51 protein-coding genes and 3 pseudogenes (1 of these 54 cut by a window edge) are annotated in these 56893 nt (G+C 68.5%); 18 read left to right on the top strand and 36 right to left on the bottom strand.

What is annotated here, in order from left to right:
• Window positions 1–1266, top strand: partial view of a phytoene desaturase family protein gene (locus ACTWP6_RS01760; protein ID WP_260751393.1) — the 3' portion only. It extends 174 nt beyond the left edge of the window; only the last 1266 of its 1440 coding nucleotides appear in the window; its start codon lies off the left edge, out of view; it ends in the stop codon at window positions 1264–1266.
• A 66-nt stretch (window positions 1267–1332) separates the two neighbouring features.
• Window positions 1333–1929, top strand: a complete 597-nt coding sequence (gene wrbA / locus ACTWP6_RS01755) for an NAD(P)H:quinone oxidoreductase (protein ID WP_260751392.1) — start codon at window positions 1333–1335, stop codon at window positions 1927–1929.
• Here the strand turns inward: wrbA and ACTWP6_RS01750 are convergent.
• The 4 genes from ACTWP6_RS01750 to ACTWP6_RS01735 form a co-directional block, all read right to left on the bottom strand.
• Entirely contained in the window at window positions 1926–2552 is a 627-nt protein-coding gene (locus ACTWP6_RS01750; RefSeq protein ID WP_443186677.1) for a DUF3159 domain-containing protein, read from the bottom strand. The genes wrbA and ACTWP6_RS01750 overlap by 4 nt on opposite strands.
• A 109-nt stretch (window positions 2553–2661) precedes the next feature.
• Window positions 2662–3663: a ketol-acid reductoisomerase gene (gene ilvC, locus ACTWP6_RS01745; RefSeq protein WP_443186770.1), complete on the bottom strand. Its 1002-nt coding sequence runs from the start codon at window positions 3661–3663 to the stop codon at window positions 2662–2664.
• A 51-nt stretch (window positions 3664–3714) separates the two neighbouring features.
• Window positions 3715–4215, bottom strand: coding sequence for an acetolactate synthase small subunit (ilvN, locus tag ACTWP6_RS01740; protein WP_396884309.1), 501 nt, complete (start codon window positions 4213–4215; stop codon window positions 3715–3717).
• A gap of 31 nt (window positions 4216–4246) precedes the next feature.
• A complete protein-coding gene (locus ACTWP6_RS01735; protein WP_396884307.1) occupies window positions 4247–6124 on the bottom strand; it encodes an acetolactate synthase large subunit in 1878 nt (625 codons plus the stop codon).
• Between the two features lie 267 nt (window positions 6125–6391).
• On the opposite strand from ACTWP6_RS01735, the gene ACTWP6_RS01730 reads away from it, so the two are divergent.
• Window positions 6392–6787, top strand: coding sequence for a PH domain-containing protein (locus tag ACTWP6_RS01730; protein WP_443186676.1), 396 nt, complete (start codon window positions 6392–6394; stop codon window positions 6785–6787).
• Between the two features lie 7 nt (window positions 6788–6794).
• Here ACTWP6_RS01730 and ACTWP6_RS01725 read toward each other — a convergent pair whose 3' ends face one another.
• On the bottom strand, window positions 6795–7625 hold the full coding sequence (locus tag ACTWP6_RS01725; RefSeq protein ID WP_443186675.1) for a DoxX family protein: 831 nt from the start codon (window positions 7623–7625) through the stop codon (window positions 6795–6797).
• Window positions 7626–7761: 136 nt separating this feature from the next.
• On the opposite strand from ACTWP6_RS01725, the gene ACTWP6_RS01720 reads away from it, so the two are divergent.
• Complete coding sequence (locus ACTWP6_RS01720; protein WP_443186674.1) at window positions 7762–8883, top strand: PQQ-dependent sugar dehydrogenase; 1122 nt, start codon at window positions 7762–7764, stop codon at window positions 8881–8883.
• On the opposite strand, the gene ACTWP6_RS01715 is transcribed toward ACTWP6_RS01720, so the two are convergent.
• The 5 genes from ACTWP6_RS01715 to gatC are packed head-to-tail and all read right to left on the bottom strand — an operon-like array spanning window position 8880 to window position 14591.
• A complete protein-coding gene (locus tag ACTWP6_RS01715) occupies window positions 8880–10232 on the bottom strand; it encodes a sensor histidine kinase (protein ID WP_260751386.1) in 1353 nt (450 codons plus the stop codon). The two genes, ACTWP6_RS01720 and ACTWP6_RS01715, sit on opposite strands and share 4 nt — an antisense overlap.
• Window positions 10233–11744 (bottom strand): Asp-tRNA(Asn)/Glu-tRNA(Gln) amidotransferase subunit GatB, encoded by a 1512-nt coding sequence (gene gatB, locus ACTWP6_RS01710; protein WP_443186673.1) that lies wholly within the window; start codon window positions 11742–11744, stop codon window positions 10233–10235.
• Window positions 11745–11764: 20 nt separating this feature from the next.
• Window positions 11765–12796, bottom strand: a complete 1032-nt coding sequence (locus ACTWP6_RS01705) for an ATP-dependent 6-phosphofructokinase (protein WP_260751381.1) — start codon at window positions 12794–12796, stop codon at window positions 11765–11767.
• Between the two features lie 17 nt (window positions 12797–12813).
• A complete protein-coding gene (gene gatA / locus ACTWP6_RS01700; protein ID WP_260751380.1) occupies window positions 12814–14295 on the bottom strand; it encodes an Asp-tRNA(Asn)/Glu-tRNA(Gln) amidotransferase subunit GatA in 1482 nt (493 codons plus the stop codon).
• A complete protein-coding gene (gene gatC / locus ACTWP6_RS01695) occupies window positions 14292–14591 on the bottom strand; it encodes an Asp-tRNA(Asn)/Glu-tRNA(Gln) amidotransferase subunit GatC (RefSeq protein ID WP_260758027.1) in 300 nt (99 codons plus the stop codon). Before gatC ends, gatA begins: the two co-directional genes overlap by 4 nt.
• Window positions 14592–14673: 82 nt before the next feature.
• Here gatC and ACTWP6_RS01690 point away from each other — a divergent pair, with 82 nt between their 5' ends.
• On the top strand, window positions 14674–15333 hold the full coding sequence (locus ACTWP6_RS01690) for an amino acid-binding protein (protein WP_443186672.1): 660 nt from the start codon (window positions 14674–14676) through the stop codon (window positions 15331–15333).
• Between the two features lie 8 nt (window positions 15334–15341).
• On the opposite strand, the gene ligA is transcribed toward ACTWP6_RS01690, so the two are convergent.
• Window positions 15342–17447 (bottom strand): NAD-dependent DNA ligase LigA, encoded by a 2106-nt coding sequence (gene ligA, locus ACTWP6_RS01685; RefSeq protein ID WP_260758026.1) that lies wholly within the window; start codon window positions 17445–17447, stop codon window positions 15342–15344.
• Window positions 17448–17535: 88 nt separating this feature from the next.
• Here ligA and ACTWP6_RS01680 point away from each other — a divergent pair, with 88 nt between their 5' ends.
• Together ACTWP6_RS01680 and ACTWP6_RS01675 are read left to right on the top strand one after the other, a co-directional pair.
• On the top strand, window positions 17536–17979 hold the full coding sequence (locus tag ACTWP6_RS01680) for an MmcQ/YjbR family DNA-binding protein (RefSeq protein WP_260751378.1): 444 nt from the start codon (window positions 17536–17538) through the stop codon (window positions 17977–17979).
• Window positions 17976–19601 (top strand): 4-coumarate--CoA ligase family protein, encoded by a 1626-nt coding sequence (locus ACTWP6_RS01675; protein WP_443186671.1) that lies wholly within the window; start codon window positions 17976–17978, stop codon window positions 19599–19601. The genes ACTWP6_RS01680 and ACTWP6_RS01675 overlap by 4 nt, the downstream gene beginning before the upstream one ends.
• Here the strand turns inward: ACTWP6_RS01675 and ACTWP6_RS01670 are convergent.
• Complete coding sequence (locus tag ACTWP6_RS01670) at window positions 19598–21394, bottom strand: sensor domain-containing diguanylate cyclase (protein ID WP_443186670.1); 1797 nt, start codon at window positions 21392–21394, stop codon at window positions 19598–19600. The two genes, ACTWP6_RS01675 and ACTWP6_RS01670, sit on opposite strands and share 4 nt — an antisense overlap.
• A gap of 87 nt (window positions 21395–21481) precedes the next feature.
• A complete protein-coding gene (locus tag ACTWP6_RS01665; RefSeq protein ID WP_260751375.1) occupies window positions 21482–22492 on the bottom strand; it encodes a methionine synthase in 1011 nt (336 codons plus the stop codon).
• Between the two features lie 35 nt (window positions 22493–22527).
• On the opposite strand from ACTWP6_RS01665, the gene ACTWP6_RS01660 reads away from it, so the two are divergent.
• Window positions 22528–23166 (top strand): sensor domain-containing protein, encoded by a 639-nt coding sequence (locus ACTWP6_RS01660; protein WP_443186669.1) that lies wholly within the window; start codon window positions 22528–22530, stop codon window positions 23164–23166.
• Window positions 23167–23170: 4 nt separating this feature from the next.
• On the opposite strand, the gene mnmA is transcribed toward ACTWP6_RS01660, so the two are convergent.
• From mnmA to ACTWP6_RS01625, 7 genes are all read right to left on the bottom strand, one after another.
• On the bottom strand, window positions 23171–24244 hold the full coding sequence (gene mnmA / locus ACTWP6_RS01655) for a tRNA 2-thiouridine(34) synthase MnmA (protein WP_443186668.1): 1074 nt from the start codon (window positions 24242–24244) through the stop codon (window positions 23171–23173).
• Window positions 24245–24246: 2 nt separating this feature from the next.
• Window positions 24247–25434, bottom strand: coding sequence for a cysteine desulfurase family protein (locus tag ACTWP6_RS01650; RefSeq protein ID WP_443186667.1), 1188 nt, complete (start codon window positions 25432–25434; stop codon window positions 24247–24249).
• A gap of 46 nt (window positions 25435–25480) precedes the next feature.
• Window positions 25481–26362, bottom strand: a complete 882-nt coding sequence (locus tag ACTWP6_RS01645) for a lysophospholipid acyltransferase family protein (protein ID WP_260751371.1) — start codon at window positions 26360–26362, stop codon at window positions 25481–25483.
• Window positions 26359–27222: a GNAT family N-acetyltransferase gene (locus tag ACTWP6_RS01640; RefSeq protein ID WP_260751370.1), complete on the bottom strand. Its 864-nt coding sequence runs from the start codon at window positions 27220–27222 to the stop codon at window positions 26359–26361. Before ACTWP6_RS01640 ends, ACTWP6_RS01645 begins: the two co-directional genes overlap by 4 nt.
• An 83-nt stretch (window positions 27223–27305) precedes the next feature.
• Entirely contained in the window at window positions 27306–28049 is a 744-nt protein-coding gene (locus tag ACTWP6_RS01635) for an SDR family oxidoreductase (RefSeq protein ID WP_260751369.1), read from the bottom strand.
• A gap of 119 nt (window positions 28050–28168) precedes the next feature.
• Window positions 28169–29125 (bottom strand): electron transfer flavoprotein subunit alpha/FixB family protein, encoded by a 957-nt coding sequence (locus ACTWP6_RS01630; protein WP_260751368.1) that lies wholly within the window; start codon window positions 29123–29125, stop codon window positions 28169–28171.
• Window positions 29126–29166: 41 nt separating this feature from the next.
• A complete protein-coding gene (locus ACTWP6_RS01625) occupies window positions 29167–29958 on the bottom strand; it encodes an electron transfer flavoprotein subunit beta/FixA family protein (protein ID WP_260751367.1) in 792 nt (263 codons plus the stop codon).
• Window positions 29959–30165: 207 nt separating this feature from the next.
• On the opposite strand from ACTWP6_RS01625, the gene ACTWP6_RS01620 reads away from it, so the two are divergent.
• The 3 genes from ACTWP6_RS01620 (at window position 30166) to ACTWP6_RS01610 (ending at window position 33835) form a co-directional block, all read left to right on the top strand.
• Complete coding sequence (locus ACTWP6_RS01620) at window positions 30166–30963, top strand: class I SAM-dependent methyltransferase (RefSeq protein ID WP_260751366.1); 798 nt, start codon at window positions 30166–30168, stop codon at window positions 30961–30963.
• A gap of 101 nt (window positions 30964–31064) precedes the next feature.
• Window positions 31065–32606, top strand: a complete 1542-nt coding sequence (locus ACTWP6_RS01615) for a 1,4-alpha-glucan branching protein domain-containing protein (protein ID WP_443186769.1) — start codon at window positions 31065–31067, stop codon at window positions 32604–32606.
• Between the two features lie 2 nt (window positions 32607–32608).
• Window positions 32609–33835 carry a glycosyltransferase family 4 protein gene (locus tag ACTWP6_RS01610; RefSeq protein WP_260758024.1) on the top strand — a complete coding sequence of 409 codons (1227 nt, stop codon included), beginning with the start codon at window positions 32609–32611 and terminating at the stop codon, window positions 33833–33835.
• 67 nt (window positions 33836–33902) lie between these two features.
• Here the strand turns inward: ACTWP6_RS01610 and ACTWP6_RS01605 are convergent, their stop codons facing one another.
• On the bottom strand, window positions 33903–34640 hold the full coding sequence (locus ACTWP6_RS01605) for an acyltransferase (RefSeq protein WP_260751365.1): 738 nt from the start codon (window positions 34638–34640) through the stop codon (window positions 33903–33905).
• Between the two features lie 119 nt (window positions 34641–34759).
• Between ACTWP6_RS01605 and ACTWP6_RS01600 the strand changes: the two genes are divergently transcribed.
• Together ACTWP6_RS01600 and ACTWP6_RS01595 are read left to right on the top strand one after the other, a co-directional pair.
• Window positions 34760–36058, top strand: a complete 1299-nt coding sequence (locus ACTWP6_RS01600; RefSeq protein ID WP_260751364.1) for an outer membrane protein assembly factor BamB family protein — start codon at window positions 34760–34762, stop codon at window positions 36056–36058.
• A gap of 117 nt (window positions 36059–36175) precedes the next feature.
• A pseudogene (locus tag ACTWP6_RS01595) lies at window positions 36176–37605 on the top strand (alanine/glycine:cation symporter family protein).
• Here ACTWP6_RS01595 and ACTWP6_RS01590 read toward each other — a convergent pair.
• The 8 genes and pseudogenes from ACTWP6_RS01590 to ACTWP6_RS01555 all read right to left on the bottom strand — a co-directional run bounded on the left by ACTWP6_RS01590 (window position 37592) and on the right by ACTWP6_RS01555 (window position 43819).
• Window positions 37592–38305 (bottom strand): esterase, encoded by a 714-nt coding sequence (locus tag ACTWP6_RS01590; RefSeq protein ID WP_260751363.1) that lies wholly within the window; start codon window positions 38303–38305, stop codon window positions 37592–37594. The pseudogene ACTWP6_RS01595 and the gene ACTWP6_RS01590 overlap by 14 nt on opposite strands.
• A gap of 75 nt (window positions 38306–38380) precedes the next feature.
• Complete coding sequence (locus ACTWP6_RS01585; protein WP_443186768.1) at window positions 38381–39583, bottom strand: THUMP-like domain-containing protein; 1203 nt, start codon at window positions 39581–39583, stop codon at window positions 38381–38383.
• The gene (locus ACTWP6_RS01580; protein ID WP_260751361.1) at window positions 39541–40539 is read right to left on the bottom strand and encodes a class I SAM-dependent methyltransferase; all 999 of its coding nucleotides are present in this window, start codon (window positions 40537–40539) and stop codon (window positions 39541–39543) included. Before ACTWP6_RS01580 ends, ACTWP6_RS01585 begins: the two co-directional genes overlap by 43 nt.
• A 10-nt stretch (window positions 40540–40549) precedes the next feature.
• A complete protein-coding gene (locus ACTWP6_RS01575; protein ID WP_443186666.1) occupies window positions 40550–41230 on the bottom strand; it encodes an enoyl-CoA hydratase in 681 nt (226 codons plus the stop codon).
• A complete protein-coding gene (locus ACTWP6_RS01570) occupies window positions 41227–42060 on the bottom strand; it encodes an NUDIX hydrolase (protein WP_443186665.1) in 834 nt (277 codons plus the stop codon). The genes ACTWP6_RS01575 and ACTWP6_RS01570 overlap by 4 nt, the downstream gene beginning before the upstream one ends.
• Window positions 42057–42896, bottom strand: a complete 840-nt coding sequence (locus tag ACTWP6_RS01565; RefSeq protein ID WP_443186767.1) for an ABC transporter ATP-binding protein — start codon at window positions 42894–42896, stop codon at window positions 42057–42059. The genes ACTWP6_RS01570 and ACTWP6_RS01565 overlap by 4 nt, the downstream gene beginning before the upstream one ends.
• 40 nt (window positions 42897–42936) lie before the next feature.
• Window positions 42937–43595 (bottom strand): annotated as a pseudogene (yczE, locus tag ACTWP6_RS01560) (membrane protein YczE).
• Window positions 43596–43666: 71 nt separating this feature from the next.
• Entirely contained in the window at window positions 43667–43819 is a 153-nt protein-coding gene (locus tag ACTWP6_RS01555) for a hypothetical protein (RefSeq protein WP_260751358.1), read from the bottom strand.
• 62 nt (window positions 43820–43881) lie between these two features.
• Here ACTWP6_RS01555 and yczR point away from each other — a divergent pair, with 62 nt between their 5' ends.
• The gene (gene yczR / locus ACTWP6_RS01550) at window positions 43882–45324 is read left to right on the top strand and encodes a MocR-like transcription factor YczR (protein ID WP_443186664.1); all 1443 of its coding nucleotides are present in this window, start codon (window positions 43882–43884) and stop codon (window positions 45322–45324) included.
• Window positions 45325–45331: 7 nt separating this feature from the next.
• Here the strand turns inward: yczR and serB are convergent, their stop codons facing one another.
• Together serB and ctaD are read right to left on the bottom strand one after the other, a co-directional pair.
• Window positions 45332–46591 (bottom strand): phosphoserine phosphatase SerB, encoded by a 1260-nt coding sequence (gene serB, locus ACTWP6_RS01545; RefSeq protein WP_443186663.1) that lies wholly within the window; start codon window positions 46589–46591, stop codon window positions 45332–45334.
• Window positions 46592–46616: 25 nt separating this feature from the next.
• Window positions 46617–48362 (bottom strand): aa3-type cytochrome oxidase subunit I, encoded by a 1746-nt coding sequence (gene ctaD, locus ACTWP6_RS01540; protein ID WP_260758022.1) that lies wholly within the window; start codon window positions 48360–48362, stop codon window positions 46617–46619.
• Between the two features lie 196 nt (window positions 48363–48558).
• Here ctaD and ACTWP6_RS01535 point away from each other — a divergent pair, with 196 nt between their 5' ends.
• Entirely contained in the window at window positions 48559–49701 is a 1143-nt protein-coding gene (locus ACTWP6_RS01535) for an iron-siderophore ABC transporter substrate-binding protein (RefSeq protein WP_260751355.1), read from the top strand.
• A gap of 130 nt (window positions 49702–49831) precedes the next feature.
• Window positions 49832–50878: an NAD(P)-dependent alcohol dehydrogenase gene (locus ACTWP6_RS01530; protein ID WP_260751354.1), complete on the top strand. Its 1047-nt coding sequence runs from the start codon at window positions 49832–49834 to the stop codon at window positions 50876–50878.
• A gap of 3 nt (window positions 50879–50881) precedes the next feature.
• Here the strand turns inward: ACTWP6_RS01530 and ACTWP6_RS01525 are convergent, their stop codons facing one another.
• A complete protein-coding gene (locus tag ACTWP6_RS01525; RefSeq protein ID WP_443186662.1) occupies window positions 50882–51217 on the bottom strand; it encodes a DUF3349 domain-containing protein in 336 nt (111 codons plus the stop codon).
• A gap of 230 nt (window positions 51218–51447) precedes the next feature.
• Between ACTWP6_RS01525 and ACTWP6_RS01520 the strand changes: the two genes are divergently transcribed.
• Window positions 51448–52101: a response regulator gene (locus tag ACTWP6_RS01520; protein ID WP_260751351.1), complete on the top strand. Its 654-nt coding sequence runs from the start codon at window positions 51448–51450 to the stop codon at window positions 52099–52101.
• Here the strand turns inward: ACTWP6_RS01520 and ACTWP6_RS01515 are convergent.
• From ACTWP6_RS01515 to ACTWP6_RS01500, 4 genes and pseudogenes are all read right to left on the bottom strand, one after another.
• Window positions 52079–52447: a response regulator gene (locus ACTWP6_RS01515; protein ID WP_443186661.1), complete on the bottom strand. Its 369-nt coding sequence runs from the start codon at window positions 52445–52447 to the stop codon at window positions 52079–52081. The two genes, ACTWP6_RS01520 and ACTWP6_RS01515, sit on opposite strands and share 23 nt — an antisense overlap.
• Window positions 52448–52597: 150 nt before the next feature.
• Window positions 52598–53560: a class 1b ribonucleoside-diphosphate reductase subunit beta gene (nrdF, locus tag ACTWP6_RS01510; protein ID WP_443186766.1), complete on the bottom strand. Its 963-nt coding sequence runs from the start codon at window positions 53558–53560 to the stop codon at window positions 52598–52600.
• Between the two features lie 194 nt (window positions 53561–53754).
• Window positions 53755–55266, bottom strand: a complete 1512-nt coding sequence (locus ACTWP6_RS01505; protein ID WP_443186660.1) for a flavin-containing monooxygenase — start codon at window positions 55264–55266, stop codon at window positions 53755–53757.
• A gap of 125 nt (window positions 55267–55391) precedes the next feature.
• Window positions 55392–56591 (bottom strand): annotated as a pseudogene (locus ACTWP6_RS01500) (HD domain-containing phosphohydrolase); the annotation flags it as partial.
• Between the two features lie 135 nt (window positions 56592–56726).
• Here ACTWP6_RS01500 and ACTWP6_RS01495 point away from each other — a divergent pair.
• The coding region (locus tag ACTWP6_RS01495) for a transposase (RefSeq protein ID WP_443186765.1) at window positions 56727–56893 on the top strand (167 nt) is incomplete at its 3' end.

Raw genomic sequence — 56893 nt, 5'->3', positions numbered from 1 at the left:
CACCCGCTGGCGCTGGCGTCACCGTTCTTCTCCGAGTTCGACCTGCGTGCCCGCGGGGTGACACTGGCGGTGCCGGAGGTGTCCTATGGCAATCCGCTGCTCGGCCGCCCGGCGGCCATCGGCTACCGCGACATCGAACGCACCTGCGCCGAGCTCGACCACGGGGCGTCCTGGCGGCGGCTGCTCGGGCCGTTGGTCGCCGACTGCGACGGCGTGGTCGGATTGCTGCTGGGCGACAAGCGGTCGATCCCGCCGAGTCTGCCCGCCGCCGTGCGGGTCGCTCCCCGGCTGTTGGCCCAGGGCACCCCGGCCTGGGGCACGCTGGTCGGCGAGGATGCCCGCGCTTTGTTCACCGGCGTTGCGGCACATACGATTTCGAGGATGCCATCGCTCGTATCGGCCGGCGCCGGGCTGATGTTGGCGACCCTGGGCCATGCGGTCGGATGGCCGATCCCGGTAGGGGGCTCGCAGGCGGTCCCGGACGCGCTGATCGCGGATCTGCGCGCCCACGGCGGGGAACTGATCCTCGGCGAGACGGTGACGAGTCCGCCTGCGGGCGTGGTGCTCTACGACACCGCGCCGACGGCCCTACTAGACATCTACGGCGACCGGTTGCCCGAGCGCTACGCGAAAACGTTGCGGCGCTACCGATATGGGCCCGGTGTGGCGAAGGTCGACTTCGTACTCTCCGGCGAGATCCCTTGGCGGGACGCACGTCTGGCCGATACGCCGACACTGCACCTGGGTGGTGATCGCGCCACGATGGCCTTGGCGGAGAAGGAAATCGCCGCGGGTAGGCATCCTCAGTGGCCGATGGTGCTGGCCTCGCTGCCTCATCTGGCTGATCCGGGTCGCATCGACGCGCAGGGCCGCCGGCCCCTGTGGACCTATGCCCATGTGCCTGCCGGCTCGACGGTCGACATGGCCGAGGCCGTCACCGAGGTGTTCGAGAGGTTCGCCCCCGGCTTCCGGGACGTGGTGGTCGGCGTGCGCAGCATCCCGGCGGCGCGGTTGTCCGACCACAATGCCAACCTGGTGGGCGGGGACATCGGCGTCGGCGCCAACAACATGGTCAGCGCCCTGACCGGACCCGCGCTGCGGTGGAACCCGTGGACGACGCCGGTACCGAAGGCGTATCTGTGTTCGTCGGCCACCCCGCCCGGCGGCGGCGTGCACGGAATGGCCGGTTTCTACGCCGCCCGCACCGTGTTGCGGCGGGAGTTCGGCATCAAGACTCTGCCGTCGCTGGCCCCGCGGCCCCAGTGATGTCGGCGCGTTCATACACTCCTTTCACGACGACGGGCACGCCGATATCGCGCGTAGGGTGGCGCCATGACGAAACTGGCGGTCATCTACTACTCGGCGACGGGCCACGGCACTGCCATGGCCCACCGTGTCGCGACCGCGGCCGAGGCGGCCGGCGCCGAGGTACGGGTGCGGCACGTCGCCGAGACCCGCGACCCCGAGACATTCGCCAACAACCCCGCGTGGATGGCGAATTATCAAGCGACGAAGGACCTTCCGGCCGCGACCGGCGACGACATCGTGTGGGCGGACGCGGTGATCTTCGGCTCCCCCACCCGCTTCGGCAACATGGCCTCGCAATTCCGGACGTTCATCGACTCCCTCGGTGGGCTGTGGGCGCAGGGCAAGCTCGCCGACAAGGTGTACGCCGGATTCACGTCGTCCCAAACCGCCCACGGCGGCCAGGAGACCACGCTGATCACCCTGTACATCACGCTGATGCACTTCGGCGGCATCATCGTGCCGCCCGGATACACCGACGCGATCAAGTTCGCCGACGGCAACCCGTACGGCGTCGGCCACATCACCGGCCCCGAGAACCGCAACGAGCTCGACGACACGACGCTGGCCGCGCTCGATCACCTGGCCCGGCGGGTCGTCGGCGTCGCCGACCGGCTGCATTAGGCGGGCTCGCCGCCCTTGGGCAGCGCGCGCATCGCCGTGCGGATGGCCAGGAAGATCAACGTCGACGTCACCAGGAACACCGGCCACCCCATGGCGATCCTCGCCACGGCGAGCATGCCGTCCTGGTCGGTGTCGTAAAGATAGAACTGCACCCCGAACCGCGTCGCCGACACCGACGCCATCATCAGCGTCACCAGGTCGAAGGCCGTGCGGACACGGCGGGTTCGCCGCCAGGTGCCGTCGCGCCCGGTCATCCACGCCCACACGACCCCGATCAACGGCCGGCGGACGATGACCGAGCCGGTGAACAGGACCGCCATCAACAGATACAGCCAGATGCCGGGAAGGTAGAAGTCCTTGGCCTGCCCGGTGACCAACGCGAAACCCGCGCCCACTGCGACTCCGGCGAAACCGAACAGCGCGGGCCGGGTGGACTCGCGGTGCACCAGCTGCCAGGCCAGCACGCACGCCCCGGCGACCACCGCCGCGATCAGTGCGGGTGTCAACCCGGCAACCGCGTTGAGCGCGGCGAACGTCGTGACCGGCAGCGCGGTGTATACAAGTCCGCGGATGCCGCCGGCACGCGCCAGCAGCGCCGAGGCCGGAGTCGGGGTGCCCGTCATGATCACCGAGAGTACCGACCCCCGCGCGGGTCCCCCGGAACAGCAATCCCGGTCGTGATCAGCGACTGATCACGACCGGGATTACTATTCCGCGACGGGAACGGACCGGCTAGGCGGTCTCGGTGATGGGGCGGTCGACCCAGCTCATGAGGTCGCGCAGCTTCTTGCCGGTGACCTCGATCGGATGCTCGGCGTTCTGCTTGCGCAGACCCTCGAGCTCCTTGTTCCCACCCTCGACGTTGGCGACCAGACGCTTGACGAACGTGCCGTCCTGGATGTCCTTGAGGATGTCCTGCATGCGCTTCTTGGTGTCGGCGTCGATCACGCGCGGGCCGGACAGGTAGCCGCCGAACTCCGCGGTGTCGGACACCGAGTAGTTCATCCGCGCGATGCCGCCCTCGTACATCAGGTCGACGATCAGCTTGAGCTCGTGCAGCACCTCGAAGTAGGCCATCTCGGGGGCGTAGCCCGCCTCGACCATGACCTCGAACCCGGTCTTGACCAGTTCCTCGGTGCCACCGCACAGCACGGCCTGCTCACCGAACAGGTCGGTCTCGGTCTCCTCCTTGAAGGTGGTCTTGATGACACCGGCGCGGGCACCGCCGATGGCCGCGGCGTACGACAGCGCCAGCGCCTGGCCCTCACCCTTGGGATCCTGGTCGATCGCGATCAAGCAGGGCACACCCTTGCCGTCGACGAACTGGCGGCGCACCAGGTGACCCGGGCCCTTGGGGGCGACCATGCCGATGGTGACGTTGGCCGGCGGCTTGATCAGACCGAAGTGGATGTTGAGGCCGTGGCCGAAGAACAGCGCGTTGCCGTCCTCCAGGTTGGGCTCGATGTCGCCTGCGAAGATCTCGGCCTGCGCGGTGTCGGGCGCCAGCAGCATGATCACGTCGGCCCACTTGGCGACCGCGGCCGGCGTGTCGACCTCCAGGCCCTGCTCGGTGACCTTCTCGCGGGACTTCGAGCCCTCCTTGAGGCCGACCTTCACCTCGACGCCGGAGTCGCGCAGGCTCAGCGAGTGCGCGTGCCCCTGGCTGCCGTAGCCGATGACGGCGACCTTGCGACCCTGGATGATCGACAGGTCCGCGTCGGCGTCATAGAACATCTCAACTGCCATCTTCGTGAATCTTCTTTCTTTTGTTTACTTTTCAGGTATTTACTTGGTGCTGATGCCGCGCGGGCCGCGGGACAGCGACACCACACCGGACTGGACGATCTCCCGGATCCCATAAGGCTCGAGCACCCTCAGCAGCGCCTCGATCTTGCCAGGTGTCCCGGTGGCCTCGACGGTCAGTGACTCGTTGGAGACGTCGACGACCTTGGCGCGGAACAGGTTGACGGCCTCGATGACCTGACCGCGGGTGGCGGCGTCGGTGCGGACCTTGATCAGCGCGAGCTCGCGGGAGACCGAGTGCTCCTCGTCCTGCTCGACGATCTTGATCACGTTGACGAGCTTGTTGAGCTGCTTGGTGATCTGCTCCAGCGGCGATTCCTCGACGTCGACCACGATGGTCATCCGGGAGAGGTTCTTGTGTTCGGTGCCCCCGACGGCGAGCGACTGGATGTTGTAGCCGCGCCTTGAGAACAGCGAGGCCACGCGGGCCAACACGCCGGGCTTGTCCTCGACCAGCACCGACAGCGTGTGGGTGATGCTCATCAGTGCGCTCCGTTCTTCGCGCAAGCGCTCATCACGCGTGCCCCTCTTCGTTGTCGAACAGCGGCCGGATACCGCGGGCCGCCTGGATCTCGTCGTTGCTGGTGCCTGCGGCCACCATCGGCCACACCTGGGCGTCGGCGCCGACGACGAACTCGATCACCACCGGGCGGTCGTTGATCGCGCGAGCCTGGGCGATCACGTCGGCGACGTCCTCTTCACGCTCGCAACGCAACCCGACACAGCCCAGCGCCTCGGACAGCTTGACGAAATCCGGGATGCGGCGGGTGTGGGTGGCCAGATCGGTTTGGCTGTAGCGCTCCTCGTAGAACAGCGTCTGCCACTGGCGCACCATGCCGAGGTTGCCGTTGTTGATCAGCGCGACCTTGATCGGCACCCCTTCGATGGCGCACGTCGCCAGCTCCTGGTTGGTCATCTGGAAGCAGCCGTCGCCGTCGATCGCCCACACCTCGGCCTCGGGCCGGCCCATCTTGGCGCCCATGGCCGCCGGCACCGCGAAACCCATGGTGCCCAGACCACCGGAGTTGATCCACGTCTTGGGGTTCTCGTAGGAGATGAACTGCGCGGCCCACATCTGGTGCTGGCCCACCCCGGCCACATAGACGGCGTCGGCTCCGGCCATCTTGCCCAGCGTCTCGATGACGAACTCCGGCGACAGGCTGCCGTCACTCTGCGGGCCGTAGCTCAGCGGGTAGGTCGACTGGATTCCGCGCAGGTACTCCGACCAGTTGTCCAGTCGCGCCGAATCGGCCGCGCCATCCCTGCGCAGGGCATCGATCAGATCAGTGATGACGGCCTTGACGTCACCCACGATCGGCACGTCGGCGTGGCGGTTCTTGCCGATCTCGGCGGGATCGATGTCGGCGTGGATCACCTTCGCCTCGGGGGCGAACGAATCCAGTTTGCCGGTCACCCGGTCGTCGAAACGGGTGCCCAGCGCGATCAGCAGATCGCTGCGCTGCAGGGCGGCCACCGCGGCGACCGTGCCGTGCATGCCGGGCATACCCATGTTCTGCGGATGGCTGTCCGGGAACGCGCCGCGGGCCATCAGCGTGGTCACGACGGGGATGCCGGTCAGCTCGGCCAGCTCGAGCAGCTGCTCGCTGGCCTCACCGCGGATCACGCCGCCGCCGACGTAGAGCACCGGCTTGCGCGCCTCGGCGATCAGTTTGGCCGCTTCGCGGATCTGCCGGTTGTGTGGTTTCGTATTCGGCTTGTAGCCGGGCAGCTCGAACTGCGGCGGCCAGGCGAACGTGCATTCCCCCTGCAGGATGTCCTTGGGGATGTCGACCAGCACAGGCCCGGGCCGTCCGCTGGAGGCGATGTGAAACGCCTCGGCGATGACCCGCGCGATGTCGTCGCCGTCGCGCACCAGGAAGTTGTGCTTGGTGATCGGCATCGTGATGCCGGAGATGTCGGCTTCCTGGAACGCGTCGGTGCCGATCAACCCGCGTCCGACCTGCCCGGTGATCGCCACCATCGGGATCGAGTCCATGTAGGCGTCGGCCAGCGGGGTGACCAGGTTGGTGGCCCCGGGCCCGGAGGTCGCCATGCACACGCCGACCCGCCCGGTGGCGTGCGCGTAACCGCTGGCGGCGTGCCCACCGCCCTGCTCATGACGCACCAGCACGTGCCGGAGCTTCTGCGAGTCGAACAGCGGGTCATAGACCGGCAGCACCGCACCGCCGGGGATGCCGAAGATGACATCGACACCGAGTTCCTCGAGCGCACGGATCACCGCCTGCGCTCCGGTCAGCTGTTGCGGGGCAACGTTGTTCGGTCGGCCAATGGCTTGCGACGGGGATGACGCGGAGTCGTGCTTCGCGTCATCCGCTGTCCCGTTCGTCGGGGTCGCCGACTGCTCGGGCGGTCGCTTGGTAGGTGCGCTCACGGTGTCCTCTTGGTCCTTGTCGGTCGACTGATCTTCTCAAATCGATGCTGGGGCAACAAAAAACCCCCGTCAGCCCGGCGGCTGTACGAGGGTTGCGCGTCGATGCGGTTTTGCTATGCCCCGAGCAGGGCCAGCGCGGCATCAACGCGCAACCCAATTACTACGAGCCCGGGGGTCTGCATAGCAGACGACGGTAGCCGCCGAACTGGCAAAAGGTCAAATCAGCTCGGCGCGGGAAGCCGACCGAGACGGTGAGATGATGGCGGCATGCGTACTCCCCCGGCTTCGGAGAAGGCTCCCGTCGTCATCAGGATCTCACCGATGGCTCATGTCGCGATCGGCTTTCTGACGGTGGCCATGCTCGCCGTCGTCTTCGCCGGGCCGGCCTGGTTCATCCTGTTCTTCCTGATTCCGCTGACCTTGTCGATCGTCGTGATGCGCTACCGCACGGTCGCCGACCCGGACACCGTCACCGCGCGCACCATGCTGCACAGCCGGACGGTGCGCTGGGATGACATCGACGGGCTGCGATTCGGGCGCACCGCGTGGGCGGTGGCACACAAGCGCGACGGGACCGAGCTGTCCTTGCCGGCCGTGACGTTCTCGACGCTGCCGTTGCTGACCGCCGCCAGCGGCGGACGGGTGCCCAACCCGTACGAGTGAGGGTGGATCAGCCCAGCGGGTTGGTCCCGTTGAGCAGCACCCAGATCGCAATGCCGGCGCCCACACCCAGCAGCAGCGCGGCGAAGGATCCGATGAAGGGACGGCGGGCCCAGCCTCGGCCCGCGTCCAGGCCGTAGCGGCCGGGGCCCACGAGGATAATGGCCGCCACGGCGCAGACCAGCACGATCTTGTACTCGTGGCCGTCGGTGAGGAAGGCCGAGAGTCTGGCTTCCTGATGGGCGATCGTGGCCTCGGCCAGCACCGAGGTGATCAGGTAACCGAGGGCCCCGGCCGCGGCGATCGGGGTGAAGAGACCGATGACCAGCAGCACGCCGGCGGCGATCTGGCCGCCGGCGGCGACATAGGTCAGGATGTCGGCATGCCGGAACCCGACGTCGCCGAGTGAGTCACGGAAACCGTCCAGTCCGGGGCCACCCCACCAACCGAACACCTTCTGCAGGCCATGGCCGATGAGCAGCACGCCGACCGCGACGCGCAGCAGCAACAGCCCGAGGTCCTGGGTGCCCCTGCGATCGTCGCGCCGGTCGGCGTCGACCACACCGACCTCGGTGGGTGCTGCCGTCGCACCGTAGGCCCCGGGCGCCAGCCCGGCGCCGGGCTGCACGTAGGGCAGCGGTTCAGGGTCGTTGAGCAGCGCGAATGGCTGCTGATTGGCCGGTTTGGCCGAGTCGTAGCGCGGAATGGCGGTGGTCTCGAAGTCGCCGCCGTAGTTCGTCGTGGGGAGGTCGTCTTCCGGGTCCACCAGGCTCGCCGACGCAGGCCGCCCAGCCGAATCGTCGGGCCGCTGCCAGAGGCCTGGGTCATGGGGGCTCGTCACGTCAGCCAGGGTAAGTGCTGTCCGGCTCACAACCGGGGATTGGCGCGGCGCGTTGAACACGTGTTTCTTTCAGCCGTCCCAGGTCGCGGCGGGAGCGCGTGGCGGGCTCCGTCCGGGGATCCGTAACCTGGCCTGCATGAGCGAGCGTCGGTCGTTGGGGCCTGTTGTCGTGCTGCTGAGCGCGGCGCTGCTTGCCGGGGCCGGCTGTGCCCGGTTCGACTCCGCGCAGTCCCAGCCGTTCACGACCGAACCGCAGCTTGCCCCGGGTCCGACGTCGACGCCGCCGCCTCCTCCTCCCCTGCCGGCCAAGCCGTTTCCCAAGGAGTGCCCGGCGCCCGGCGTCATGCAGGGCTGTCTGGAGAGCACCAGCGGTCTGATCATGCTGCCCGACAGCCAGTCCGCGCTGGTCGCCGAACGCACCACCGGCGCGGTCAAGCAGGTGTCGGTGCGGGCCGAGCCCATCACCAAGATGGTCATCCCGGTCGACCCCAGCGGTGACGGCGGCCTGATGGACATCGTGATGTCGCCGACCTTCATCCAGGACCGGCTGATGTACGCCTACGTCAGCACACCGACCGACAACCGTGTCGTGCGCATCGTCGAGGGTGACCCGCCTAAGCCGATCCTGACCGGCATCCCGAAAGGGGCCACCGGCAACACCGGCTCGGTGATCTTCACCAGCCCGACCACCCTGATGGTGCAGACCGGGGACGCCGGAAACCCGGCGCTGGCCGCCGATCCCGGCTCGCTGGCAGGCAAGCTGCTGCGCATCGAGCAGCCGACCACCGTCGATCAGGCCCCCACCACCACCGCGCTGTCAGGGTTGGGTCCCGGCGGCGGGGTGTGCGTGGACCCGGCCGACGAGTCGCTCTACGTCACCGACCGGACGCCGACCGCCGACCGGCTGCAGCGCATCACCAAAGACTCCAAGGTGTCCACGGTGTGGACGTGGCCGGACCGACCCGGTGTCGCGGGCTGCGCCGCGCTCGACGGCACCGTGCTGGTCAATCTGGTCAACACCAAGCAGACCGTCGCGGTGCGTATGGCCCCGGAAACCGGTGCGGTGACCGGGGATCCGGAGGTGGTCCGTCAGGACCAGCACGGGCACGCCTGGGCACTGGAGGTCTCTCCCGACGGCAACGTGTGGGGCGCCACCGTCAACAAGACCTCCGGCGACGCGATGAAACTCGACGACGTGGTGTTCCCGTTGTTCCCGCAGGGTGGCGGGTTCCCGCGCACCAACGCCGACAACACCTAGCCCGGCAGACGCAGCATCAGCCTGGTGCCGCCCTGCGGGCTGACCTCCAACGAGGCTGTGCCACCGTGGATCTCAGCCTGCTGAGCGACCAGCGCCAGTCCGAGTCCTGAACCCGAGCGGGACGCGGTGGTCCCCCGGTGGAAGCGCTCGAACACCGCGGCGCGCTCCTCTTCGGGCACCCCGGAGCCGTTGTCGTCGACGGCGATCTCCACCCCGGACTGCGAGCTGACCACACTCAGCCGGATCTGGGTGGCACCACCGTGCTTGACGGCGTTGGCGATGGCGTTGTCGATGACGAGCCGCAGCCCCGCGGGCATGCCGAGCATCAACACCGACGTCGACGACGCCAGCGACACGTCCAGGCCGGGATAATTGCGCATCGCGTCGTGGGCGGCGCGGTCGAGCAACTCGGCGACGTCGACCGGGACGAAGTCGTCCACCGTGGTCAGCTGTCCCTGCGCCAGCCGCTCCAACGCCGACAGCGTGGCCTCGATCCGCGACTGGGTGCGGATCACATCGCCGATGACCTCGTCGCGCTGCTCGGCACCGAGGTCGAGCGTGGTGAGCACCTCGAGGTTGGTCCGCATCGCCGTCAGTGGGGTCCGCAGCTCGTGGGAGGCCACCGACGCGAAGTCGCGCGCCGTCTCCAGCGCGGCCCGGGTGCGCTGCTGCTCGTCGCCTATCCGGGCCAGCATGCCCTCGACCGCCTCGGAGATCTCGACCGCCTCCCACACGCCGCGCACCTGCACCTCGTCGGGCGCGGACTGCGCGTTGATGGCGCGGGCCTGCTGGGCCAGCAGCCGGAACGGGTTGACCATGATCAGCCCGATGACCCAGCCGATCACCAGCGTGCTGAGGATCACCCCGAAACAGATCCAGAACACCCGCCAGTGCAGGGAATCGATGCGGGCCTGGGTGTCGGCCAGCGGCGCACCGAGCGCGATCGACGCACTCGGCGTGGTGATGGTGCGCACCCGGTACTCGACTCCGTCGATCGTCGCGTCGGCGTACCCGCTCGGCAGTTCGGGGAGCACGATGTCGGCCGGGATCGACACGGTGGTTCCGCCGGTGCGAGCGGTGCGCACCAGTCCGCCCTCGGTCGGTTCCGGGCCGACGCCGTCCTGCGCGCTGCGCAGCAGCGTGGTGACGTCGCCCAGGCTGGACAGTGAGTCCAACCGCCGGTCGAGCTGGTCGTACTGGTCGTTGGTGACGCCGACCCAGACCCATACACCCAGCGTCAGCACCAGGATGATCACCCCTAGCTGGGCGAGGATGACGATCGACCGCAGCGACAGCAGCCGCAGCGGGTGCTGCAGGACGCGAAAGACCAGGTCCTGGATGCGGGTCATCTAGTTGCAGGCGGCCATGACGAGTTCACGCACCCGTGCGGCGTCGGCCTGGCCCTTCGTGGCCTTCATCACCGCGCCGACGATCGCGCCCGCGGCCTGCACCTTGCCGCCGCGGATCTTGTCGGCGATGTCGGGATTGGCGGCCAGCGCCTCGTCGACCGCGGCTTGGATCAACGAGTCGTCGCGCACCACGACCAGTCCGCGGTCGGCCATCACCTGCTCCGGCTCGCCCTCCCCGGCCAGCACGCCCTCGACGACCTGGCGGGCGAGCTTGTTGGACAGCTTGCCGTCGTCGACGAGCTTGACCACCGCAGCCACCTGCGCCGGGGTGATCGGCAACGCGTCGAGTTCGACGTCGAGTTCGTTGGCCTTCTGCACCAGAAAGTTGCCCCACCACGCGCGCGCGGCGTCGCTGGACACACCGTGCTCGACCGTCGCGGCGATCAGGTCGAGCGCGCCGATGTTGACGAGGTCGCGCATCACCTCGTCGGAGATGCCCCAGTCCTGCTGAATCCGCTTGCGCGCCAACCACGGCAGCTCGGGAAGCGTGCCGCGCAACCGTTCCACCCAATCGGCGCTGGGCGCCACCGGCTCGAGGTCCGGCTCGGGGAAGTAGCGGTAGTCCTGCGCCGTCTCCTTGCTGCGCCCGGGCGAGGTGTGTCCATCCTCGTGGAAGTGCCGGGTCTCCTGGACGACGGTGCCGTCGCTGTCCAGAACCGCGGCCTGTCTGCGCATCTCGTAGCGGACCGCGATCTCGACGCTCTTGAGGGAGTTGACATTCTTGGTCTCGGTGCGGGTGCCGAACTCGGCCTGCCCGATCGGTTTGAGGGACACATTGGAGTCGCAGCGCATCGAGCCCTGATCCATCCGGACATCGGAGACGTCCAACGCGCGCAACAGGTCCCGCAACGCGGTGACATACGCCCGGGCGATCTCGGGGGCACGCTCGCCGGCGCCTTCGACGGGTTTGGTGACGATCTCGATCAGCGGCACGCCGGAGCGGTTGTAGTCGGCCAGCGAGGTCGTCGCCCCCGCGATACGTCCGGTGTCGCTGCCGAGGTGGGTCAGCTTGCCGGTGTCTTCCTCCATGTGGGCGCGCTCGATCTCGACGCGCCAGGTGCTGCCGTCGTCGAGCGGGACGTCGAGATACCCGTTGAACGCGATCGGCTCGTCGTACTGCGAGATCTGGTAGTTCTTCGGCTGGTCCGGATAGAAGTAGTTCTTCCGCGCGAACCGGCACCACGACGCGATCTCGCAGTTGAGTGCCAGACCGATCCGGATCGCGGACTCCACCGCGGCCCCGTTGAGCACGGGCAGGGAACCGGGCAGGCCCAGGCAGACCGGGCACACCAGGGTGTTGGGTTCGGCGCCGAACCGGTTGGCGCACCCGCAGAACATCTTGGTCGCGGTCGAGAGCTCGACGTGGACCTCCAGGCCGAGCACGGGTTCGTACTTGGCGATGACCTCGTCGTAATCGAGCAGCGGTGCGTTGGCCGAGGTCACGGAAGTCATGCCCCCGATCCTAGTGGCCGTCAACCGAAGAACTCGGCGGCGTCGTCGTAGCGGCTCTGCGGGACCAACTTGAGCTGGCGCACCGCGTCGGCCAGCGGCACCCGCCCGATCTCCTGGCCGCGCAGGGACACCATCATGCCGTACTCGCCGGCGTGCGCGGCGTCGGCGGCGTTGACCCCGAACCGGGTGGCCAGCACGCGGTCGTAGGCGGTCGGCGTACCGCCGCGCTGCACGTGCCCGAGCACCGTCACGCGGACCTCTTTGCTGATCCGTTTCTCCACCTCGATCGCCAGTTGCTGCGCGACGCCGGTGAACTTCTCGTGGCCGAACTCGTCGATGCCGCCCTGGCGCAGCTGCATCGACCCCTCGGCCGGCTTGGCGCCCTCGGCGACCACGCAGATGAAATGCGAATCACCTCGCACGAAGCGCTGCTTGACCAGCCGGCACACCTCTTCGACGTCGAACGGCTGCTCGGGGATCAGCGTCATGTGCGCCCCTGAGGCCAGGCCGGCGTTGAGCGCGATCCAGCCGGCATGCCGCCCCATCACCTCGACCAGCATCACCCGCTGGTGGGATTCGGCGGTGCTGTGCAGCCGGTCGATGGCCTCGGTGGCGACAGTCAGCGCGGTGTCGTGGCCGAACGTGACGTCGGTGCAGTCGATGTCGTTGTCGATGGTCTTGGGCACCCCGACGACGGGAACGTTCTCCTCGGACAGCCAGTGCGCCGCGGTCAGCGTGCCCTCTCCCCCGATCGGGATCAGCACGTCGATGCCGTTGTCCTCCAGCGTCTGCTTGATCTGGTCCAGACCGGCGCGCAGCTTGTCGGGATTCACCCGCGCGGTGCCGAGAATGGTGCCGCCCTTGGCGAGCAGCCGGTCGTTGCGATCGTCGTTGCGCAGCTGGATGCGCCGGTCCTCCAGCAGACCGCGCCAGCCGTCCTGGAAGCCGACCACTGACGATCCGTACCGCACGTCGCACGTGCGCACGACCGCCCTGATCACGGCGTTCAGCCCGGGACAGTCACCTCCGCCGGTCAGCACTCCGATACGCATGGCTCCATCTAACCCGCTCAGAGCGCGGTCGGCAGCGGTCCTCTCGCGGTTTCGTAGGCCGCACCCACCCGGTAGAGCCGGTCGTCGGCCAGTGCCGGGGCCATGATCTGCAGGCCCACGGGAAGATTGTCGTCGGCCGCGAGGCCCGACGGCACCGACATCCCGGAGTGGCCGGCCAGGTTCAGCGGCAGCGTGCACAGGTCGAACAGGTACATCGCCAGCGGATCGTCGACCTTCTCGCCGAGCGGGAACGCCGTAGAAGGAGTAGTGGGGGTCACCAAGACGTCGACCTTCTGATATGCCTCGTCGAGGTCACGGGCGATCAACGTGCGTACCTTCTGGGCCTGGTTGTTATAGGCGTCGTAATAGCCGGCAGACAACGCGTACGTGCCGATCATGATGCGGCGCTTGACCTCTGGCCCGAACCCGACTGCACGGGTGATCGCCATGACCTCTTCGGCGCTGCGGGTGCCGTCGTCGCCGGCCCGCAACCCGTACCGCATGCCGTCGAACTTCGCGAGGTTCGACGACACCTCCGAGGGCAGGATCAGGTAGTAGGCCGACAGCGAGTGGTCGAAGTGCGGGCAATCGACCTCGCTGACCTGCGCGCCGAGCGCGGTCAACTGCTCGACGGCGGCGTTGAACGACTCGAGCACGCCCGGCTGGTAGCCCTCGCCACTGCGCAACTGCTTGACCACCCCGATGCGCACCCCCTTGAGGTCGCCGTGCGCACCGGCGCGCGCCGCGGCGACGACGTCGGGCACCTCGGCGTTCACTGACGTCGAGTCGCGCGGATCGTGACCCGCGATCACCTGGTGCAGCAGCGCGGTGTCCAGGACCGTGCGCGCACACGGGCCGCCCTGATCGAGCGAAGACGCGCACGCCACCAGCCCGTAGCGGGACACGGTGCCGTAAGTCGGTTTGACCCCGACGGTGGCGGTCAGCGCGGCGGGCTGACGGATCGATCCGCCGGTGTCGGTGCCGATGGCCAGCGGGGCCTGGAAGGCGGCCAGCGCGGCGGCGCTGCCGCCGCCCGACCCGCCGGGCACCCGGTCGACGTTCCACGGATTGCGGGTGGGCCCGTAGGCCGAGTTCTCGGTCGACGATCCCATCGCGAACTCGTCCATGTTCGTCTTGCCGAGGATCGGGATGCCGGCGGCCCGCAGCTTCGCGGTGACGGTGGCGTCGTACGGCGAGGTCCAGCCCTCCAGGATCTTCGATCCGCAGGTGGTGGGCATGTCGGTCGTGGTGAAGACGTCTTTGAGCGCCAGCGGGACACCGGCCAGCGGCGAGGCGGGCCTTTCACCGGCGGCGAGAGACTTGTCGACGGTGGCCGCGGCGTCCAGCGCCCGCTCCGCGGCGACGTGCAAGAACGCGTGGTAGCGCTCATCGGTGTCGGCGATCTGGTCCAGGAAGGCCTGCGTCACCTCGGTCGAGGACACCTCTTTGGCGGCGATCTTCTCGCCGAGGGTTGCCGCATCGAGCTTGATGAGACTCATTCGGGCTCCCCCAGGATCCGCGGCACCGCGAAGCGGCCGTCAACGGCTTTCGGCGCGGCTGCCAGCGCCTCTTCCTGGGACAGGCTCGGCTGCGGGTCGTCGGGCCGGAACACGTTCACGTCCTTCAGCGGGTTGTCGGTGGCTTCGACGCCGGTGACGTCGACGGCCTGGATCTGGCTGACGTGAGCGAGGATGGCGTCCAGCTGACCGGCGAAGCTGTCCAGTTCGCTGTCGGTCAGGGCGAGTCGGGCGAGGCGCGCCAGGTGGGCTACCTCGTCTCGGGAGATCTGTGACACGACCATCAAGCCTAGTTCAACCGGGCCCGGGCGCCGCCGCCCGAGTCGCCCGCCCCGCCCGGACCGTGACACAGTGTTGGCCGTGCCTTCCTATCTGCTGCGGGTTCAGCTGGCGGACCGGCCGGGCAGCCTGGGTTCCCTGGCCGTCGCGCTCGGCTCGGTGGGCGCCGACATCCTGTCCCTCGACGTGGTGGAGCGCGGCGCCGGTTACGCGATCGACGACCTGGTGGTCGAACTGCCCGCCGGGGCGATGCCCGACATGCTGATCACCGCAGCCGAGAACCTCAACGGCGTCTACGTCGACAGCATCCGCCCGCACACCGGCCTGCTGGAAGCACATCGTGAACTCGAGTTGATCGACCACGTCGCGGCCGCGCACGGCAGACGCACCCGGCTGCAGGTGCTCGTCGACGAGGCGCCACGGGTGTTGCGCGTCGGCTGGTGCACCGTGGTGCAACTGACCGACACCGGCTCCGAGCGTGTGGTCGGCAGCCCGGGCGCACCCGAGACTCAGGCCGCCGAGACACCCTGGCTGCCGCTGGAACGTGCGGTGGCCCTGGACGGCACCGCGGATTGGGTGCCCCAGGTGTGGCGGGACATGGACACCACGCTGGCCGCTGCACCGCTGGCCGACCCGCGGACCGCGATCATGCTCGGCCGCCCCGGCGGCCCGGCGTTCCGGCCCAGCGAGGTCGCCCGCCTGGGCTACCTGGCCGGGATCGTCACCACCATCATCGGCTGACCGGCGACTCAACCGTCGCCGGTGTCGCCGTCCGGCGCGGCGTCGGGTCCGTTCTCCAGCAGCCGGCGGAAGCCGTCCTCGTCGAGCACCGGCACACCCAGTTCAATGGCCTTGTCGTACTTGGACCCCGGCGAATCACCGGCCACGACGTACGCGGTCTTCTTCGATACCGATCCGGCCGCTTTGCCGCCGCGGGCGATGATCGCCTCCTTGGCCTCGTCGCGGCTGAAGCCGGCAAGCGAGCCCGTGACCACGATCGAGAGGCCCTCGAGGGTGCGTTCGATGCTGGCGTCGCGCTCGTCGGCCATGCGGACCCCGGCCGTGCGCCACTTGTCGACGATGGCGTGGTGCCAGTCGACGGTGAACCATTCGGTGACCGCCGCCGCGATCGTCGGCCCCACCCCTTCGGTGGCGGCCAGCTGTTCCTCGGAGGCGGCCATGATCGCGTCGAGGCTGCCGAACTCGGTGGCCAGCGCCCGCGCCGCGGTCGGCCCGACGTGGCGAATCGACAGGGCGACGAGCACCCGCCACAGCGGTTGGGATTTCGCCTTACCCAGATTGGCCAACAGCCGCTTGCCGTTGGCCGAGAGCTCACCGGCTTTGGTGGTGAACAGCTCGGTGCGCAACAGATCTTCGGCGGTGAGATCGAACAGGTCGCCCTCGTCGCCGATCGCGCCTGCCTGCAGCAGCGCCGTCGCCGCTTCGTAGCCGAGCCCTTCGATGTCGAAGGCGCCACGGCCGGCGACGTGAAAGACCCGCTCCCGCAACTGTGCCGGGCAGGTCCGCGAGTTCGGGCAGCGAATGTCGGCGTCGCCCTCCTTGGCCGGGGCCAGCTTGGTGCCGCATTCCGGGCAGTGGGTCGGCATGTGGAACTCGCGTTCGCTGCCGTCCCGCAGGTCGACGACCGGGCCGAGCACCTCGGGGATCACGTCGCCGGCCTTGCGGATCACCACGGTGTCACCGATCAGCACACCCTTGCGTTTGACCTCAGAACCGTTGTGCAGCGTGGCCAGCCCGACGGTGGATCCGGCGATCTTGACCGGTTCCATGTAGGCGAAGGGGGTCACGCGCCCGGTGCGCCCGACGTTGACCCGGATATCGAGCAGCTTGGTCTGCGCCTCTTCCGGCGGGTACTTGTAAGCCACCGCCCAGCGCGGTGCGCGCGAGGTCGCCCCGAGCCGCCGCTGCAGTGCGACGTCGTCGACTTTGACCACGACGCCATCGATCTCGTGCTCGACGTCGTGGCGGTGCTCGCCCCAGTAGGCGATCCGTTCGGTGACCGCGTCCAGGCCCTTCACCTGGGCGGTGTTTGACGAGACCGGCAGCCCCCACGCCTTGAGCGCGCGGTACGCCTCGTGCAGGGAGGTGAAGGGGAATCCCTCAGAACCCTCGATGTGGCCCAGGCCGTGGCAGATCATCCGCAACCGGCGCCGTGCGGTGACGGCGGGATTCTTCTGGCGCAGTGAGCCGGCCGCGCTGTTGCGCGGGTTGGCGAACGGCGGTTTACCCTCGGCGACCAACCCGGCGTTGAGGTCCTCGAAGTCGGCCACCCTGAAGAACACCTCGCCGCGTACTTCGAGCACCGCCGGAAGCGGGAATTCGTCTGTGCCGCTGAGCCGTTCAGGAATATCGTCGATCGTGCGAGCATTGAGCGTGACGTCCTCACCGGTACGACCGTCACCGCGGGTGGCCGCGCGCTCGAGCCGACCGTCGCGGTAGACCAGGGCCAGCGCCACCCCGTCGATCTTCAGCTCGCAGAGATACTGCGCGCTCGCCCCGATCTCGGTCTTGATGCGGGCGGCCCACGCGGCGAGCTCGTCGGGGGTGAAAACATTGTCCAGGCTGAGCATCCGATCCAGATGCTCGGCGGGGGTGAAGTCCGTCGCGAACCCGGCACCGCCCACGAGCTGGGTCGGCGAGTCGGGGGTGCGCAGCTCGGGATGGTCGTCTTCGAGGGCCTGCAGCCTGCGCAGCATCGCGTCGAACTCGGCGTCGGTGATGATCGGAGCGTCGCGCACGTAATAGCGGAACTGATGGTCGCGCACCTCGTCGGCGAGCTCCTGCCACTGGCGCCGCAGATCCGCGTCGCGCGGGTCGTCGGCCTGCTCGGCCAGCACTGCCTCGGGATCCGGGGTCGCCTCGGGACTCACCCTGGAAGGCTATCGAAGGCTCCCGACACAGACCCCTGCGTAGGCTGCACACATGCCTCATCCGTTGATGTTCGGCGAGGACGACATGGGTCTGGCCGAGGTCCGCGACATCGCGCTCGGGTTCCCCGAGGCGTTCGAGAAAGTCTCCTGGGGCCGGCCGGTGTTCTGCGCGCCGAAGATGTTCACCGTCTACGGAGGCAGTGTCAAAGGCGCCGCGAAGGGTGAGTTCACCGAGCATCCGCATTCGGTGCTGGTGAAAGTCGACGACAGTGACCGCAAGGCGCTCGAGCAGGACCGCCGGTTCTTCCTCCCGGCCTACCTCGGTCCGTTCGGTTGGCTGGGGCTGGACCTGACCGCGGCGAAGGTGGACTGGACGGAGGTCGCCGAACTCGTCGACGCATCCTTCCGGATGGCGGCCTCGAAAAAACTCGTCAGGCAGCTCGACCAACGGCGGGCCGACGGGGCCCACGGCATGGTTCGATCGGAGTCACCATGACCTTTCCCAGCCCTTTCCCCGAAGTCGACATCCCGACCGCCAGCGTCTACGACTACCTTTTCGCCGACATCTCCGGACCCGACGACCCTCACCTCGACCGGGTGGCGCTGATCGACGCGAGGTCGGGCAGACACACCACCTACCGCGAGATGATAGCCCGGATCGACTCGTTCGCCGGAGCGCTGGCCCAGCGCGGCATCGGCGTCGGCGATGTGGTCGGGCTGCTCGCCCCCAACAGCTCGGCGTTCGCCGTCGCCTTCCACGGCATCCTGCGTGCCGGTGCCACGGCGACGACGATCAACGCGCTGTTCACCGCCAAGGACATCGCCAAGCAGCTCACCGACTCCGGGGCCGGCATGCTTCTTACGGTGACGGCTCTGCTCCCGCAGGCCAAGGAGGGCGCGGCGGCGGCCGGGCTGTCCGACGAGGATCTGGTGGTGCTCGACGGCGCCGGCCGTGACGGCTCCGGCGAGGGGGCGGGTCATCCCAACGCGGCCGACCTGCTGGCGTCGGGAATGCCTGCGCCGCAGGTGAATTTCGCGCCGTCATCACATCTTGCGGTGCTGCCCTACAGTTCCGGGACGACGGGCAACCCCAAGGGTGTGATGCTGACGCACCGCAACCTGGTCGCCAACGTCGCCCAGATCCGCCCGCTGCACGGCATGGAGCCCGACGACGTCGTGCTGGCCGTGCTGCCGTTCTTCCACATCTACGGGATGACTGTGCTGCTCAACGCCGCGCTGCACTCGCGCGCCAGGCTGGTCATCATGCCGAGTTTCGACCTCGGCGAATTCCTGCGCAACATCGCCGAACACCGCTGCACCATCGCGTTCATCGCACCGCCGGTGGCGGTGGCGCTGGCCAAGCACCCGCTGGTCGACGAGCACGATTTGTCCTCGCTCAACGTCGTGATGTCGGGGGCCGCCCCGCTCGACGCCGATCTCGGCCACGCCGTCGCGAAGCGCCTGGACTGCAAGGTGGTTCAGGGTTACGGCATGAGTGAGCTCAGCCCCGTCAGCCACATCACCCCGTTCGACGGCGGCCTGGTCGACATGCACGACGAGGCGCCGCTGAGTTCGGTGGGCTGGACGGTGCCCAACGCGGCCTCCAAACTCGTCGACCCGGAGACCGGCAAGGAGATCCCGATCCCCGACGAGGGTCTGAGCCAGACCGGCGAGCTGTGGTTCAAAGGCCCCAACGTGATGGCCGGGTACCTCAACAACGACGAGGCCACCCGCACCACCATCGACGACGACGGCTGGCTGCACACCGGTGATCTGGCCCAGATCGACGCCAAGGGACTGGTGTACATCGTCGACCGGCTCAAGGAGCTGATCAAGTACAAGGGCTACCAGGTGCCGCCCGCCGAGCTCGAAGCGGTGCTGCTGACCCATCCCGGCATCGCCGACGCCGCGGTGATCGGCGTGCACGACGACGAAGGCGAGGAGGTGCCGAAGGCGTTCGTGGTCAAGCAGCCCGACGCGACCCTCACCGCAGACGAGGTCATGGAGTTCGTCGCCGGCCAGGTCGCGCCCTATAAGAAAGTCCGTCAGGTCGAGTTCATCGACGCGATCCCGAAATCGGCCTCCGGCAAGATCCTGCGCAAAGACCTGCGCGCCTAGGCGCGGTCTAGCCGCCAGATTTGGTTCCTGCCACGGCTTTTCGCCTCATAGAGGGCGCTGTCGGCGCGGGACACGGTGGCGACCAGGGTGTCGGCCGGGGTGTGGGCGGTGTAGCCGATCGAGCACGTCTGACCGAACGACACACACTGGCGCAACCGGTGCAGGATCTTTTCGGCCTGCTCGGGTGTGGTGTCGGGCAGTGCGACGATGAACTCCTCGCCGCCCCAGCGCGCGAAGATGTCGCCGCTGCGGATCGATGCGCTCGCCGCTGTCGCGAAGTGCTGCAGCAGCGCGTCCCCGACGGTGTGTCCACGGGTGTCGTTGAACGCCTTGAAGTTGTCGAGATCGATGACGGCCACCGTCATCGGTGCACCGTCGGCATCGGCCAGCAGTGCAGCCACCCGGGTGTCCCACGCGCGCCGGTTCAGCACACCGGTCAACGGGTCGGTGGACGCGGAGTGTTTGAGCGCGGCGTGCACCGCGGCGATCGCGGACACGTCACGCACCTCCAGCTGGACGCTCACTTCCCCGGCGTGATCGATCGTCGTCACGTTGAACTCCACCGCGATCTCGGTGCCGTCCATCCGCAACAGCGTGCCGCGTTGGGAGCGCTCCAGGCGTCCGCCGGCGGTGACCTCGTCCAACAGCCTGCGCGCGGTCGAGCGAAAGCGTTCCGGCACGAACTCCAGGCCGGGAACCGAGGTGATCTGCTCGGCGGACTGCCCGCCCAGCAGCGTGACCGCTTCGCCGTTGACGTAGGACAGGCTGCCGTCGACGTTGGCGACCACGACCGCGGCAGGTGACTGCTCGACCAGTGCCCGCCACCGCTGTTCGGCCTCGGCGTGCGCGGCGCGCGCGGTGGCCAACTCTGTCACGTCGGTCGAGACCCCGCCGGTGCCGATCACCTCGCCACGGTCGTCGAACAACGGGAACTTCGACGAGCGGTAGATGTGCGCCGAACCGTCCTGGTGCACGACCTCCTCGGTGAACACGCGCCACTCCCGGCTTTCCATGATCTGCAGATCGTTGCGGCGGTAGTCGTCGGCGATCTGCGGGTCGAAGAAGTCGTGATCGGTCCCGCCGATCAACGTCCGGCCGGCGCCCGTGACGTGTTCCAGTGCGCGATTGGCCATCACGAATCGGCCGTCGACGTCCTTGGCGAAGACCAGCACGTCGGTGTGTTCCAGCACCGCTTCGATCATCCGCTGCTGGGCGTGCAGCGCGGAGTCCGCGGCCAGGCGCCGCTTGATCTCGGAGGCGTACAGGCGGGCCCGGCTGCGCAGCTCCAGCAGGTTCATCACCTGCCCGGCCAAGGTTTGCAGGTGTGTGCGCTGAACGTCGGACAACGTGCGGGGTGTCCGGTCCATGACACAGAGGGTGCCCACCGCGTGTCCGTCCTCGGTGACCAGCGGCACCCCGGCGTAAAACCGCACGTGCGGCGCCGTCGTGACCATCGGGTGGTCGACGAACCTCGGATCCCGGTGGGTGTCCGGAATTTCGAGCAGGGCCGCATCCGCGATGGTGTGCGCGCAGAGCGAGTGCTCCCGGGCGGTCTCCGTGATGTCCACGCCATGGCGGGATTTCACCCACTGGCGGGCGGCGTCGATGAAGCCGATGAGCGCCATCGGCATCTCGCACACGTGCGCAGCAAGCATCGTCAGACCGTCGAACGACTCTTCAGCGGCGGTGTCGAGGATCTCGAAGGAGTCCAGCGCGAGCAGGCGCGGGATCTCACCGTCGAGACAGTCCCCGGCACCGTGTCGACTCGAGCACTTCCCCGACAACAGCACCATCCCCGTGACGTGCGGCGCTCTACCCGTGACCGATCTCGATCAGCGCCTACCCGAGAGTAGACGAGTCCGTACCAAGGGTCGACCGTTTCAGATCCCCTCGGGGTCGTCGACCAGTCTGTCAACGGCCTGCTGCGACAATTCGATTGCGCTGCGCGCCCAGGTCACTGTCGCACCGGCGAGTCCGCAGGCCGGAGTGATCCCGATCCGGCTGCGCAGCACGTCGCGGGCGAACCCGAGTCGGTCGGTCACCGTGGCCACCGACGCGGCGATCTGTTCTGCCGCCGGTCGGGGGTCGGGGGCCGTGGCGGGCACCGCACCGAGAAGCACCGTGCGGTCGGACTCGACGAACTCGCCGATCCCGTCCAGATCTGCGGCGGTGAGCGTGCCAAGGTCCACAGAAACCGCACTTATCACACTGCGCTGCAACACCTTCCACGGCACCTCGGCAGCACAGCAGTGCACCGCGGCTTCACCGCCGACCGCCTCTGCGCACTCGTCGAGCAGCGCGGTGACCAAAGACTCGTCCACGGGATGCACCGGGTTCAGACTGGTGACCCCGGTGAGCCGGCCCGCCAGTGCCGCCGGCAGCGACGGTTCGTCGAACTGAACCACGATCGGGCTCTCCAGCCGGCGGGCGAGCTCTGCCCGGTGCGCGGCCACCCCCTCGGCCAGCGACGTCGTCAGGTCCCGGACGGCGCCTCGGTCGGTGATCGCGCGGTGTCCCCCGCCGAGCTCCAGCTGCGCCGCCAGCGTCACCGGTCCCGGCGCCTGCACCTTGACCACCCGGCCCGTACCGCGCAGCCCGGCCTTCTCCCAGGCCTCTTCGAGAGCGTCCATGTCCTCGTCGAGTAGACCGGCGGCGCGGCGGGTCGCCGAACTACGGCCCTGGGCGATGCGGTAACCGCGAGGCACGATGTCGAGGCCGATGTCGACGAGCAGCGCACCCGCCCGGCCGATCATGTCTGCCCCGACACCCCGCCCGGGAAGCTCCACCAGGTGCGGAAGGCGGTGCAGTTCACCGACGACCACCTCCGCGGCGTCCCTGGCCGACGTGCCCGGCCAGGATCCGATACCGGTCGCGGTCGCGAAAACACTCACTCGTACGACGATATTGGACCCACTATGGTCAGTACATGACGGGCCGTGTATCGGTGCCACTGTGGTGCGCCGTGGCGATCCTGGCCGCTGGATGCGCACAGCAGGTGACCGGGTCGCCGACCCGCGCCGCCCCCGGCGTGGACGAGGGCTCCCGCTCGCCGGTGGACGTGGACGCCATCCTGCTCGACCGCCCTCAGATGCAGGCGGTGACCGGCGCCGGCGAACATCTGACCGCGATTCCGGGGACCGACAGCAAGGCGCCGGTCGACATCGATTTCATGATCGAAACCGTTCCGCCGCAATGTGATTGGATTTACGCCGAGACCCGGGTGTTCGGACCCGAGGTCGAGGAGTTCCACAAACTGACCTACCAGAATCCCCCGCGGGGCGCGCTGATCTCACAGGGCGCGGCCGGCTACCGGGATGCCGGCACCGCGCAACGGGCCTTCGATTCGGTCGTCGCCCAGATCGACGGCTGCGCCGCGACGAGCCCCGGCCGCGCATTGGTCGGCGCGGTGACGACCACCGCCGACTCGGTGCACACCAGACCCGGCGACTGCGGGCGCGACTACCGGGTGAAGTCGGCGGTGCTCGTCGAAGTCACCTTCTGCGGGTTCCCGGAGTCGGTGCCCGAGCTGGTGATGACCAACATCCTGGTCGACGTTCCGGGGTGAACGGTCAGCGGGCGGCGCGGATGGTCGCGCTGCCGAGCACCTCGTCGCCGTCCGGGTCGGGCCGGTACAGCACCAGGGTCTGCCCCGGCGCCACGCCACGCAGCGGGCTGCGCAGATTCACCTCAAGCACACCGTCGCCGAGTTCGGCGACCGCCCCGACCACCCCGCCGTGCGCGCGGACCTGCACGGCGCACTCGACCGGCCCGGCGGGTGCGGCACCCGAGGTGAACACCGGCGCATCGCCGACGAGCCGGGTGACCTCCAGGTCGTCGAGGTCACCGACCTGCACGGTGCCGGTGGTCGCGTCGATCCCCGTCACATAGCGCGGACGGCCGTCAGGGCCGGGGCCCGGGATGCCGAGGCCCTTGCGCTGACCGATGGTGAACCCGTACACGCCGTCGTGCTCGGCGAGCACGGCGCCGGCGGCGTCGACCACCGCACCGCGGCGCACGCCGATGCGGGCTCCGAGGAACGCCTTGGTGTCGCCGGACGGGATGAAGCAGATGTCGTGGCTGTCGGCCTTGTCGGCGACCGCCAGGCCTCGCCGTGCCGCCTCCTCGCGGATCGCGGACTTCGGGGTGTCCCCGATCGGGAACACCGCGTGGCGCAACTGCTCGGCGGTCAGCACCGCCAGCACGTAGGACTGGTCTTTGTCGTGGTCGACCGCGCGCCGCAACCGGCCGTCGGCCAACCGCGCGTAGTGCCCGGTGGCCAGCGCGTCGAATCCCAGCGCCAGCGCGCGGGCGGCCAGCGCCGAGAACTTGATCCGCTCATTGCAGCGCACACACGGATTCGGCGTCTCGCCGCGCGCGTAGGACTCGACGAAGTCGTCGATCACGTCCTCTTTGAAGCGGTCGGCGAAATCCCACACGTAGAACGGGATACCGAGCACATCGGCGACCCGGCGCGCATCGCCGGCATCCTCCTTGGAACAACAACCGCGGGATCCGGTGCGGAGCGTGCCTGGCGCCGTCGACAGCGCCAGATGCACCCCGACCACGTCGTGTCCGGCATCGACCATTCTGGCGGCGGCCACCGAGGAGTCCACGCCACCGCTCATCGCGACGAGCACCCGCATGGCTACTGCCGCCCCGAACTGGCCAGCGCGGCCGCTCGTGCACGTTCCACGGCGGCGGGCAGCACGTCGAGCACGGCGTCGACATCGGCGTCGGTGCTGGTGTGCCCGAGCGACAGCCGCAGCGAGCCGCGGGCACTGGCCGGATCGGCGCCCATCGCGGTCAGCACATGGGACGGCTGCGCCACCCCGGCTGTGCACGCCGACCCCGTTGAGCATTCGATTCCCTTGGCGTCCAGCAACATCAGCAGCGAATCGCCCTCGCAGCCGCGGAACGTGAAGTGTGCGTTGCCCGGTAACCGCCCCGGCCCCGTTGCACCGTTGACGTCGACGTCGTCGATGGTGTCGAGCACGCCGTCGATCAGCCTGTCGCGCAGCGCGCGGATCCGCTCGGCCGCGGTGTCCATTCCGTCGACGGCGACACGCGCGGCTGCGGCCATACCCATCACGCCGGCGACATCCTGTGTCCCCGAACGGACGTCACGCTCCTGACCTCCGCCGTGCAGCTGCGGAACGCACGCGGTCTCGCGGCGCAGCAGCAGTGCGCCCACACCGGTGGGGCCGCCAAACTTGTGCGCGGTGACGCTCATCGCCGACAGGCCGCTGGCGGCGAAGTCCACCGGCAGCTGACCGACCACCTGGATCGCATCGCTATGCATCGGTATGCTGAATTCACTTGCGACAGAGGCGATTTCAGAGACAGGCATGATGGTGCCGACCTCGTTGTTGGCCCACATCACCGAGATCAGCGCGACATCGGAGGGATCGCCGACCGCCGAACGCACGTCGGACGGATCGACGGCGCCGTACCGGTCGACCGGCAACCAGGTGACCTCGGCGTCCTCGTGCTCGACCAGCCACTCCACCGCGTCCAGCACCGCATGGTGCTCGACCGGGGTGGTGACGATCCGGCGCCGTTGCGGCGACGAACGGCGCCGCGCCCAGTAGATGCCCTTGATTGCGAGGTTGTCACTCTCGGTGCCACCGGCGGTGAAGATCACTTCCGACGGGCGCGCGCCCAGCAGCTGGGCCAGGGTCTCGCGGGACTCCTCCAGCCTGCGCCGGGCCATGCGCCCCGAGCCGTGCAGCGAGGCGGCGTTGCCCACCGTCGCCATGGCAACCGTCAAGGCCTCGATGGCGGCGGGGCGCATCGGGGTGGTGGCGGCGTGGTCGAGGTAGACCGGCGAAGACATAACCGTTCAAGGATAGCCGTCGCAGAATGGGCGGCCGCCATCGCGCTCAGGCCACCATGCAGTGACCCTCGGCGCAGTCGGAGATCGCCCGGCGGTCGAGTCCCGCCCCGCCGGGGGCGGCGAATCCGTCCCCGCCGCGGACGGCGGCCTCACAGCGGGCCGCCAGGTCACGGCGGTCGACGCCCGGCAGTTGCAGCGAGTCGACGTGGATGTGGCAGACGGTGCGGCGTGCGGTGATCACCCGCCTGATAGAGGTCAGCAACGTGTCGTCCCCCACGAAGGCCGGCACGGTGGACGCCCGGCCGTCCTTGTGCCGGTAACTGAGCCGCAGTGGCTGCACCGGGCGTCCCGCGTCGATCGCGGCCTGGAACATCGCCGGGCGGAACCGGCCGTAGCTCAGCCCGCACCAGGTGGTGCCTTCCGGAAACGCGACCACCGTGTCCCCTGCCCTGAGCCGATTGGCGACTGCGGCCACCACCGCCGGCAGCCGGCGCAACCGGGCCCGGTCGATCGGGATCACCTTCATGAGCCGGACGATCGGACCGAGCGCGGGCCAGTCGACGAGGTCGGCGCGGGCGACGAAGGAACCGGGCAGCACCGTCGCGATGGCGAAGACGTCCAGCCACGACACGTGCCCGCTGACCACCAGCACGCCCCGCAGGTTGCGTATCGGCCCTCCTGACACGGACATCCGCACACCGAGACTGCGGAGCATCAGCCGGCAGTACCCGCGCTGCAGATGCGACCGGCCGGGCAGCGGCAGTGCCAGCAGCCACACTCCGGCGAACAGCGTGGCTGCTGCGCAGACGCGCACCGTGGTGCGCACGGCGACCACCCAGCGCCGGCCGGGGCCGTCGGCTCCAGTGTGCACACACCGCGCGCCGCAGGTCGCGCGCTGCAGCCACGCGTGTTCGCGGGTCAGGTTCATGACCGCGTCCCGTCGGCGACCGCGGCCGAAGCCATCCCGACCGAGCGGAGCCGGCGCAGGTACCGCGTGTCGGCGTCCTGCTTGCCGAGCAGCGCGGGGAAGTCGCCGACGCCGAAATCCGGGTCGTGGGCGGGTTCGCCGCACACCTGGGCGCCCAATCTCAGATATCCGCGCATCAGGGCCGGCACCGACAACCGGGCGGGTGGGTCGATCTCGTCGAGGGTGCGACCGTCGACCATCACGGGCCGGTACGGGTACACGGTGTGTTCGGCGGGCGCGGCGTGCCGGCGGTTGACGAAGTCGCGCACGCCGCGCAGGTGGCTGCCGGCCGGGCTGCGACCGGCGGGATCCGCGACGGGCACCGAGACGCATCCGGCCACGTAGTCGTAGCCACTGCGGTCCAGGTAGGCGAGGATGCCCGCCCACATCAGCAGCACCACGGCGCCGTTGCGGTGTCCCTCACGCACCACAGCGCGGCCCATTTCGACCAGCGAGGGCCGGAGCGGGTCGAGTGCGGTGACGTCGAACTCGGTCGCCGTGTACAGCCCGCCTGCGGCGATCGCACCGGGCGGCGGCAGCATCCGGTAGCAGCCGACCAGTTCGCCGGTGGCGTCGTCGCGGACGAGCAGATGATCGCAGTATTCGTCGAACCGGTCGGCGTCCAGACCGCCGGAATTGCCGTCGCCGGCGAGCGCGAAGCCGGGCTCGGTGCTGAACACGTCGTAGCGCAACCGCTGCGCGGCCTCGATGGAGTCGCCGTCGGTGCACAACAGCAGGCTGTAGCGGGGCGTGGACGGGGCGGATCCGCGCTGCGCGTGATCGATGTCGTCGGGGGCGATGAGTACAGAAGCAGTGCTCATGGCGCCACGCTCGTGCAGCCGCCTCTCGTCAGGGCGTCCAGCGCGTGTCGTGTCCGTGAGCGCCAGGTGACGTCTTGGCCCGTTCAGCCCGCCGTCGGCCGGGCGTCGAACCGAACGGTGCCCAGCACGGCGCCGTCGCCGGTGACCAAGCTCGTGTCGTCGACGGGAGTGCCGAAGTACGTGGACCGCGGATCGACGACGACCGTCTTGTCGGCACCCCGCCCGGCCAATACCGTGCGCGCCAGGTCGGCGAACGAGATCTTCTCCGGCCCGCCGACGTTCACGACCCCGTTGACGGGCGCGGCGACGGCGACGCGGACCACCTCGAGGGCGACGTCATCGGCGGCGATCGGCTGGATCCGGGCATCCGGCACCCGCACCTCGTCGCCGTCCTGCATCGAGCCGACGATCGCGTCGGCGAACTCCTGAAACTGGGTGGCGCGCACGATGCTGAAGGGCAGACCGGATGTGGCGATCGTCTCCTCCTGCACGACTTTTGCGCGCATATAGCCACTCGCGGGCAGTCCGTCGGCGCCGACGATCGACAGCGCGACGTAGTGCCGGACACCCGAATCCCGGGCGGCGTTGACCAGGTTCGCCGAGGACCGGGTGAAGAAATCCATCACCGGGTCGTCGTCGAACGACGGGGAATTGGTGACGTCGACGAGGACGTCGGCGCCGGTGAGGGCCTCGGTGAGGCCCTCGCCGGTGAGCACGTCGGCCCCCGACGAACGCGATGCCGCCACGACGTCGTGACCGTCGCGCTGCAGCAGGTCGACCACCTTCGAGCCGATGAGGCCGGTGGCCCCGACAACTGAAATCCTCATGGGTCAATACTGACCCTCGGCTACCTGTGAGGGAACCCGCGGTGTCCAACCCACCAGACACAAAATCGCACGTCCGCGAGGCGAAACGTGCGATTTTGTGTCTGCTCGCGCAGCGGAACTCAGCCCTTGCGGGCCTTCACCGCGTCGGTCAGCTGCGGCGTCACCTTGAACAGGTCACCGACGATGCCGAGGTCGGCGATCTCGAAGATCGGCGCTTCCTCGTCTTTGTTGACCGCGATGATGGTCTTCGAGGTCTGCATGCCGGCGCGGTGCTGGATCGCCCCGGAGATGCCCAAGGCGATGTACAGCTGCGGCGACACGGTCTTACCGGTCTGGCCGACCTGGAACTGGCCAGGGTAGTAACCCGAGTCGACCGCGGCACGCGAGGCGCCCACCGCGCCACCGAGCGAGTCCGCGAGATCCTCGACGATGCCGAAGTTCTCGGCACTGCCGACGCCACGGCCGCCCGACACCACGACGGTGGCCTCGGTGAGCTCCGGACGGTCGCCGGCCACCGCAGGCTCTCGCGAGGTGATCTTGGTGGCGTTCTCGGCCGGGGCGGGCACGTCGACGTTGACGACCTCTCCTGCACCGTCGGCAGGCTGGGCCTCGACGGAACCGGGGCGCACGGTGATGATCGGGGTGTCCCCGACGGCCTCGGCCTCGACGGTGAAGGCACCACCGAAGATCGAGTGGATGCCCTTGCCGCCCTCCTTGACCTCGACGACGTCGCTCAGGATGCCCGAGCCGATGCGGGCCGCGAGCCGACCTGCGATCTCCTTGCCGTCAGCACTGGACGCCAGCAGCACCGCCGCCGGCGTGGCGGACTCGGCCAGCGCGGCCAGCACGTCCACGTACGGGGTGATCAGGTAGTTCTCGGCGTCGTCGGACTCGGCGACGTAGATCTTCGCCGCACCGGCCGACTTCAGGCCGTCGATCAGGCCCTCGGCGGTGCCCGGCTTGCCGACCACGACGGCGGCGGGTTCACCGAGCGCGCGGGCGGCGGTGATCAGTTCGGAGGTGACCTTTTTCAGCGCACCTTCAGCGTGCTCGGTGAGCACAAGTACTTCAGCCATGGGTTCGTTTGCCTCTATGTCTGTCTGTCGATGGGAAGGTTCTAGATGATTTTCTGGGCAACCAGGTACTCGGCGATCTTGGTGCCGCCGTCGCCCTCGTCGGTGACCTTCTCGCCCGCGGTCTTGGGCGGCTTCGGCGTCGAGGACAGCACCTTCGACCCGGCGTTGGCCACGCCTACCTCGTCACTCTCGACGCCGATGTCGGCCAATGTCAGCTTGGTGACTTCCTTCTTCTTCGCGGCCATGATGCCCTTGAAGGACGGGAAGCGGGGTTCGTTGATCTTCTCGTTCACGCTGACCACGGCCGGCAGCGAGGCCTCGAGGGTGAAGACACCGTCGTCGGTCTCACGCTCGGCGGTGACCTTGCCGTTCTCGACGGTCAGCTTGCGCACGTGGGTCAGCTGCGGCAGGCCGAGGTACTCGGCGATGATCGCCGGTACGGCGCCGCCGGTGCCGTCGGTGGCCTCGTTGCCCGCGAGCACCAGCTCGGTGCCCTCGATGGTGCCCAGCGCGCGAGCCAGCGCCCAGCCCGTCTGGACCATGTCGGAGCCGTGCATGCCCTCGTCGACCAGGTGCACGGCCTTGTCGGCGCCCATCGACAACGCCTTGCGGATCGCCTCGGTGGCCCGCTCGGGACCGGCCGTCAGGACCGTGACCGTGCTGTCGCCGCCCTCGCGCTCCTTGATCAGGAGTGCCTCTTCGACGGCGCGCTCGTTGATCTCGTCGAGCACAGCGTCGGCGGCCTCCCGGTCCAGGGTGTAGTCACCGTCGGACAACTTGCGCTCAGACCATGTGTCTGGGACCTGTTTGATCAGGACCACGATGTTCGTCATGACTCTGGTTCGTCCTCCTCGAAAGGGGCCGGTGGTCGACCCGCCATACCACGATTGCCGCAGGCACCACGATGTTACCAGCGGGTAACTTTGGGTGCTTCGCACGAACACCATAGCTGGTCGATGTTTGCGTTCAGTCAGGGCGGCGATCAGATGGTGCTCACGAAGAGTTCGCCATCGGTCGGTTACGGGTTAGCCTGCCTTGCAATGAGCGCATCTGTTACCAGCGGTCCGGTCGGCGAGCCGGTCCCCATGGCATTGACCGGCGAGCGGACCGTCCCCGGGGTTGCCGAGGAGAACTACTGGTTCCGCCGCCACGAGGTGGTGTACCGCCGGCTGGTCGAGCGGTGCCGTGACCGTGACGTGCTGGAGGCCGGCTGCGGCGAGGGATACGGCGCGGACCTGATCGCCGACGTCGCCCGTTCGGTGATCGGCCTGGACTACGACGAGTCGGCGGTGGCGCACGTGCGGGCGCGCTATCCCCGCGTCGACATGCGCCACGGCAACCTCGCCGAGTTGCCGTTGCCGACGGCCTCGGTCGACGTGGTGGTGAACTTCCAGGTGATCGAACACCTTTGGGATCAGGGCCAGTTCGCGGCCGAGTGCGCCAGGGTCCTGCGCCCCGGCGGGGTGCTGCTCATGTCCACGCCCAACCGCATCACGTTCTCCCCCGGTCGGGACACCCCGGTCAATCCCTTCCACACCCGCGAACTCAACGCCGCCGAGCTCACCGAGCTTCTGGAAGGAGCCGGTTTCACGATGGAGGCGATGCTCGGGGTCTTCCACGGGCGCCGCCTCGCCGAGATCGACGCCCGGCACGGCGGTTCGGTCATCGACGCACAGATCGAGCGGGCGCTGGCCGACGCGCCGTGGACTGCAGAACTGCTCGCGGACATCGAATCGGTCACGATCGACGACTTCGACCTGGTGCAGGCGACGGCCGGCGAAACCGGGCGACACATCGACGACAGCCTCGACTTGGTGGCTATAGCGGTGCGGCCGTGAGCGGAGCGAACAAAGCACCGGAGAGCGGAGCGAACAAAGCACCGGAGAGCGGAGCGAACAAAGCACCGGAGAGCGGAGCGAACAAAGCACCGGTACCCGGGCTGTTCACTCTGGTGCTGCACACGCACCTGCCGTGGCTGGCTCATCACGGCCGCTGGCCGGTCGGCGAGGAGTGGCTGTACCAGTCGTGGTCGGCGTCCTATCTGCCCCTGGTGCGGGTGCTGCGCACGCTGGCCGCCGAGGACCGCCGCCATCTGATCACCCTCGGTGTCACACCGGTGGTCGCCGCGCAGCTCGACGACCCGTACTGCCTGCAGGGCATGCAGCACTGGCTGGCCAACTGGCAGCTGCGTGCGCTCGAGGCGGCGACCATGCGCACCGCGGCGGGGACCTCGCCGGCCTCGGATCGGAAAGCCTTGCGCCGGTTCGGTTCCCGCGAGCACGCCGAGGCCGAGCGTGAGCTCGGCGAGTTTGACTCGCTGTGGCGTCACGGCGCCAGCCCGGTGTTCCGGGAGCTTCTCGACGGTGAGGTCGTCGAGCTACTCGGCGGACCGTTGGCCCATCCGTTCCAGCCGCTGTTGAACCCTCGGCTGCGCGAGTTCGCGCTGCGCGAAGGCTTGGCCGACGCCGGACATCGGTTCGCGCACACGCCGGCCGGCATCTGGGCGCCGGAGTGTGCCTATGCGCCGGGCATGGAGACCGGTTACGCCGCGGCGGGCGTGGGCCACTTCATGGTGGACGGGCCGTCGTTGCGCGGCGACACCGCGCTGGGCAGGCCGGTCGGCGATTCCGGCGTCGTCGCTTTCGGCCGCGATCTGCAGGTCAGCTACCGCGTGTGGTCGCCGCGGTCCGGCTATCCGGGTCACGCCGCCTACCGCGACTTCCATACTTACGACCACGCCACCGGCCTCAAACCCGCCCGGGTGACCGGCCGCAATGTGCCGTCGGAGGACAAGGCGCCGTATGACCCGGCCCGTGCTGATGCCGCGGTCGACGTCCATGTCGCTGATTTCGTGGAGACGGTGCGCCGGCGTCTGCAGTCCGAGAGCGAGCGGATCGGCAGGCCCGCACATGTGGTCGCCGCCTTCGACACCGAGTTGTTCGGCCACTGGTGGTACGAGGGCCCGGTCTGGCTGGAGCGGGTGTTGCGGGCACTGCCTGCCGGCGGTGTGCGGGTCGGAACACTCTCGGACGCGATCGCCGAAGGCTATGTCGGCGAGCCGGTGGAACTCCCGCCCAGCTCGTGGGGTTCGGGCAAGGACTGGCAGGTGTGGTCGGGTGAGAAGGTGGCCGATCTGGTGCACCTGAACAACGAGGTCGTCGACACGGCGCTGAGCACCGTCGACAAGGCACTGGCCCGCGGCGCATCGTTGGATGCCGCCGCCCCAAGGGATTTCGTGGCCGATCAGATCCTGCGCGAGACCTTGCTGACGGTGTCGAGCGACTGGCCGTTCATGGTCAGCAAGGACTCCGCGGCCGACTATGCGCGCTACCGCGCCCACCTCCATGCACACGCCACGCGCGAGATCGCGGCGGCGGCGGCCTCGGGCCGCGACGAACAGGCGCAGCGGCTGGCCGAGGGCTGGAACCGTGCCGACGGGCTGTTCGGAGCACTCGACGCCCGGAGGTTGCCCACCGAATGAACATGAAGATCCTGCTGGTGTCGTGGGAATACCCGCCGGTGGTGATCGGCGGGCTCGGCCGCCACGTGCACCATCTGGCCACCGAACTCGTCGCGGCCGGCCACGAGGTCGTGGTGCTCAGCCGGCGTCCGACCGGAACGGATCCGCAGACCCATCCGACCACCGACGAGGTCCACGAAGGGGTGCGGGTGATCGCGGCCGCCGAGGATCCGCACGAGTTCACCTTCGGCACCGACATGATGGCCTGGACCCTGGCGATGGGTCACGCGATGATCCGCGCCGGTCTGGTGCTGGCCGACTGGCGGCCCGACCTCGTCCACGCGCACGACTGGCTGGTCGCCCATCCCGCTGTCACCCTCGCCCAATTCTTCGATGTGCCTTTGGTTTCCACGATCCACGCCACCGAGGCGGGGCGACACTCCGGTTGGGTCTCGGGCGCGGTGAGCCGTCAGGTGCACGCGCTGGAATCGTGGCTGGTCCAGGATACGGACTCGCTGATCACCTGTTCGGCGTCGATGCGCGAGGAGATCACCACCCTGTTCGGACCCGAGCTCGCCGAGATCTCGGTGATCCCCAACGGGATCGACACCGACGGTTGGCCTTTCGCGACCCGCCGGCCCCACCCCGGACCGGCGGAACTGCTGTACTTCGGCCGCCTCGAGTACGAGAAGGGCGTCCACGACGCCATCGCGGCGCTGCCGCGGATCCGCCGCACCCATCCCGGCACCACGCTGACCATCGCCGGTGACGGCACGCAACTGAACTTCCTGACCGAGCAGGCGCGCAAACACAAGGTGTTCAAGGCGACGAATTTCATCGGCCGCGTTGACCATTCAGAACTGCTGCAGTTGCTGCACCGGGCCGATGCGGCGGTGCTGCCGTCGCATTACGAGCCGTTCGGAATCGTCGCGCTCGAAGCGGCCGCGACCGGCACGCCGCTGGTGACCTCCACCGCGGGCGGACTCGGCGAGGCGGTCATCGACGGGGTGACGGGTGTGTCCTATCCGGCCGGTGATGTGGCGGCATTGGCCACCGCGGTGCGCACGCTGCTCGATGATCCGGCGGCGGCCCAGCGGAGGGCGATCGCGGCGAGGGAACGCCTCACGTCGGACTTCGCGTGGCACACCGTGGCGGCCGAGACCGCACAGGTGTACCTGGCGGCCAAGCGTGCCGAGCGCAGGCCCCAGCCCCGGCGACCGATCGTGGAACGGCCGCTGCCCGACCGGTGACGCGCCGAACTCGCATTCCTTGCGGTCGCTGGTGCGGAACGGCCGCGTGGAATGCGGTTTCGGCGGACTAGCGGGAGGCCTTCTTGCGTTCGATGTCGGCTAGCGCCGCGGCCAGTTCGGCCCGCTCGGCCGCCGACGTCTCCCACGACAGCTTGCGGTTCTTGACGACCTTGCCGGGTGCGCCAACGACGATCGAGTAGTCCGGGATCTCACCCTTGACCACCGCGTGGGCACCCAGTACGCATCCGCGGCCGATGCTGGTGCCGCGCAGCACGGTGACCTTGGCGGCCAGCCAGGTGTCCGGGCCGATCCGCACCGGGCTCTTCACGATGCCTTGATCCTTGATCGGTAGTTCGATGCTGTCCATCTTGTGGTCGAAATCGCAGACGTAGCACCAGTCGGCCATCAGCACGGAATCACCGAGCTCGATGTCGAGGTAGGTGTTGATGACGTTGTCGCGGCCGAGCACCGTCTTGTCCCCGATGCGCAGCGATCCCTCGTGGCAGCGGATCGTGTTCTTGTCGCCGATGTGCACCCAGCGCCCGATCTCCATCTGCGCGAGTTCCGGCGTGCACTGAATCTCGACGTTCTTGCCGAGGAACACCATGCCGCGGGTGATGACGTGCGGATTGGCCAGCTTGAATTTCAGCAGTCGCCAGTACCGCACCAGGTACCACGGGGTGTAGGCGCGGTTGGCCAGGACCCATTTCAGCGAGGCGAGCGTGAGGAAATCGGCCTGGCGAGGGTCCCGTAGACGGGATCCCCGCCAGCGCTTGTGCAGCGGCGCTCCCCACATCGTTGTCATGGCCGGAGAGCCTACGCGCCCGCCCGTGACATTCCCGGGTCGCTCCGCTCCCGCCCTCCGAAAGGGTCAACGGTTACCCTCACGTGGGCTCGATGTACACCGCGATCAGAAGGGATCCCGTGCTCCGGCGAATCATCGCATTGGCCTCGACGGCGCTGATCGCAGGTGCGCTGGCTGGGTGCGGCAACACCGACTCCTGGGTAGAGGCCCGTGCCGCCACCGGCTGGTCAGCACAGTATGCCGACGCCGCAAACAGCAGCTCCTCCCCCGTCACCGGGGCCGACACGCTGCGTCTGGAGTGGGCGCGGTCGGTCAAGGGTGAGCTCGGCGCGCAGGTGGCGCTCGGCTCGGGCAACTACCTGGCGGCCAACGGGCAGACCAGGGCGGGTTGCTCGCTGATGGTGTGGGAGACCGACAACCGCGGCAGGCAACGCTGGTGCACCCGCCTGGTGCAGGGCGGCGGCTTCGCCAGCCCGCTGTTCGACGGATTCGACAATCTCTACATCGGCCAGCCCGGCGCCATCCTGTCCTTCCCGACCACCCAGTGGGTCCGCTGGCGCCAGCCGGTGATCGGCATGCCCATGACGGCCCGCATCCTCAACCCCGGGCGCCTGCTCGTGGTCACCCATCTGGGGCAGGTGCTGGTGTTCGACGCCCACCGCGGCACCGTCACCGGCACGTCACTGGATCTGGTCGCCGGGGTGGACCCGACCGACTCGGAGCGCGGGTTGCAGGACTGCCGGCTGGGCGGGCCGCGGTGCCCGGTGGCCGCCGCCCCGGCCTACTCGGAGGCCGCCGGCATGGTGGTGCTGACGCTCTGGGAGCCGGATGCGGACAAACCGATGCTGGTCGGTCTGCGCTATCAGCCCGGTCAGACCCCGCAGCTCAGTCGCGCATGGACCAGTGACGCCGTCGGCGGCGGCCCGCTGGCCAGCCCGGTGCTGTCCCCGGACGGGTCGACGGTGTACGTCAGCGGCCGCGACGAAAGACTGTGGGCGCTCAACGTCGACGACGGCAGTGCGAAGTGGTCGGTTCCGATGGACTACCTGGCCCAGACCCCGCCGTCGGTGACGCCCGGTGGGCTCATCGTCGCCGGGGGCGGGCCGGGGTCACGGCTGACTGCGGTGCGCGACACCGCCGAAGAGGGCGAGGTGCTCTGGACCCGCGACGACGTGTCACCCCTGACCACCTCCAGCCTGACCGGGGTCGGCTATACCGTGGTGCGCGACGGCGAGGACACCGACGAGCGGCCTGCCGGGCTGGCGCTGCAGGTGTTCAGCCTCGGCGACGGCGCGACCCTGCACACCCATCCACTCCCGAACGCGACCGGATGGCCGGTCGGCGTGTCGGTGGGTCATGACCGCCGCGTCGTCACGGCCACCAGCGCCGGGCAGGTCTACGGCTTCGCGCCTGCGTGAGCGGAGCTGCTAACGCAGGCGTCACGGTCCGGAAATACCGACCTTGCGCAGTGATGCGAACATGCACACTCAGATGACCCGGACAAGCCGACGAACCAATAGGTAGAGGGGACGCATATGTCCGAATTCCTGAGCGCATTCAACGACCTGGTCTGGCATGAGACCCTCGTCTACCTCTGTCTTGCCGCGGGCGTCTACTTCTCGATCAGATCGCGCTTTGTGCAGGTGCGCCAAGTCCCTGAGATGGTCCGGCTCATGCTCAAGGGCGAGAAATCGCCGTCAGGGTGTCCAGTTTCCAGGCGCTGACGATGTCTCTGGCCGGGCGGGTCGGCACCGGCAACATCGCCGGCGTGGCCACCGCGATAGCGTTCGGCGGGCCCGCCTACTACTTCAGCACCGCGTTGTCCCACACCGCCGCAGCGGGAGCGATGAAGGCCTACGGCTTCGTCTTCGCGGCCGTCACGCTGCTGGCGATGGGTCTGCTGCTGCCCGGCGTGCAGTCCAACTCGATGGCGTCGGCGATGAACTCCGCGTGGGGTTTCTCGAAATGGTGGGTTGCGGTCGGCATAGTGATCGTGCTGGCCTTCGTCATCATCGGCGGGGTGAAGCGGATCGCGACGTTCGCGTCGATCGTGGTGCCGTTCATGGCGGTCACCTACATCGTGCTGGCGCTGATCGTCGTGCTGATGAACGCCGGTGACATTCCGGAGATCATCGGCTTGATCTTCTCCAGTGCGTTCGGCGTCGACGCGGGGTTCGGCGCGATCATCGGTGCAGCGGTGATGTGGGGCGTCAAACGCGGAATCGATTCGAACGAGGCGGGTCAGGGCACCGGTCCGCACGCCGCGGCAGCAGCGGAGGTGTCACACCCGGCCAAACAGGGGCTCGTGCAGGCGTTCGCGGTCTACGTCGACACCCTGTTCGTCTGCTCGGCGACCGGCTTCCTGATCTTGTCCACCGGCGCCTACCGGGTGTTCGAGGGTGAGAGCGCCGACGGTGCGGTGCTCAGCGAGGGCGGCAGTATCCTGCCCGCCGACGCCGAGGTGGGCCCGACGTTCGCCCAGGTAGGCTTCGACACCCTGTGGAGCGGGGCGGGCTCCAGTTTCATCGCGGTCTCGCTGGCGTTCTTCTGCCTGACCACGATCATCGCCTACTACTACATGGCCGAGACCAACCTGCGCTTCCTTCTGGGCAACGCCGCCACCGTCGACATTCCCTACCTTCGGAGCACGGTCGGATCGACGGCCACGATGTTGCTGCAGGCGCTGATCCTGGTGTCGGTGACGATCGGCGCCGTCTCGACCGCCTCGGAGGCGTGGACGCTCGGTGACATCGGCGTCGGCCTGATGGCGTGGCTGAACATCATCGGCATCCTGATCCTGCAGCAGCCCGCCTACAAAGCGCTGTGGGACTACGAAAAGCAGAAGAAGCAAGGTCTGGATCCCAGGTTCGATCCGGTCGCCCTGGGCATCAGGAACGCGACGTTCTGGGAGAACTACGACCCCGCCACCGGCAGGGACAAGCAGCCGACCGTCACCGGGGGCTGACGGGTGTCTCCAGCGCCAGCATCGGAGCGACCGCGCTGCGCGGGACGGTGGCCTGCAGCGCGCCGCCGGCACCGGGCATGATCTCGCCCTGACCGAAATAGAAGATCAGCGAATCGTCGGTGATCGCGAACTCTTGGTACTTCGCCGGATCGAGCCCGTCGGCCGCTGAGATCGGCGCGTCGACGCCAAGCTGGCGGGAGATGTCGGCCTGCACTATCGGGAAGATCGCGTCCAGTGGCTTGCTGTCCGCCTTGAAGAGCGTGTCGAAGGTGATCGGGGCCTTCTTCGCCACGTCCCAGTTGAACGCCTTGAACCAGGTCTGCGGGTGCGCGCCGCCGACATTCTCGTAGACCTCGAATACCACGCTGCGGGTGCCGCCGTCGTCGCGCCCGGTCCGGTAACCGGTTCCCCGGGCGTCGAGGACGTAGGGCAGATTCCACGAACCCGGCATCTCCGAGACGTTGACGAAGCCATCTCGGGTCTGCCTCAGATAGTCGACGAGCGCCCGCTGGTCGGGATAGTCGGCCGGGAACGTGTAATCCAGTCGATAGGTGGGGTTCTCGGCGTGCACGTGGCAGATCTGGTCGGCGTCGACGGTGCCGCCCAGCTCCGCGCAGGCCGACTGGGCCGCGGCCGTGGGTGCGGCCACCAGGCCCACCGAGAGACCGGCGGCCGTCAAAGCAGCGGCTAAGATGCGCATCGTCGGACGTCCTCGTGATCGGCGCCTCGTGGACTCGGCGCATGGCGAACTGATAGGGCCAGGGTACGTGAGCTTTCAGCGTGACGGACGACATATGAATGCCGTTGCCCGGCTTGCCACCCCGGAACCCAGCCGGGTGATGACCACGCTCACATGAGCGTCCCCGCGCAGCCGCAGCCGACTGCGCAACACGTCCGGATCGACGGCGACACCGCGGACGAGGATTTCGACAGCTCCGGCGGCGTGGCGCGAAAGCGCCTGCCGCAGGTGTCGTTCGCTGAACGCCACCTGCTCCAGGACCTCGAAGCCGCGCTGACCGTCGGGTAACCGGTCGCCGGACAGGTAGGCAATGTCGCGGTCGAGCTGCCAGAGCCCGTGCCGCGCCGCGTACTGGCGCACCAGTCCAGAGCGCACCACCGCGCCGTCGGGGTCGACGATCCACCGCCCCGCCGGCGCCACCGCGCACTCCCCGGGATCGGTGTCGGTGAGCTGTTCTCCGGTGTCCAGGACGGTCGCTCGCCGCCGCACGCCTGCCGCCAGTCCCCGTGACCACAGGCATGCCTCGCGGACACTTCCTCCCAGCGATGTCACCTCGATCTCGCCTTCGAAGCCGAGCTCGGCGAGAACCGCGAAATCGACTCCAGGGGCGCACTTCACGACGTGGTCGCGGTGGCGCAGCACGTCGAGCAGCTCGTCCAGCGCAGGCACGTAACCACGCGGAGCGAACCGCCTCCTGGCGCCGCTGCGCCGCGCCGGGTCGACGACGACGACCGCGTCGGCGGTGACCGGCGCGAGCGCGTCGGCCCGGCACAGCGGCACGGTGGCGCCCACGTTGTGCCGGGCCATCGCCAGCCGTACCGGGTCGATGTCGCTACCCAGTACGAAGTCGGCCCGATTGCGAAGCGCGGCAAGCTCACTGCCGATCGAACAGGTGGCGTCGTGCACCGTTCTGCCGGACAGCCTGCGCGCCCGATGTTCGGCGACCGGTGCTGCCGTGGCCTGCTGCAGCGCGTCGTCGGTGAACAACCAGTCCGCCGCATCGGCGAACTTCGCGACTGCTTTGCGCCGCAGTCTGACGGTCTCCACCAGCACCGCCGTCCGGTCACCGAAACGGCTTCTGGCCGAGGCGATATCCGCTACCAACGATGAGTCGGTCAGCGCGTGGCGGGACACCTCGGCCAGGGCCTGCCGGCCGGTGCCACTGCGCAGGTAGGCCACATCGGAAAGGCCGAACTCTACGACGGTTTGACCCCGGTCACCATGACGTTGTAGAACCAGCCCTTCGGCACCACACGGCGCCAAACGTTGGCGTCCACCCAGGACAGCGTGGTCCAGCTTCCGAAGGCGAATTTCGCCCAGCCCCAACCCAACCGGCCCGGCGGCACGGCCGCCTCGAAGGTACGGACCGGCCAGCCCAGCATCGCGGCGGTGAATTCCTCGCTGGCCGTGCGGACTTCGACCGCTCCGGCGTTGGCGGCCATCCGCTCCAGGTCGGCGGGATCGAAGGTGTGCAGATCGACCACGGCCTCGAGTGCGGCCGCCCGCGACGACTCGTCGAGCTCGGCCTGCGGCCTGCGCCAGCCGGCCAGCATCGGCAGCTTGGTGACGTTGGTCGCGACGCGCCACGTCAGCGTCGACAGCTCACGGGCATACCGGTTACCGACTGTGGTGGGCTCCCCCGCGAACACGAACCGCCCCCCGGGCTTGAGCACCCGCACGACCTCACGCAGCGACAGCTCCACGTCGGGAATGTGGTGCAGCACGGCGTGGCCGACCACCAGGTCGAAGGTGTTGTCCTCGTACGGGATGCCCTCGGCGTCGGCGACGCGGCCGTCGATGTCCAGTCCCAGCGACTGACCGTTGCGGGTGGCGACCTTGACCATCCCCGGCGAAAGGTCCGTCACCGATCCGCGACGCGCAACCCCGGCCTGGATCAGGTTGAGCAGAAAGAAGCCTGTCCCGCAGCCCAGCTCGAGGGCCCGATCGTAGGGCAGCTCGCGCTGCACCTCCTCGGGCACCGCGGCGTCGAACCGGCCGCGGGCGTAGTCGACGCAGCGCTGGTCGTAGGAGATGGACCACTTCTCGTCGTAGGTTTCGGCCTCCCAGTCGTGGTAGAGCACCTGGGCCAGCTTGGTGTCGTGCATCGCGGCTTCGACCTGCTCTTTGGTCGCGTGGGGCTGCGGAGCCGGGACGGCGACATCAGAGTAGGCGCCGGGTTCCTTCGTTTCCGTCATGCAGGGCAGCCTAACGTCCGTCGGCGCCGGTGCTCTCATCGCGGGTGAACGACCACTTCGCGGCTGCCAGCACCTCGGCCGGGTAGTCGGTGAAGCGACCGGCCCAGGCCCGCGCCGCGTCGTAGACGCCGTCCGGGGCCACCATCTCGTCGATCAGGCCGAGCGCCAGCGCCTCCCGGGCATCGACGAACCGGCCGCTGAACACGAGATCCCTGGCCTTGCTCTGGCCGATCGCGCGGGCCAGGCGCGCGGCGCCGGTGCCGGTGGGCGCCCGGCCGGCCAGGATCTCCGTCGCCCCGAACTTCACGTTGTCCCCGCTCACCCGCCAGTCGGCCGCCAACGCCAGCGTCAGCCCGGCGCCGAGCGCATAACCGGTGATCGCGGCCACGGTCGGCTTGGGCAGGTTCACCAGCGCCTCGAGCGCGTCGACGGCGACCCGTTCCGCGGCTGCGGCCTCCTCGGCGGACAACGTGTTCAGTTCCGGCATGTCCTCCCCGGCCGAGAAGATCTCATGGCCGCCGAACAGGATCACCGCCGACACCTCGGGCCGGGCCCCCAGGTCGGCTGCGGCTTCGGTGAGCTCCCGATACACCTGGCGGGTCAGCGCGTTCGTCGGCGGCCGGGACACCAGCAGCGTGGCGATCCGCTGCCCGTCGCCGGGGGCCAGGACCGTGCTGACGAACTCCGTCACGCGAGCGGCGCCCCGTCGGTGTAGCCCTGCGGAGCCCGCCGGTTGCGCGCCGCGTTGTAGCGCTCACCGTCGAAGAACTCGATCTCCCAGTTCCCGCCGTTGCGGGCGGCGAGCGAGGGTTCGATGGCGACGATCTTGCGTTCCACGGCGAGCACCTCGGACACGGTGCGCCCGTTCAGCGCGTCGAGCTGCGTCCACGTCGGCGGCAGCAGAAAGCTGCGGCCGTCGGCGAAGTCGTCGAGGGCGGCCTGCGGGGTCACCCAGTCGGCCTTGTCGGTTTCGGTGTTGTCGCCGTCGGCGCGCTGCCCCTGAGGCAGCGCTCCCACGAAGAAGTAGGTGTCGTAACGGCGGGTGCGCTCCTCCTTGGGAGTGACCCAGTTCGCCCACGGCCGCAGCAGATCGGCGCGCAGCACCAGCTTCTCCGAGCGCAGGAACTCACCGAACGACAGCGACTTGTTCTCCAGCGCCGCCCGCTGCTCGCGGTACACCGAGGCATCGTCGACCAGCAGGTCCGGATCGTCGGCCGCGCCGGCGAACAGCACGCCGGACTCTTCGAAGGTCTCGCGCGCGGCGGCGCACACGAGCGCCTCGGCGAGTTCGGGATCCACGTTGAATCGCTCGGCCCACCAGTTGCGGTCCGGACCGTGCCAGGCGACGTCGGCGTTGCGGTCCCGGTCGTCGACGCCCCCGCCGGGGAACACCATCACCCCGGCGACGAAGTCCATCGCCGAGTGCCTGCGCATCAGGAAGATCTTGATGCCCTCAGGCGTGTCGCGCACCAGCATCACGGTCGCGGCGGGGCGGGGCACCAGCGGGTCGGGGTCGGTCATGCACGTCTCCTGTGGGCGGCGCGGCTACGGGTGCGGCGGGCGAAATAGCGTCCGTCGATGTAGTCCAGCGCGATGGACTGGCCGAAGGCCTTGGACAGATTCTCGGCGGTCAGCACATCGCTGAGGAGTCCGGAGTCAACCACTTTGCCTTCGGACAGAATCAGGCAGTGGGAGAAGCCCGGCGGGATCTCCTCGACGTGATGGGTGACCAGCACCAGCGCCGGGGCATCGGGATCGGCGGCCAGATCGCTCATCCGCGCCACCAGCTCCTCCCGGCCGCCCAGATCGAGCCCTGCGGCCGGCTCGTCGAGCAACAGCAGCTCCGGGTCGGTCATCAGGGACCGCGCGATCAGTACCCGCTTGCGCTCGCCCTCCGACAGCGTCCCGAACGTGCGCTCGGCGAGGTGCTCGGCGCCGACGCTCTCCAGCATGTCGACGGCCTGCACGTAGTCCACCTCGTCGTATTCCTCGCGCCACCGCCCCAGCACCGCGTAGCCCGCGGACACCACGAGATCCCGCACCATCTCGTCGTCGGGAACCCGCTGGGACAGCGCCGCGCTGCTCAGCCCGACGCGCGAACGCAGTTCCGACATGTCGACGCGGCCGAGCCGCTCCCCCAGGACATACGCGGTGCCCGACGAGGGGTGCTCCATCGCGGCCGCCATGCGCAGCAACGAGGTCTTGCCCGCCCCGTTCGGCCCGATCACCACCCAGCGTTCGTCGAGTTCCACCGACCAGGTCACCGGGCCCACCAGCAACCGCCCGTTGCGGCGCAGGGTGACGTTGGCGAAGTCGATCAGCAGGTCGGGGTCGGCTTCCGGCACCGGATCCTGCACGGCATCGGAGCGGTCGTCGACTGGCACCCGACCATCGTAGTCAGCTCGAAATCGCCCGCCCGTCGCCGCCGTTGAGGACGACCCGATCGGCCACCGCGGCGGTGCCCGCATCCCGTTCGGCGATGCGCCGGCCGGTCCCCGGACGCGGCGATTCGACCCGGGCCCATCCGCTGGCCGCCAGTACCCGCCGCGGCGTCAGCCGCAGAAACAGTTGCACCAGCGGACCGATACCGAACGCGTAGACGAGCGTGCCGATGCCGACCGTGCCGCCGAGACCCAACCCACCGCCAGCACCGTGACTTCGATGCCGGTCCGGATCAGGCGCACCGACCGGCCTGTGCGCACGACCAGACCGGTCATGAGGCCGTCGCGCGGTCCGGGACCGAGCCCGGCGCCGATGTAGAGCACGGTGCTCAGTGCGTTGAGGACGACCGCGGTGCCCAGAAGCGTCGCGCGCACGGGCAGAGACTCCGGTGCCGGAATGAGCCACAGCGCGACGTCGACGCTGACCGCGATCACGACCACGTTGGCGACGGTGCCGATCCCGGGCCGGTTGCGCAGCGGGATCCAGGCCAGCAGCACCACCACGCCGGTCACCGCCGAGGCGGTCCCGATGCTCATGCCGGTCCGCTCCGACAAGCCCTGATGGAACACGTCCCACGGGTCCAGGCCGAGGCCGCTGCGGACCATCATCGCCATCGACACGCCATAACCGCACAACCCGGCGAGCAGCGCCGCGCCTCGCAGTGCTGCGCGCGGGACCGCCGCCACTACGCGTGGTCCGGGAAGTGCATTCGGATCGCGTCCAGCTCACTGCGCACGCGTCGGGCGTCGGAATCGCGCTCGTCGACGGTGCTGCCCATCGAAGGCAGGTAGTACAGGTCGGCCAGCCGCTGGCCCAGGCGAGATAACCAGTGCGTCATGCGGCCATGATGGGCCAGAACTGGCTTGCCTCTCAATATCCAGTTGAGCAATACTGGCCCTAATGACTGGCGCAATGGCGGTGCGATCGCTCGATGTGGACCTTTTGGCTCGCGAGCTGGGTAACTGGCGGACGTCCAGTCGCACGGGGCCGGCGTATCACGGTCTCGCCGATGCCATCCGGTTGCTGATCATCGACGGCCGGGTCCCGGTCGGTGCCCGGCTGCCCAGCGAGCGGGCACTCGCCGAGGCGCTGCACGTGTCCCGCACCACGGTCACGGCGGCCTACGCGCAGTTGCGCGACGACGGCTACCTCAATGCACGGCGCGGCGCCCGCAGCACCACCGCGCTGCCGCTGAGCCCGACCGAGCCCGCACCCGCCACCACGGCCGCCGCCAATCTCGCGGCGGCCACCCTGGCCGCCCCTGCGGCCGTCGTCTCGCAGGCATTCGTCGACGCCGCCGCACAGGTCACCCCGTACCTGCACGACATCGGCATCGAATTGTTCGGGGTGCCGCCACTGCGCGCTGCGATCGCCGAAAGATATTGTGCGCGTGGGCTTCCCACTGAACCTGACGAGATCATGGTGACCACCGGAGCGTTGCACGCGATCGGGTTGATCCTGGCCACCTACACCCAGCCCGGGGATCGCGTCCTCGTCGAACAACCCACCTATCACGGGGCACTGGCGGCGATGGCCTCGCGCGGCGTGCGACCGGCGCCGGTGGCGATGACACCCGACGGCTGGGAGCTCGACGCCGTCGAGGCCACTATTCGGCAACTGGCACCCAAGCTCGCGTACCTGATCCCCGACAACCACAATCCGACCGGTATGACCATGCCGGTCGCCGAGCGGAAGCGCTTGGCGCACATCATCAGTGACACCCGCACCCGCACGGTTGCCGACGAGACCATCACCGACATGTGGCTCGACGAACAGGTACCCGCCCCGTTCGCCGCGTCGATGACGACGCGGCGCGACCTGGTGCTGACGGTCGGCTCGATGTCGAAGTCGTTCTGGGGCGGTTTGCGGATCGGCTGGATCCGCGCCGACCGAAGCTCGCTGGCCACCATCGCCGCGTTGCGGCCTTCGGTGGACATGGGCACCCCGATCCTCGAACAGCTTGCCGGGGCCCGGCTTCTGGCGGCCGAGGACGAGGTGCTGCCCGAGCGCCGCGACCTGCTGCGGTCCCGGCGGGCCCTGCTGCTGCGGCTGCTCGCCGAGCACCTTCCCGACTGGCAACCGGTGCCGGGCACCGGCGGCCTGTCGCTGTGGGTGCGGTTGCCCGCCCCGATGAGTTCGGCGTTGTCGGCGGCGGCGTCCCGGATGGGTCTGGAGATCCCGCCCGGTCCGCGCTTCGGGGTGGACGGCACGCTGGAACGCTTCATCCGGGTGCCCTACGCGCTGCCGGATCCTCAGCTGGTCGCCGCGATCGAGTTGCTGGCGCGGGCCTGGCGCAGCGTCACCGGTATGACCCCGCCGGAGCCGACCGCCGTCGTGGTCTGAGCCGGCTTCAGTCGGTGATCTCGACGCGGCGGACCACGCCGTCGAGGGCGTCCGCCGCTTCGATCTCGCCGCGGGTGATGCCGAGGATGAACAGCACGGTGTCCAGATAGGGATGGTTGAGCGAGGCGTCGGCAACCTCACGTAGTGCCGGCTTGGCGTTGAATGCCACCCCGAGTCCCGCGGCCGACAGCATGTCGATGTCGTTGGCGCCGTCGCCCACCGCCACCGTCTGCTCCATCGTCACCCCGGCCTGTTGGGCGAAGTCCCGCAGCGCCTTGGCTTTTCCCGGCCGGTCGACGACGTCGCCGACCACCCGGCCGGTGAGCTTGCCGTCGACGATCTCCAGTTCGTTGGCGGCGACGAAGTCCATCATCAGCTCGTGTGCGAGCGGCTCGATGACCTGCCGGAAGCCCCCCGAGACGATGCCGCAGTAATAGCCGAGTCGGCGCAGCGTGCGGATGGTGGTGCGCGCGCCCGGTGTGAGCTCGATCTGCTCGGCGACGTCGTCGAGGACCGAGGCCGGCAGACCGGCAAGGGTCGCCACCCGCCGGTGCAACGATTCGGCGAAATCGAGTTCGCCGCGCATCGCGGCCTCGGTGACCTCGGCCACGGCGGCCTCGGCGCCGGCGTGGGCGGCCAGCATCTCGATGACCTCGCCCTGGATCAACGTGGAATCGACATCGAACACGATCAGCCGCTTGGCCCGCCGCGACAGGCTGTAGTCCTCCAGCGCGATGTCGACGCTCTCCTGCACGGCGACGCGGGCCAGCACCTGCTGCAGCCGGCTGTACACCCCCGCAGGAACCGAGACCCGTAGCTCGAGCCCGGTCACCGGGTAGTCGGAGACACCGCGGATGTAATCGATGTTCACCCCGAGCGCGGCGGCCTCCTTGGCGACGACGCCGAACGCCGAGGCGGTGATCGGCCGGCCCAGCACCACGATGGTGTGGGTGGACGGCTCCCGCATCACCGGCAGCCCGTCGCTGCCCTCGATGGTGACGTCGAGGCCGACGCCGTGGATCGCCGCTTCGACCTCGTCGCGCAACTCGGAGCGGCCGGCGACCTCGGGGGTCACCGCGACCAGCACTCCGAGCGTCAGCCGACCGCGGATCACGACCTGTTCGACGTTGAGCAGCTCAACCCGGTGCCGGGACAGCACCTTGAACAGTGCGGACGTGACGCCCGGCTGGTCCTTCCCGGTGACGGTGATCAGCAGCGACGACCGGTCGCGTGACGAGCCGACAGTCCAGTTCTGTGATGCGCTCACGCGTGGGTGCCGCTCGTCGGCTCCGTCAGCTACGTACTTCGACGTCGTCGATCCGGGTCACGTCGCCGTCCTCCGGCCCGTGGGCCCGGCCCACGTGGGCTTCGCGGCGCATCCGCTCGATCATGTGCGGGTAGTGCAGTTCGAACGCGGGACGCTCGGAGCGGATCCGGGGCAACTCGGTGAAGTTGTGCCGCGGCGGCGGGCAACTGGTGGCCCACTCCAGCGAGTTGCCGTATCCCCACGGATCGTCGACGGTGACGACCTCGCCGTAACGCCAGCTCTTGAACACGTTCCACAGGAACGGCAGCGTGGAGGCGCCGAGGATGAACGCGCCGATGGTCGACACCACGTTCAGCGTGGTGAACCCGTCGCTGGGCAGGTAGTCGGCGTAGCGGCGCGGCATGCCCTCGTCACCGAGCCAGTGCTGCACCAGGAAGGTGGTGTGGAAACCGATGAACGTCAGCCAGAAGTGCAGCTTGCCCAGCCGTTCGTCGAGCAGCCGGCCGGTCATCTTCGGGAACCAGAAGTAGATGCCGGCGTAGGTGGCGAACACGATGGTGCCGAACAGCACGTAATGGAAGTGCGCGATGACGAAGTAGCTGTCGGTGACGTGGAAGTCCAGCGGCGGGCTGGCCAGCAGCACGCCGGACAGGCCACCGAGCAGGAACGTCGCGATGAAGCCGATCGAGAACAGCATGGGTGTCTCGAACGTCAACTGGCCCTTCCACATCGTGCCGATCCAGTTGAAGAACTTGATACCGGTCGGCACCGCGATCAGGAACGTCATGAAGCTGAAGAACGGCAGCAGCACGGCGCCGGTGGCATACATGTGGTGCGCCCACACCGCGACCGACAGAGCGGCGATGCCCAGGGTGGCGTAGATCAGCGTGGTGTAGCCGAAGATCGGCTTGCGGGAGAACACCGGGAAGATCTCGCTGACGATGCCGAAGAACGGCAGCGCGATGATGTAGACCTCGGGGTGGCCGAAGAACCAGAACAGGTGCTGCCACAGCAACACACCGCCGTTGGCGGGGTCGTAGACGTGCGCCCCGAGGTGGCGGTCGGCGGCCAGCCCGAACAGCGCCGCGGTCAGGATCGGGAACGCCAGCAGCACCAGGATCGAGGTGACCAGGATGTTCCAGGTGAAGATCGGCATCCGGAACATCGTCATGCCCGGCGCACGCATGCACACCACGGTGGTGATCATGTTCACGCCGCCCAGGATGGTGCCCAGACCACCGACCGCCAGGCCCATGATCCACAGGTCACCGCCTGCTCCGGGCGAGTGGATGGCGTCGGTCAGCGGCGAGTACGCGGTCCAGCCGAAGTCGGCCGCACCACCGGGGGTGATGAAGCCGGCGGTCGCGATCAGCGCGCCGAACAGGAACAACCAGAACGAGAACGCGTTCAGCCGCGGGAACGCGACGTCGGGGGCGCCGATCTGCAGCGGGAGCACCAGGTTCGCGAAGCCGAACACGATCGGCGTCGCGTAGAACAGCAGCATCACCGTGCCGTGCATGGTGAACAGCTGGTTGAACTGCTCGTTCGACAGGAACTGCAGCCCGGGCGCGGCCAGCTCGGTCCTCATGAACAGCGCCATCAGGCCGCCGATCAGGAAGAACGCGAAGCACGCGACGCAGTACATGATGCCGATCAGCTTGTGATCGGTGGTGGTGATCAGTTTGTAGATCAGGTTGCCCTTGGGTCCCAGCCGTGCCGGGAACGGCCGCCGAGCTTCAAGTTCTCCGATTGGGGGCGCTTCCGCTACCAACTGGTCCTCCAACCTTCCGTATCGCTGACCGGGATGACCGGATCGAACAGTCGGCGGGGCCGACGATTCGTATGAATCCTAACTCCCCGGAGCGACTGCGCTCGGGGTGGTCCTACATACCGTCGTAATTGGCCTGGCGCGGATCTTGTGACATGCCCTGACCTGCCGGGCGATGCACAGATGTTAACGTCGGCCCGTGCTGATCACGGGAGCGCGGGCGGGCCGCTGGGCCTCCCGGTCGGCGGGCCTGACCGCGGTCGGCACCGCGATCGTCGTCGCCGCGCTCAACGGCTGCGGCTCCTCCGGTGATGCCCCCGCCGCCACGCCCGGCGCGACCTCGGTCACCACCAGCGTCACCCGCATCGCGAGCGCGGGCGTGCTCGGCAACGACCGCAGGCCCGACGAATCCTGCGCGCCCGAACCGGCACCGCTCGACGACGGTCCCCCGGACCGCGAGGTGCGCAACGCGACCGGGCACGGCATCTCTCCCCCGATTCCCGAAGTCACCCAGGTGCGCGCGGACCCGCAGCGCATCGTCGTGCTCGCGGGCGACCAGCTCGACGCCCTGTGCGCGCTCGGACTGCAGTCCCGCATCGTGGCGGCCGCGCTGCCCGACGGTTCGCAGACACAACCGGCCTACCTCGGCACGGTGATCCATGAACTGCCCGGCGCCGGTGACCGCAGTGACCCCGACCTCGACGCCGTCCGGGCTGCCGAACCGGATCTGATCCTCGGATCGGTGGCGCTGACCCCACAGGACCATCCCGGGCTCGCCGAGATCGCGCCGACCGTCTTCACCGGTCCTGCGGGCGCGGCGTGGAAGGACACGCTGCGGACCGTGGGTGCGGCCACCGGGCGCATAGGGGCAGCGAACGCGGTGATCGAGGAGTTCGACCGCCAGGCCGACCAAATCGGTCAGGACAGCGACGCGACACATTTCCAGGCATCGGTGGTGCAGTTCACAGACACCACGATGAGGGTGTTCGGCCCCGACAGCTTCCCCGGCAGCGTGCTGGCCGAGGTCGGGGTCGATCGCCCGGCCGCGCAGCGCTTCACCGGCAAGCCGTACGTCGAGGTCGGCATCACAGACGAGGATCTCGGGGATTCGCCCGACTTCTCGATCGCCGACGGCGACATCCTCTATGTGTCGTTCGCCACTGCCGAAGCCCGCGAACGCGCGCCTGAGGTGCTCAACAGCGATGCGTGGCGGCGGCTGTCGGCCAACCGCGACGATCGGGTGTTCGCGGTGAACAACGAGGTGTGGCAGAGCGGCGGCAATGTGGTGGCCGCGCGCGGAATCCTCGCCGACCTACGATGGGTCAACGCACCGATCAACTGACGGCCCGGGATTAACGCACCGGCCCCCGCGGTTGGAAATCGACGAGCCGCAGCGTTGCGGCAATTTTCGCGGCACCCGGCCTGCCCAGGCAGGGGTCTCATGCCAGAAATTCGATGAGTTAGAGGTAATGATGAGCACCGTTTCCGCATTCGCAGCCACTTCGCCCGACGCTCCGCTGACCAGAACGACCGTCACGCGCCGTGACGTCGGACCGCACGACGTGGCGTTCGACATCCACTTCGCCGGCATCTGCCACTCCGACATCCACACCGTGCGGGGCGAATGGGGGGCCGCCGAGTACCCGATCGTGCCGGGACACGAAATCGCCGGCATCGTCACCGAAATCGGCTCCGAGGTAACGAAATTCAAGGTCGGAGACCGGGTCGGCGTGGGGTGCTTCGTCGACTCGTGCCGCGAGTGCGAGGCATGCCGCGCCGGCGAGGAGCAGTACTGCACCGGCGGTGGGATGGTCGGCACCTACAACGCTGTCGGTCGTGACGGCGAGCGCACGCAGGGCGGGTACAGCGGCGCGATCGTGGTCGACGAGAACTATGTGCTGACCATTCCGGACGCGATCCCGCTGGACCAGGCGGCCCCGCTGCTGTGCGCGGGCATCACCACGTATTCGCCGCTGCACCACTGGAACGCCGGGCCGGGCAAGAAGGTGGCGGTAATCGGTCTGGGCGGACTCGGACACCTTGCGGTCAAGCTGGCCGTCGCGATGGGCGCCGAGGTGACGGTGCTCAGTCAGTCACTCAAGAAGATGGAGGACGGTCTGCGCCTGGGCGCGTCCGACTACCGCGCCACCAGCGACCGCGACACCTTCAAAGAGCTGCAGGGCACTTTCGACCTGATCCTCAACACCGTGTCAGCCAACCTGAAGATGGACGACTACCTCAAGCTGCTCAAGCTGGACGGCACCCTGGTCGAACTCGGCATGCCCGAGCATCCGATGGAGGTCCCGGCCGGTGCGCTGGTGTTCGGACGGCGCAGCATCGCAGGCTCGTTGATCGGCGGCATCGCCGAGACCCAGGAGATGCTCGACTTCTGCGCCGAGCACGGGGTGGCCCCGGAGATCGAGATCATCGAGCCGGACGACATCAACGAGGCCTACGAACGTGTCGTGGCCAGCGACGTGCGATACCGGTTCGTCATCGACACCAGCTCGCTGCGCTGACGGTCAGTCCGCGTCGTCTCTGTCGGCGTCCAGCCCCGCCAGCGGCCACCCTGCCGCGGCCAGTATCGCCGCCACCCGAGCGACGTTCTCCGGCCCGGCATCGTGGTGTGTGACGTCCTTGATGAAGGCCTCGATCTCGTCGTGGTCGATCTTCGTTTCGGCGGCGGTCGGCGAGCGGTTTTCGGTGAGGCGGGCGATCACCTCGCGGATCTGTTCCTCGGTCAATGGGGTGGCACGTAACAGCGCCAACAGCGGTACACGATCCGGACCGGGGACGCCCCCGGGATAACCGGCGCGCAGCCATTCCAGGATCGACTGGAACAGGGACTTGGCGTTCACGGATCCAGTGTCCTCTCAACCGGCGGCGCGCCCGCTGCCGGGGCGGCCGACCGCGGTCCCAAGTGAGTTCCTCCGGGAGTGCTTGCAGCGCAGGGCAGTTCAACGGCGTCAGCATGTACAGCACCCCGTGCGCGGCGGCCGCGCGCGCCGATGCTGCGCGAACTGATTCGACGGTGACATGACAGTGCGAGAATGAGGCGCCACGCTCACGCCGGGGGCCGGGAGGACACATGAGCGCGCCGAGGGTTGTCGTCGCCGACGACGACGTGTTGTTGCGCGAAGGGCTTGCCAGCCTGATGGAGCGCTCGGGTTTCGATGTGGTCGGACAGGCCGGTGACGGTGTGTCGCTGCTGGATCTGGTCCGGGAACATCGGCCGACACTGGTGTTGACCGACATCCGGATGCCGCCGACTCACACCAGCGAAGGGCTCGACGCGGCCCGCACGATACGGGCGGAATCTCCGGAGGTCGGCATCGTGGTGCTGTCGGCCCATGTCGACGTCGACCATGCGATGGAGCTGCTGGCCGGTGGCCACGCCATCGGCTATCTGCTGAAGAGTCGGGTCACCGACGTCGCCGATTTCGTCGACACGCTGCAGCGGGTCGCCAATGGCGCGTCCGTGGTCGACCCGGCCCTGGTGGCCGAACTGGTCTCGGCCCGCAAGCGCGACGATCCGCTGGCCGCGCTCAGCGCGCGCGAGCACGAGGTGCTGACGTTGATGGCCGAAGGATTGTCCAACGCCGGCATCGGGCGTCGCTTATGGGTGACCGAGGGCACGGTGGAAAAGCACGTGCGCAGCATTCTGACCAAGCTGAACCTGCCGGAGACCGGTGACGATCACCGCCGGGTGCGCGCGGTGATCATGTACCTGGAATCCCGCTGACCCGGTCCAGCAATTCTCTGATCGCCCGCGGAGTCAGGGCGAGTTTGGACAGGAAGCCCAAAGCCGGGCTGGCGGCGATCAAGTCGGCGAAGTCCTGCCCGTCGTGGGTCGACGTCAGGATGACGGGGATGTCGCGCATCTTTTCGGCGACGTCGAACCCGCTTTCGGCGCCGAGGTTCACGTCGACCAGCGCCACGTCCGGATGCAGTTCCCGGGCTCGGCGCAGCGCCTCGTCGGTGTCGCCCGCAGTGCCGACGACCACGATGCCGCCGCGCTCCAGCAGCGTGCGAGCTGCGTCCCGGAAGTCGGCGCTGTCGTCGACGATCAGGCAGCGCGGCGCAGTCATGCTTCCAGCTTGGCAGCATCGGCCACCGACGGCATTCCTGTTAGCGGGAAAACACGGTGCCCTCCGCGCACCGCCCGCCACACGCTCAGTCTGGTTGCACCGCAGCGCCGTACGGAGGACAGGCGACGTCGCCGCGGGTCGCCCGACGGGCTAGAAGTCCCAGTCCTCGTCTTCGGTGTTGACGGCCTTGCCGATCACATAGCTCGACCCTGAGCCGGAGAAAAAGTCGTGGTTCTCGTCGGCGTTGGGGCTCAGCGCGGACAGGATCGCCGGGTTGACGTCGGTCTCATCGCGCGGGAACAGCGCCTCGTAGCCGAGGTTCATCAGTGCCTTGTTGGCGTTGTAGCGCAGGAACTTCTTGACGTCCTCGGTCAAGCCGACCTCGTCGTACAGATCCTGGGTGTATTCGACCTCGTTGTCGTAAAGCTCGAAGAGCAGTTCGTAGGTGTAGTCCTTGAGCTCCTGGCGGGTGGTCTCGTCGGTGAGCGCGAGGCCCCGCTGGAACTTGTAGCCGATGTAGTAGCCGTGCACGGCCTCGTCGCGGATGATCAGCCGGATCATGTCGGCGGTGTTCGTCAGCTTGGCCCGGCTGCTCCAGTACATCGGCAGGTAGAAGCCGGAGTAGAACAGGAAGCTCTCCAACAGGGTCGAGGCCACCTTGCGCTTGAGCGGCTCGTCGCCTTTGTAGTACTGCATGACGATCTCGGCCTTGCGCTGCAGGTTGGGGTTTTCCTCCGACCAGCGGAACGCGTCGTCGATCTCGGAGGTGGAGCACAGCGTCGAGAAGATGTTGGAGTAGCTGCGCGCGTGCACGGACTCCATGAACGCGATGTTGGTGTACACCGCTTCCTCGTGCGGGGTCAGCGCGTCCGGGATGAGGCTGACGGCGCCGACGGTGCCCTGGATGGTGTCGAGCAGCGTAAGACCGGTGAACACCCGCATCGTCAGCTGCTTCTCGTGGTCGGTCAGCGTGTTCCAGGACGGGATGTCATTGGACACCGGGACCTTCTCCGGCAGCCAGAAGTTGCCGGTGAGGCGGTCCCAGACCTCGGCGTCCTTGTCGTCCTGCAGGCGGTTCCAGTTGATGGCCGAGACACGGTCGATCAGTTTCATGCCATCGCTCACGAAAACCCCTTCACCTGCGAAAAGTTGTCACACCAGACCAATCCGGGCCGGCTGGATCGACACTACCCCTGGTATCGGGAGTCGCGCGCCAACACGAGATGTTGTGTCTGGCGTGTCGCCTCGAGAGTGCACACAGATCGCCTGCCGGCGCCGTTTCGCGATCTCACCGCACTCTCGAACGGTCAGCTGGAGAACGCGTACTCCGAGGCGTCGAACCGGCGGGTGGCCAGCCAGTACTGCCAGGTCATACCGCTCCAGAGGGTGCGATTGACGCCGTGCTCGTCGAGATACCAGCTGCGGCAGCCACCGGTGCTCCACACCGTGCCGGCGAGCTCGTTCTGCAGCTCGTCGTTGTAGCGGTCCTGCGCCGCGCGCGTGGGCGCCAGCGCCTGCGCGCCGGCCTTGTCGACCGCGGCGATCGCCTTGGCGGCATAGCGGATCTGCGACTCGATCATGAACACCACCGAGTTGTGTCCCAGCGCGGTGTTGGGGCCGAGCAAAAAGAACAGGTTCGGCATGTCGGCGACGGTGATGCCGCGCAGCGCGGCGATGCCCTCGCGGTTCCACCGGTCGACCAGATCCTCCCCGCCAGGGCCCTTGATGTCGACGTAGGTGTAGGAGTCGGTGACGTGGAAGCCGGTCGCGAACACCACCACGTCGGCTTCCCTTTCGACCCCGTCGGCGGTGACGATGCCCCGTGAGGTGAACCGGGCGATGCGGTCGGTGATCACCTCGGTCTTCGGGTCGGCGATACCGCGGTAGTAGGTGTCGGAGTTGAGGATTCGTTTGCACCCCGCCCGGTAGTCCGGGGTGAGTTTGCGCCGGAGTTCGCGGTCCTTGACCGAGCGGCGGATGTTCCACTTGCCGGCCATCTCCCCGAGCTTGAGCAATCGGGGCTGCTTGGTCATCGCGAATCCGACCGCCTCGTGCAGCCAGTAGATGCCGGCGCGCATGGCGGCCCTGGTACCGGGCACGTTGCTGAACACACGCTGCAACCGTTCCGGGATCGGGTTGTTCGGCCTGGGCATCACCCAGGCCGGGGTGCGCTGGTAGAGCTGCAGTTCACCGACGTCCTTGACGATCTCGGGCACGATCTGGATGGCGCTGGCGCCGGTGCCGATCACCGCCACCTTCTTGCCGGTGATGTCGACGTCGTGGTCCCACTGAGCGGAGTGGAATGCGATCCGCCCGGCGGCCAGGTAGTCGTCGTAGCCGTCGAACTCCGGGATCAGCGGGATGTGCAGCCCGCCCGCTCCGGAGACCAGGAACTGCGCGACGAACTCGCGGCCGTCCTTGGTGTAGACGTGCCAACGCATCTCGTCGTCGTCCCACACCGCGCGGTCGACATGCGCGCCGAACTCGATGTAGCGGCGCAGCCCGTACTTGGCGGTGACCCCGAGTAGGTAGTCCTGGATCTCCGGCTGGAACGACCACATGTGTGTCCAGTCGGCCTTCGGTTCGAACGAGAACGAGTACATGTGCGACGGGATGTCGCAGGCGCAGCCGGGGTAGGTGTTGTCCCGCCAGGTGCCGCCGATCTCGTCGGCCTTCTCCAGGATGAGGAACTCGACGCCGCGTTGCTGCAGTTCGATCGCCATGCCGAGCCCGGAGAAGCCGGAGCCGATGATCAGGGCGCGGGTGCGGACCGGCACCTGTCCGGTGGAGGTCGTGTCAGCGTGTTCAGCCACGGTCATGACGCCGACTGTACCTGGGAACGCCGGTACCGTTTAAGTACATTCCGCCGAAATCGCATTCCACGTGGGCTTTCGGGCGGTTTCGGCGCGCGGAATGCAATTTCGGCGCTGATCAGGCCCGCTGATCAGGCTGGAGTGACCAGGCCGTGCTTGAGCGCGAACATGCTGGCGCCGATGCGGTTGCCTGCGCCGATCTTCGTGTAGATCCGCTCGACGTGGTTGCGTGCCGTTTTTCCCGAGATCCCGAGCGTCGCGGCGATCTCCTTGTTCGACGCGCCGCGGGCGACCAGGCACAGCACCTCGATCTCGCGCGAGGTGAGCCCGCAGGGACGCGGGCTGGGGCGACGGCTGCGGTGGCCGCCGGCCTGGAGGACCGCGTCGACGGCGGCCTCGTCGAGCTGACCTCCGCGCACCCGCTCACGCAACCGGGCCGCCGCCCCCGCTCCGGGCAGCGGCTCGCGGTACGGGCGGGGCTCCAGCGCGGATCGGTAGGCCACGGCTGCGGCGAGAATCCGGTCGGGCAGGCCCAGGGCCGCGGCGGGCAGCCCGCGTGGATACCCGGAACCGTCCACGCACTCGTGGTGATTGCCGGCCACTGCCGCGACCACCCCTAGGCCGTCGACCTGGCTGAGGATGCGCACGGTCAGATACGGGTGCAGCCGCACCCGCTCGAGCTCCCCGGCGGTCAGCGACGACGGCTTCGACCAGATCTGGTTGGACACCCCGATGCGGCCCAGATCGTGCACGTGTCCGGCGCGGCGCACGACGGTGACGGTGTCGCAATCCAAACCCGCCAGGCTCGCGGCATCGGCGGCGAGCGCGGCGACCGCACGCGAATGCCCAAGTGTGAAAGGGCATTTGAGGTCAACGAAGTCGCCGAGCGCCACCAACATGGAGTCGAGTTCCGCGGCGCCGAGCCGCTGTCCGTAGTCGGGAGCTTCGCGCGAGGCGACCGTCCAGGCCTCCCCTGGGGCCGGAAGCGACAGGACACGCCCGGCGTCGGCGGTGAACGCATCGACCACGCGCGGATCGAACTGACCACCGCGCCGACTGCGGGCCATCGCGACCGCTCCGTCGACGCCGTAGGTGCGATGGTGCACCTCCGCCACGTCGGCGAGCTGTGCCACCCGCATCGGCATCGGGATGCCGTCCCCGCCGACGCCGGCGGGAAGTCCGCCGCCGTCGTAGCGCTCGAAGGTGTAGCCGAGCACGGACTGCACCTCCGCGCTCAGGCCCAACCGGTCGGCCAGCATGCCCGCCGACGAGCAGTGGGAATGGATCAGTTGCGAGATCTGGCCCCGCGCATCGGCGAAAAGCGTTGCCATGGGTTGCGTCCAGCAGAGTGGTGTACGAGTCGGACCTGATCAGCGGTACCGGCGTGTCGTTGCCGAATGATTGAGGGTCATCGCGTGATTCTTCGAGAGACCCGTCAAAGTCACTCGAGCAAAGGAATCGACGCGATGACCACTGCCCACAATATCGACCTGCCCACCGTGCTGTCCGAACGACTCACCACAGCGCACCCTGACGTGCTGCGTGAGCTGCTGGCCACGTTTATCCACACCCTGATGGGTGCAGAGGCCGACGCCCTGTGCGGCGCCGGCTACGGCGAGCGCAGCACCGAGCG

It is taken from the genome of Mycobacterium sp. 4D054, from assembly GCF_052245755.1.
GTDB lineage: Bacteria > Actinomycetota > Actinomycetes > Mycobacteriales > Mycobacteriaceae > Mycobacterium.
Note: the sequence above shows the minus strand (reverse complement) of the source record. Positions and strands in the feature narration are given on the sequence as shown.

What these genes read in the sequence shown, in the direction of transcription:
- ACTWP6_RS01570 (WP_443186665.1), bottom strand. Translation starts at nt 42,060, where the DNA reads ATGACCGACCCCGACCCGCTGGTGCCCCGCCCCGCCGCGACCGTGATG.
- ACTWP6_RS01620 (WP_260751366.1), top strand. Translation starts at nt 30,166, where the DNA reads ATGAGCGCATCTGTTACCAGCGGTCCGGTCGGCGAGCCGGTCCCCATG.
- ACTWP6_RS01730 (WP_443186676.1), top strand. Translation starts at nt 6,392, where the DNA reads ATGCGTACTCCCCCGGCTTCGGAGAAGGCTCCCGTCGTCATCAGGATC.
- ACTWP6_RS01625 (WP_260751367.1), bottom strand. Translation starts at nt 29,958, where the DNA reads ATGACGAACATCGTGGTCCTGATCAAACAGGTCCCAGACACATGGTCT.
- ACTWP6_RS01580 (WP_260751361.1), bottom strand. Translation starts at nt 40,539, where the DNA reads ATGACGGAAACGAAGGAACCCGGCGCCTACTCTGATGTCGCCGTCCCG.
- ACTWP6_RS01520 (WP_260751351.1), top strand. Translation starts at nt 51,448, where the DNA reads ATGAGCGCGCCGAGGGTTGTCGTCGCCGACGACGACGTGTTGTTGCGC.
- mnmA (WP_443186668.1), bottom strand. Translation starts at nt 24,244, where the DNA reads ATGCGGGTGCTCGTCGCGATGAGCGGTGGCGTGGACTCCTCGGTGGCC.
- ACTWP6_RS01530 (WP_260751354.1), top strand. Translation starts at nt 49,832, where the DNA reads ATGAGCACCGTTTCCGCATTCGCAGCCACTTCGCCCGACGCTCCGCTG.
- yczR (WP_443186664.1), top strand. Translation starts at nt 43,882, where the DNA reads ATGACTGGCGCAATGGCGGTGCGATCGCTCGATGTGGACCTTTTGGCT.
- ACTWP6_RS01675 (WP_443186671.1), top strand. Translation starts at nt 17,976, where the DNA reads ATGACCTTTCCCAGCCCTTTCCCCGAAGTCGACATCCCGACCGCCAGC.
- ACTWP6_RS01630 (WP_260751368.1), bottom strand. Translation starts at nt 29,125, where the DNA reads ATGGCTGAAGTACTTGTGCTCACCGAGCACGCTGAAGGTGCGCTGAAA.
- wrbA (WP_260751392.1), top strand. Translation starts at nt 1,333, where the DNA reads ATGACGAAACTGGCGGTCATCTACTACTCGGCGACGGGCCACGGCACT.
- ilvN (WP_396884309.1), bottom strand. Translation starts at nt 4,215, where the DNA reads ATGAGCATCACCCACACGCTGTCGGTGCTGGTCGAGGACAAGCCCGGC.
- ACTWP6_RS01680 (WP_260751378.1), top strand. Translation starts at nt 17,536, where the DNA reads ATGCCTCATCCGTTGATGTTCGGCGAGGACGACATGGGTCTGGCCGAG.
- ACTWP6_RS01515 (WP_443186661.1), bottom strand. Translation starts at nt 52,447, where the DNA reads ATGACTGCGCCGCGCTGCCTGATCGTCGACGACAGCGCCGACTTCCGG.
- ACTWP6_RS01670 (WP_443186670.1), bottom strand. Translation starts at nt 21,394, where the DNA reads ATGGTGCTGTTGTCGGGGAAGTGCTCGAGTCGACACGGTGCCGGGGAC.
- ACTWP6_RS01505 (WP_443186660.1), bottom strand. Translation starts at nt 55,266, where the DNA reads ATGACCGTGGCTGAACACGCTGACACGACCTCCACCGGACAGGTGCCG.
- ACTWP6_RS01660 (WP_443186669.1), top strand. Translation starts at nt 22,528, where the DNA reads ATGACGGGCCGTGTATCGGTGCCACTGTGGTGCGCCGTGGCGATCCTG.
- ACTWP6_RS01555 (WP_260751358.1), bottom strand. Translation starts at nt 43,819, where the DNA reads ATGACGCACTGGTTATCTCGCCTGGGCCAGCGGCTGGCCGACCTGTAC.
- nrdF (WP_443186766.1), bottom strand. Translation starts at nt 53,560, where the DNA reads ATGAAACTGATCGACCGTGTCTCGGCCATCAACTGGAACCGCCTGCAG.
- ilvC (WP_443186770.1), bottom strand. Translation starts at nt 3,663, where the DNA reads ATGTTCTATGACGCCGACGCGGACCTGTCGATCATCCAGGGTCGCAAG.
- ACTWP6_RS01605 (WP_260751365.1), bottom strand. Translation starts at nt 34,640, where the DNA reads ATGACAACGATGTGGGGAGCGCCGCTGCACAAGCGCTGGCGGGGATCC.
- ACTWP6_RS01645 (WP_260751371.1), bottom strand. Translation starts at nt 26,362, where the DNA reads ATGAACCTGACCCGCGAACACGCGTGGCTGCAGCGCGCGACCTGCGGC.
- ACTWP6_RS01610 (WP_260758024.1), top strand. Translation starts at nt 32,609, where the DNA reads ATGAAGATCCTGCTGGTGTCGTGGGAATACCCGCCGGTGGTGATCGGC.
- ACTWP6_RS01715 (WP_260751386.1), bottom strand. Translation starts at nt 10,232, where the DNA reads ATGACCCGCATCCAGGACCTGGTCTTTCGCGTCCTGCAGCACCCGCTG.
- ACTWP6_RS01705 (WP_260751381.1), bottom strand. Translation starts at nt 12,796, where the DNA reads ATGCGTATCGGAGTGCTGACCGGCGGAGGTGACTGTCCCGGGCTGAAC.
- gatB (WP_443186673.1), bottom strand. Translation starts at nt 11,744, where the DNA reads ATGACTTCCGTGACCTCGGCCAACGCACCGCTGCTCGATTACGACGAG.
- ACTWP6_RS01750 (WP_443186677.1), bottom strand. Translation starts at nt 2,552, where the DNA reads ATGACGGGCACCCCGACTCCGGCCTCGGCGCTGCTGGCGCGTGCCGGC.
- ACTWP6_RS01720 (WP_443186674.1), top strand. Translation starts at nt 7,762, where the DNA reads ATGAGCGAGCGTCGGTCGTTGGGGCCTGTTGTCGTGCTGCTGAGCGCG.
- ACTWP6_RS01650 (WP_443186667.1), bottom strand. Translation starts at nt 25,434, where the DNA reads ATGTCTTCGCCGGTCTACCTCGACCACGCCGCCACCACCCCGATGCGC.
- ACTWP6_RS01635 (WP_260751369.1), bottom strand. Translation starts at nt 28,049, where the DNA reads ATGAGGATTTCAGTTGTCGGGGCCACCGGCCTCATCGGCTCGAAGGTG.
- gatA (WP_260751380.1), bottom strand. Translation starts at nt 14,295, where the DNA reads ATGAGTCTCATCAAGCTCGATGCGGCAACCCTCGGCGAGAAGATCGCC.
- ACTWP6_RS01590 (WP_260751363.1), bottom strand. Translation starts at nt 38,305, where the DNA reads ATGCGCATCTTAGCCGCTGCTTTGACGGCCGCCGGTCTCTCGGTGGGC.
- ACTWP6_RS01640 (WP_260751370.1), bottom strand. Translation starts at nt 27,222, where the DNA reads ATGAGCACTGCTTCTGTACTCATCGCCCCCGACGACATCGATCACGCG.